The sequence below is a fragment of the Mesorhizobium sp. M1169 genome (genome assembly GCF_040318345.1).
Classification (GTDB): domain Bacteria; phylum Pseudomonadota; class Alphaproteobacteria; order Rhizobiales; family Rhizobiaceae; genus Mesorhizobium.
Map to the genome: position 1 here is coordinate 1 of NZ_JAMYME010000025.1, position 53,898 is coordinate 53,898.

At 64.1% G+C, this 53,898-nt stretch carries 60 protein-coding genes and 1 pseudogene; 31 read left to right on the forward strand and 30 right to left on the reverse strand.

Features of this window, described 5'->3' with window-relative positions; translation table 11 throughout:
• Nucleotides 1-90 precede the first annotated feature (90 nt).
• From NKH41_RS21965 to NKH41_RS21975, 3 genes are all read right to left on the reverse strand, one after another.
• Nucleotides 91-915, reverse strand: coding sequence for a hypothetical protein (locus NKH41_RS21965; RefSeq protein WP_352770620.1), 825 nt, complete (start codon nt 913-915; stop codon nt 91-93).
• Between the two features lie 329 nt (nt 916-1,244).
• Complete coding sequence (locus NKH41_RS21970; RefSeq protein WP_352453696.1) at nt 1,245-1,496, reverse strand: exopolysaccharide production repressor protein; 252 nt, start codon at nt 1,494-1,496, stop codon at nt 1,245-1,247.
• A 195-nt stretch (nt 1,497-1,691) separates the two neighbouring features.
• Nucleotides 1,692-2,813 (reverse strand): KamA family radical SAM protein, encoded by a 1,122-nt coding sequence (locus tag NKH41_RS21975; RefSeq protein ID WP_502895695.1) that lies wholly within the window; start codon nt 2,811-2,813, stop codon nt 1,692-1,694.
• Between the two features lie 491 nt (nt 2,814-3,304).
• On the opposite strand from NKH41_RS21975, the gene NKH41_RS21980 reads away from it, so the two are divergent.
• Entirely contained in the window at nt 3,305-3,736 is a 432-nt protein-coding gene (locus NKH41_RS21980; RefSeq protein WP_023675692.1) for an SAM-dependent methyltransferase, read from the forward strand.
• A gap of 61 nt (nt 3,737-3,797) precedes the next feature.
• Here the strand turns inward: NKH41_RS21980 and NKH41_RS21985 are convergent, their stop codons facing one another.
• The 3 genes from NKH41_RS21985 to NKH41_RS21995 all read right to left on the reverse strand — a co-directional run bounded on the left by NKH41_RS21985 (nt 3,798) and on the right by NKH41_RS21995 (nt 6,867).
• Nucleotides 3,798-5,420, reverse strand: a complete 1,623-nt coding sequence (locus NKH41_RS21985) for an ABC-F family ATP-binding cassette domain-containing protein (protein WP_352472101.1) — start codon at nt 5,418-5,420, stop codon at nt 3,798-3,800.
• Nucleotides 5,421-5,581: 161 nt separating this feature from the next.
• Nucleotides 5,582-6,133: an isochorismatase family protein gene (locus NKH41_RS21990; RefSeq protein WP_352770614.1), complete on the reverse strand. Its 552-nt coding sequence runs from the start codon at nt 6,131-6,133 to the stop codon at nt 5,582-5,584.
• 362 nt (nt 6,134-6,495) lie between these two features.
• Complete coding sequence (locus NKH41_RS21995) at nt 6,496-6,867, reverse strand: WD40 repeat domain-containing protein (protein WP_352472104.1); 372 nt, start codon at nt 6,865-6,867, stop codon at nt 6,496-6,498.
• 66 nt (nt 6,868-6,933) lie between these two features.
• Here NKH41_RS21995 and NKH41_RS22000 point away from each other — a divergent pair, with 66 nt between their 5' ends.
• Complete coding sequence (locus NKH41_RS22000) at nt 6,934-7,398, forward strand: GFA family protein (RefSeq protein ID WP_352770611.1); 465 nt, start codon at nt 6,934-6,936, stop codon at nt 7,396-7,398.
• A 39-nt stretch (nt 7,399-7,437) separates the two neighbouring features.
• On the opposite strand, the gene NKH41_RS22005 is transcribed toward NKH41_RS22000, so the two are convergent.
• The 6 genes from NKH41_RS22005 to NKH41_RS22030 all read right to left on the reverse strand — a co-directional run bounded on the left by NKH41_RS22005 (nt 7,438) and on the right by NKH41_RS22030 (nt 14,079).
• Nucleotides 7,438-8,208: an exodeoxyribonuclease III gene (locus tag NKH41_RS22005; protein ID WP_352770608.1), complete on the reverse strand. Its 771-nt coding sequence runs from the start codon at nt 8,206-8,208 to the stop codon at nt 7,438-7,440.
• Nucleotides 8,209-8,217: 9 nt separating this feature from the next.
• The gene (locus NKH41_RS22010; protein WP_352770606.1) at nt 8,218-8,862 is read right to left on the reverse strand and encodes an alpha/beta hydrolase family protein; all 645 of its coding nucleotides are present in this window, start codon (nt 8,860-8,862) and stop codon (nt 8,218-8,220) included.
• A gap of 182 nt (nt 8,863-9,044) precedes the next feature.
• Nucleotides 9,045-10,139: a tetratricopeptide repeat protein gene (locus NKH41_RS22015; RefSeq protein WP_352770603.1), complete on the reverse strand. Its 1,095-nt coding sequence runs from the start codon at nt 10,137-10,139 to the stop codon at nt 9,045-9,047.
• Nucleotides 10,136-11,050, reverse strand: a complete 915-nt coding sequence (ku, locus tag NKH41_RS22020) for a non-homologous end joining protein Ku (protein ID WP_352501209.1) — start codon at nt 11,048-11,050, stop codon at nt 10,136-10,138. Before ku ends, NKH41_RS22015 begins: the two co-directional genes overlap by 4 nt.
• A 218-nt stretch (nt 11,051-11,268) precedes the next feature.
• Nucleotides 11,269-13,767, reverse strand: a complete 2,499-nt coding sequence (gene ligD, locus NKH41_RS22025; protein WP_352501210.1) for a DNA ligase D — start codon at nt 13,765-13,767, stop codon at nt 11,269-11,271.
• 87 nt (nt 13,768-13,854) lie between these two features.
• On the reverse strand, nt 13,855-14,079 hold the full coding sequence (locus NKH41_RS22030) for a hypothetical protein (RefSeq protein ID WP_352472112.1): 225 nt from the start codon (nt 14,077-14,079) through the stop codon (nt 13,855-13,857).
• Between the two features lie 317 nt (nt 14,080-14,396).
• Here NKH41_RS22030 and NKH41_RS22035 point away from each other — a divergent pair, with 317 nt between their 5' ends.
• The 5 genes from NKH41_RS22035 (at nt 14,397) to NKH41_RS22055 (ending at nt 19,359) form a co-directional block, all read left to right on the forward strand.
• Nucleotides 14,397-15,347: a substrate-binding domain-containing protein gene (locus NKH41_RS22035; RefSeq protein WP_352472200.1), complete on the forward strand. Its 951-nt coding sequence runs from the start codon at nt 14,397-14,399 to the stop codon at nt 15,345-15,347.
• Between the two features lie 226 nt (nt 15,348-15,573).
• A complete protein-coding gene (locus NKH41_RS22040) occupies nt 15,574-17,148 on the forward strand; it encodes a sugar ABC transporter ATP-binding protein (RefSeq protein ID WP_352501211.1) in 1,575 nt (524 codons plus the stop codon).
• Nucleotides 17,145-18,161, forward strand: coding sequence for an ABC transporter permease (locus NKH41_RS22045; RefSeq protein ID WP_352453856.1), 1,017 nt, complete (start codon nt 17,145-17,147; stop codon nt 18,159-18,161). Before NKH41_RS22040 ends, NKH41_RS22045 begins: the two co-directional genes overlap by 4 nt.
• Before the next feature lie 241 nt (nt 18,162-18,402).
• Nucleotides 18,403-18,771 (forward strand): endonuclease domain-containing protein, encoded by a 369-nt coding sequence (locus NKH41_RS22050; protein WP_352472114.1) that lies wholly within the window; start codon nt 18,403-18,405, stop codon nt 18,769-18,771.
• A gap of 90 nt (nt 18,772-18,861) precedes the next feature.
• Nucleotides 18,862-19,359 (forward strand): GNAT family N-acetyltransferase, encoded by a 498-nt coding sequence (locus NKH41_RS22055; RefSeq protein WP_352770600.1) that lies wholly within the window; start codon nt 18,862-18,864, stop codon nt 19,357-19,359.
• A gap of 207 nt (nt 19,360-19,566) precedes the next feature.
• On the opposite strand, the gene NKH41_RS34185 is transcribed toward NKH41_RS22055, so the two are convergent.
• From NKH41_RS34185 to NKH41_RS22075, 4 genes are all read right to left on the reverse strand, one after another.
• Nucleotides 19,567-20,196, reverse strand: coding sequence for a DUF982 domain-containing protein (locus NKH41_RS34185; RefSeq protein ID WP_502895691.1), 630 nt, complete (start codon nt 20,194-20,196; stop codon nt 19,567-19,569).
• A complete protein-coding gene (locus NKH41_RS22065) occupies nt 20,193-20,408 on the reverse strand; it encodes a hypothetical protein (protein ID WP_254819654.1) in 216 nt (71 codons plus the stop codon). The genes NKH41_RS34185 and NKH41_RS22065 overlap by 4 nt, the downstream gene beginning before the upstream one ends.
• 103 nt (nt 20,409-20,511) lie before the next feature.
• Nucleotides 20,512-22,143 (reverse strand): chaperonin GroEL, encoded by a 1,632-nt coding sequence (gene groL / locus NKH41_RS22070; protein ID WP_352501213.1) that lies wholly within the window; start codon nt 22,141-22,143, stop codon nt 20,512-20,514.
• 57 nt (nt 22,144-22,200) lie between these two features.
• Nucleotides 22,201-22,515, reverse strand: coding sequence for a co-chaperone GroES (locus tag NKH41_RS22075; RefSeq protein WP_352457303.1), 315 nt, complete (start codon nt 22,513-22,515; stop codon nt 22,201-22,203).
• A gap of 339 nt (nt 22,516-22,854) precedes the next feature.
• Here NKH41_RS22075 and NKH41_RS22080 point away from each other — a divergent pair, with 339 nt between their 5' ends.
• The gene (locus tag NKH41_RS22080; protein WP_352457304.1) at nt 22,855-23,124 is read left to right on the forward strand and encodes an usg protein; all 270 of its coding nucleotides are present in this window, start codon (nt 22,855-22,857) and stop codon (nt 23,122-23,124) included.
• A 114-nt stretch (nt 23,125-23,238) separates the two neighbouring features.
• Here the strand turns inward: NKH41_RS22080 and NKH41_RS22085 are convergent, their stop codons facing one another.
• Together NKH41_RS22085 and NKH41_RS22090 are read right to left on the reverse strand one after the other, a co-directional pair.
• Nucleotides 23,239-23,508 carry a DUF982 domain-containing protein gene (locus NKH41_RS22085; RefSeq protein WP_352569186.1) on the reverse strand — a complete coding sequence of 90 codons (270 nt, stop codon included), beginning with the start codon at nt 23,506-23,508 and terminating at the stop codon, nt 23,239-23,241.
• Nucleotides 23,509-23,644: 136 nt separating this feature from the next.
• Nucleotides 23,645-23,857, reverse strand: coding sequence for a hypothetical protein (locus tag NKH41_RS22090; RefSeq protein ID WP_245274651.1), 213 nt, complete (start codon nt 23,855-23,857; stop codon nt 23,645-23,647).
• 346 nt (nt 23,858-24,203) lie between these two features.
• On the opposite strand from NKH41_RS22090, the gene NKH41_RS22095 reads away from it, so the two are divergent.
• The 9 genes from NKH41_RS22095 to NKH41_RS22135 all read left to right on the forward strand — a co-directional run bounded on the left by NKH41_RS22095 (nt 24,204) and on the right by NKH41_RS22135 (nt 31,885).
• A complete protein-coding gene (locus NKH41_RS22095; RefSeq protein ID WP_352472122.1) occupies nt 24,204-24,680 on the forward strand; it encodes an Hsp20 family protein in 477 nt (158 codons plus the stop codon).
• A gap of 29 nt (nt 24,681-24,709) precedes the next feature.
• A complete protein-coding gene (locus NKH41_RS22100; RefSeq protein WP_352685157.1) occupies nt 24,710-25,231 on the forward strand; it encodes an Hsp20/alpha crystallin family protein in 522 nt (173 codons plus the stop codon).
• Between the two features lie 63 nt (nt 25,232-25,294).
• The gene (locus NKH41_RS22105; protein ID WP_352770598.1) at nt 25,295-25,975 is read left to right on the forward strand and encodes a hypothetical protein; all 681 of its coding nucleotides are present in this window, start codon (nt 25,295-25,297) and stop codon (nt 25,973-25,975) included.
• 106 nt (nt 25,976-26,081) lie between these two features.
• Complete coding sequence (locus NKH41_RS22110; RefSeq protein WP_352770595.1) at nt 26,082-26,687, forward strand: CDP-alcohol phosphatidyltransferase family protein; 606 nt, start codon at nt 26,082-26,084, stop codon at nt 26,685-26,687.
• A 25-nt stretch (nt 26,688-26,712) separates the two neighbouring features.
• A complete protein-coding gene (locus tag NKH41_RS22115; RefSeq protein ID WP_352770593.1) occupies nt 26,713-28,500 on the forward strand; it encodes a bifunctional alpha/beta hydrolase/class I SAM-dependent methyltransferase in 1,788 nt (595 codons plus the stop codon).
• 44 nt (nt 28,501-28,544) lie between these two features.
• Nucleotides 28,545-29,831: a phosphatase PAP2/dual specificity phosphatase family protein gene (locus NKH41_RS22120; protein ID WP_502895694.1), complete on the forward strand. Its 1,287-nt coding sequence runs from the start codon at nt 28,545-28,547 to the stop codon at nt 29,829-29,831.
• Entirely contained in the window at nt 29,828-30,256 is a 429-nt protein-coding gene (locus tag NKH41_RS22125) for a hypothetical protein (protein ID WP_352501219.1), read from the forward strand. Before NKH41_RS22120 ends, NKH41_RS22125 begins: the two co-directional genes overlap by 4 nt.
• An 8-nt stretch (nt 30,257-30,264) precedes the next feature.
• A complete protein-coding gene (locus NKH41_RS22130; RefSeq protein WP_352770588.1) occupies nt 30,265-30,927 on the forward strand; it encodes a lysophospholipid acyltransferase family protein in 663 nt (220 codons plus the stop codon).
• A gap of 22 nt (nt 30,928-30,949) precedes the next feature.
• Nucleotides 30,950-31,885 (forward strand): phosphatidate cytidylyltransferase, encoded by a 936-nt coding sequence (locus tag NKH41_RS22135; protein WP_352770585.1) that lies wholly within the window; start codon nt 30,950-30,952, stop codon nt 31,883-31,885.
• 124 nt (nt 31,886-32,009) lie between these two features.
• Here the strand turns inward: NKH41_RS22135 and NKH41_RS22140 are convergent, their stop codons facing one another.
• A complete protein-coding gene (locus NKH41_RS22140) occupies nt 32,010-34,007 on the reverse strand; it encodes an AI-2E family transporter (RefSeq protein ID WP_352934024.1) in 1,998 nt (665 codons plus the stop codon).
• 260 nt (nt 34,008-34,267) lie between these two features.
• Here NKH41_RS22140 and NKH41_RS22145 point away from each other — a divergent pair, with 260 nt between their 5' ends.
• The 3 genes from NKH41_RS22145 (at nt 34,268) to NKH41_RS22155 (ending at nt 37,267) form a co-directional block, all read left to right on the forward strand.
• The gene (locus NKH41_RS22145; protein ID WP_352770580.1) at nt 34,268-34,555 is read left to right on the forward strand and encodes a hypothetical protein; all 288 of its coding nucleotides are present in this window, start codon (nt 34,268-34,270) and stop codon (nt 34,553-34,555) included.
• A gap of 327 nt (nt 34,556-34,882) precedes the next feature.
• Nucleotides 34,883-35,104, forward strand: coding sequence for an alkylphosphonate utilization protein (locus NKH41_RS22150; RefSeq protein WP_023675660.1), 222 nt, complete (start codon nt 34,883-34,885; stop codon nt 35,102-35,104).
• A gap of 192 nt (nt 35,105-35,296) precedes the next feature.
• Nucleotides 35,297-37,267, forward strand: a complete 1,971-nt coding sequence (locus NKH41_RS22155) for an acyltransferase family protein (RefSeq protein WP_352472133.1) — start codon at nt 35,297-35,299, stop codon at nt 37,265-37,267.
• 255 nt (nt 37,268-37,522) lie between these two features.
• Here the strand turns inward: NKH41_RS22155 and NKH41_RS22160 are convergent, their stop codons facing one another.
• A complete protein-coding gene (locus tag NKH41_RS22160) occupies nt 37,523-37,780 on the reverse strand; it encodes a hypothetical protein (protein WP_352472134.1) in 258 nt (85 codons plus the stop codon).
• 219 nt (nt 37,781-37,999) lie between these two features.
• Between NKH41_RS22160 and NKH41_RS22165 the strand changes: the two genes are divergently transcribed.
• Both NKH41_RS22165 and NKH41_RS22170 read left to right on the forward strand, forming a co-directional pair.
• Entirely contained in the window at nt 38,000-38,317 is a 318-nt protein-coding gene (locus tag NKH41_RS22165; protein ID WP_352453504.1) for a hypothetical protein, read from the forward strand.
• A gap of 218 nt (nt 38,318-38,535) precedes the next feature.
• Nucleotides 38,536-38,844 (forward strand): hypothetical protein, encoded by a 309-nt coding sequence (locus tag NKH41_RS22170; protein WP_292664589.1) that lies wholly within the window; start codon nt 38,536-38,538, stop codon nt 38,842-38,844.
• 44 nt (nt 38,845-38,888) lie between these two features.
• Here NKH41_RS22170 and NKH41_RS22175 read toward each other — a convergent pair whose 3' ends face one another.
• The 3 genes from NKH41_RS22175 to NKH41_RS22185 form a co-directional block, all read right to left on the reverse strand.
• Nucleotides 38,889-39,494 carry a DUF6456 domain-containing protein gene (locus NKH41_RS22175; protein WP_352770578.1) on the reverse strand — a complete coding sequence of 202 codons (606 nt, stop codon included), beginning with the start codon at nt 39,492-39,494 and terminating at the stop codon, nt 38,889-38,891.
• Between the two features lie 65 nt (nt 39,495-39,559).
• Nucleotides 39,560-40,195, reverse strand: a complete 636-nt coding sequence (locus tag NKH41_RS22180) for a high mobility group family protein (RefSeq protein ID WP_352501224.1) — start codon at nt 40,193-40,195, stop codon at nt 39,560-39,562.
• A gap of 69 nt (nt 40,196-40,264) precedes the next feature.
• Complete coding sequence (locus NKH41_RS22185; protein WP_352501225.1) at nt 40,265-40,507, reverse strand: hypothetical protein; 243 nt, start codon at nt 40,505-40,507, stop codon at nt 40,265-40,267.
• Nucleotides 40,508-40,745: 238 nt separating this feature from the next.
• Between NKH41_RS22185 and NKH41_RS22190 the strand changes: the two genes are divergently transcribed.
• A complete protein-coding gene (locus NKH41_RS22190; RefSeq protein ID WP_352457320.1) occupies nt 40,746-41,441 on the forward strand; it encodes an XRE family transcriptional regulator in 696 nt (231 codons plus the stop codon).
• 229 nt (nt 41,442-41,670) lie between these two features.
• Here NKH41_RS22190 and NKH41_RS22195 read toward each other — a convergent pair whose 3' ends face one another.
• Nucleotides 41,671-41,970, reverse strand: coding sequence for a hypothetical protein (locus NKH41_RS22195; RefSeq protein WP_352541175.1), 300 nt, complete (start codon nt 41,968-41,970; stop codon nt 41,671-41,673).
• Between the two features lie 177 nt (nt 41,971-42,147).
• On the opposite strand from NKH41_RS22195, the gene NKH41_RS22200 reads away from it, so the two are divergent.
• From NKH41_RS22200 to NKH41_RS22225, 6 genes are all read left to right on the forward strand, one after another.
• Nucleotides 42,148-42,516, forward strand: coding sequence for a hypothetical protein (locus NKH41_RS22200; protein ID WP_352770576.1), 369 nt, complete (start codon nt 42,148-42,150; stop codon nt 42,514-42,516).
• A 68-nt stretch (nt 42,517-42,584) separates the two neighbouring features.
• Nucleotides 42,585-43,043, forward strand: coding sequence for a GNAT family N-acetyltransferase (locus NKH41_RS22205; protein WP_352472143.1), 459 nt, complete (start codon nt 42,585-42,587; stop codon nt 43,041-43,043).
• Nucleotides 43,044-43,140: 97 nt separating this feature from the next.
• Complete coding sequence (gene ybiA / locus NKH41_RS22210) at nt 43,141-43,689, forward strand: riboflavin biosynthesis intermediates N-glycosidase (protein WP_352770574.1); 549 nt, start codon at nt 43,141-43,143, stop codon at nt 43,687-43,689.
• 131 nt (nt 43,690-43,820) lie between these two features.
• Nucleotides 43,821-45,062, forward strand: a complete 1,242-nt coding sequence (gene dinB, locus NKH41_RS22215) for a DNA polymerase IV (protein WP_352770571.1) — start codon at nt 43,821-43,823, stop codon at nt 45,060-45,062.
• A gap of 168 nt (nt 45,063-45,230) precedes the next feature.
• Complete coding sequence (locus NKH41_RS22220; protein ID WP_352770568.1) at nt 45,231-45,875, forward strand: hypothetical protein; 645 nt, start codon at nt 45,231-45,233, stop codon at nt 45,873-45,875.
• Between the two features lie 592 nt (nt 45,876-46,467).
• Nucleotides 46,468-47,625, forward strand: a complete 1,158-nt coding sequence (locus NKH41_RS22225) for a sulfite oxidase (protein WP_352934031.1) — start codon at nt 46,468-46,470, stop codon at nt 47,623-47,625.
• A gap of 188 nt (nt 47,626-47,813) precedes the next feature.
• Here the strand turns inward: NKH41_RS22225 and NKH41_RS22230 are convergent, their stop codons facing one another.
• Nucleotides 47,814-48,689: a sigma-70 family RNA polymerase sigma factor gene (locus tag NKH41_RS22230; protein WP_352770565.1), complete on the reverse strand. Its 876-nt coding sequence runs from the start codon at nt 48,687-48,689 to the stop codon at nt 47,814-47,816.
• A 44-nt stretch (nt 48,690-48,733) separates the two neighbouring features.
• Nucleotides 48,734-49,045 (reverse strand): hypothetical protein, encoded by a 312-nt coding sequence (locus tag NKH41_RS22235; RefSeq protein WP_352770562.1) that lies wholly within the window; start codon nt 49,043-49,045, stop codon nt 48,734-48,736.
• Between the two features lie 144 nt (nt 49,046-49,189).
• Between NKH41_RS22235 and NKH41_RS22240 the strand changes: the two genes are divergently transcribed.
• Together NKH41_RS22240 and NKH41_RS22245 are read left to right on the forward strand one after the other, a co-directional pair.
• A complete protein-coding gene (locus NKH41_RS22240; protein WP_352770559.1) occupies nt 49,190-49,555 on the forward strand; it encodes a VOC family protein in 366 nt (121 codons plus the stop codon).
• 230 nt (nt 49,556-49,785) lie between these two features.
• The gene (locus tag NKH41_RS22245; protein WP_031213090.1) at nt 49,786-50,010 is read left to right on the forward strand and encodes a hypothetical protein; all 225 of its coding nucleotides are present in this window, start codon (nt 49,786-49,788) and stop codon (nt 50,008-50,010) included.
• A 24-nt stretch (nt 50,011-50,034) separates the two neighbouring features.
• Here NKH41_RS22245 and NKH41_RS22255 read toward each other — a convergent pair.
• From NKH41_RS22255 to arsC, 4 genes and pseudogenes are all read right to left on the reverse strand, one after another.
• A pseudogene (locus NKH41_RS22255) lies at nt 50,035-51,295 on the reverse strand (MFS transporter).
• On the reverse strand, nt 51,292-52,668 hold the full coding sequence (locus NKH41_RS22260) for an FAD-dependent oxidoreductase (protein ID WP_502895693.1): 1,377 nt from the start codon (nt 52,666-52,668) through the stop codon (nt 51,292-51,294). Before NKH41_RS22260 ends, NKH41_RS22255 begins: the two are co-directional and overlap by 4 nt.
• 50 nt (nt 52,669-52,718) lie before the next feature.
• Entirely contained in the window at nt 52,719-53,051 is a 333-nt protein-coding gene (locus NKH41_RS22265; protein ID WP_352744163.1) for an ArsR/SmtB family transcription factor, read from the reverse strand.
• A 69-nt stretch (nt 53,052-53,120) separates the two neighbouring features.
• Nucleotides 53,121-53,543, reverse strand: coding sequence for an arsenate reductase (glutaredoxin) (arsC, locus tag NKH41_RS22270; RefSeq protein WP_352770551.1), 423 nt, complete (start codon nt 53,541-53,543; stop codon nt 53,121-53,123).
• Between the last annotated feature and the right edge of the window lie 355 nt (nt 53,544-53,898).

Here is a 53,898-nt window from a genome sequence, read left to right on the forward strand (position 1 = left end):
TGGCGCTGACCTCGGCAAATTGCCTGCCTTTCGGCGCCAAAAGGGGAAGTGAGGGCGCGCGGCAGCGTTCCCTCCCCCTTGTGGGCAGGGTTAGGGTGGGGGTCCATCTTCGCAAGAATCCAAATGCGATTGCCCTGCCACAAGGGGGGAGATCGGCAGCTTCGGCCGACTGCTCAAGCTCGCCTTCACCGCCGCCATCCACAGCCGGTCGATGTTGGCCAGGAATTTCTCGTCGAGCTTTTCGAGGTGCTTCCAGTACATGCCGTCCTCGAAGAAATAGCCGAGTTCCTTCTCGATCCTGTCGGCCTCCTCCGCCTGATCGAGCCGCAGGCCGGCAAGCATCTGCGCCTTCATTTCCGATATTCGCGAGGAAGAAAGCGCGCCGAGTTCATCGAGCGTCAGCCGCGGGAAGACCAGCCGGCTGCGCGGCAGGTCGGATAGGTTGACGCACAGGCAGCCGCGCCGAAGCGCATGGATGAGCAGGCGGGCCGACTTCGCCTCGAGGTTGCGCAGGGTGACGTCGTTGCGCAGCGGATCGGCGCGGCCGACGCCGTAAAAATGCGTGTTGCCGGGCTGGTCGTAGATCATGTCGCAGCCAAGGAATGCCAGCACGTCCGGCTTCTGACTGTGGATCGTCCAGTAGGCCGCCGTCATCGACATGGTGCCGCCAGCATAGACGAAGCCGCCAAAGCTGTTTTGCGCCGGCACGTAATGCGAGGCGCTGAAGATCTGCGCCTGCTGCAGGGGACCGCCTTGCGGCATCCGCTCCGCCGGGAAATCGCCGGCATGGACGAGGAAATCCCAGTCGGGGCGCACGCGCCAGGCGTTGTTGATGGCGACGATCTTGCCGAAGGCCTGCTTGGGCCAGGCGGCGGAGCGCACCACATCGGGGGCGCTACCGATCAGCAAGATCACGTTTGGCGTTCCGTCGATCACCACAACCCTCTCGACCGGCCGAAATGCATCTCGATGCCGCCCGGTTGAACGGCTTTATGGCCTCAACGGCCCATCGAAAACACCAGCCGGATTTAAGCTGGCATCAACAAAAGGGAGCTTGCCAACCGGTTGTAAAATGTGGCCTTAGGCACCGTCGTACAAGCAGCAGGCAGGTTTTCCCGCTAGCCCAAAAACGACGATATGAGTTGGGCGATATATATTAGTTGACTAAACTAGCGGAACGTCCAATGCACATTCCCAGAACCGAACATGTCCTGTCTAGACCATGATATCTATATGGGACATTACTACATAAGCTGAACGCGACCTCGACGGTTCGGCGGCACAGCCCTCAGACGCCGCGGCTTTGCCGCCGCGCCTTTCGCCCCGGATCCGTAGATCAACCGGACGACGAACAGGAAATATCCAACCTGCATGACGATCAAGGTCAAGATCGTCCAGGCCAGCGTCTTCCAGATTGAACCCGTCGCAAGGTAAGTCGAGATCGCCACGATGGACGATGTGGTGGTCAGCCCCACCAGGAACTGTGGAAAGTTCATGACTTTTCTGCGCCGCCCCGAAACTCGCTACAGCCGGGACGAACTCCCCTAACCCATTACCCCGGACCAACGTTTTCACTATTTCAGCAATTGCGCAAGCACCAAATAGAACAGCAGTTAACGCATGCTTCCGTGATCAAGGGCTGCATGTCAGGTCACCAAGGTGGGCTGGCTTGGACAGCGGCTGCGCGTCCCCTACTCCCCAGCAACCTCCCTATACGCCCTCACCGCCCCATCAAGCCCACGTATTCGCCACGTCTCCCCTTCGCGCGCCTCGAGATAGGACGGGCCGAGCGGGACTTTCCCTCCGCCGTCCGGCAGGTCCAGCACGTAGACGGGATTGCAGATGCCCGACAGGCGCGCACGCAAGGCGCTGACCAGCGCCTGGCCCTCGGCGATCGTGGTGCGCCGGTGCGCCATGCCGCGCACGAGATCGCCGTGGTGCAGGTAGTAGGGTTTGACGCCAAGGCGATACATCAGCTCGCGGCACAGTTCTTCCAGCACCTCGACCGTATCGTTCACGCCTTTCAGCAGAACGCTCTGGTTCAGCAGCACGAAGCCGCCCTGCCGCAACGTGCGGCAGGCCCGCTCGGTCGCCTCCGTGATTTCGCGTGGGTGGTTGAAATGGGTGACGACAGTGACCATCAGCCGGCCCTGCAAGGCTTGAATCAACCCGCCGGTGACGCGCGACGGCAGCGCGACGGGTACGCGAGTGTGGATGCGCAACAGCCGCACATGCTGGATCGCCTCGACACGGGCGCGGATTTCCGCCAGCGCCCTGTCCGGCAGCGACAGCGGGTCGCCGCCGGTCAGGATCACCTCGCGGATTTCCGGATGGGCCGCGATATAGGCGAAGGCCGGCTCCAGCGCCTCGCGCGAAAAACCCCGGCCGATCGAGGTCAGCTGCTCCTTGCGAAAGCAGAACCGGCAATAGACCGCGCATTGATAGGTCGGGAACAACAGAACCCGGTCGGCATGTCGATGCGTCAATCTAGGCACGGGACTGAAGGCGTGGTCGGCGATCGGATCGTCGAGTTCGCCCTCCTGCTCTGCCAGTTCGGCGGGCGACGGGATGACCTGAAGCCGTATCGGATCGGCGGGGTCGTTCCAGTCGATCAGGTCGAGATAGGCCTTGGGAATGCGAACCTTGTGGCGCGTGGCCGCGGCTTTGGCCGCCGCCCGCTCGGCTGGCGACAGCGGCAGCGAATCCAGATCGCCTACCTGCCGCACGCCCTCGCGAACATCGTCCCGCCATGCGGCATCCGCCTCGCGAGCGCGCCGGTCATCGGCTGCCACGCCGGCCGCATCGACCGCCATGCTGGCGTCGGGGATGTCGGGATGTGAGGTCATCGCAGGCTCCTTGAATTTCGGGCCGGGGTACAGCATTGAAGCCAGGACTTGAAGGCAATAAGCGGTGTTTGGCCGGATTGGAGGGCGCGGCAGGAAGCCACAACCGGCCATGATCAGAACAATCGTCCAACATCGCTGACGCAAAACATTAGCTTGCTCTTATATTAGCTTGAGCGTATACACATAAACGGCCGGTGATCTACCCCCCAACCGGTTAGGCTCGGCGCCAGTTCCCTCCCTACCCCTCAGGTCAACGACGCCGGGCCGCTCGGGCCCGCCCGGTCGCCCGCGGTCGAGACCGGATCGTCGGCCTCTTCGATGTCGATCATGCCCCCTGCTCAAGCAGCACCCAGCTGAACATGCCAGCTGAACACATCGGCGATGCCCGCGTCTCTCGGCCTTCCCGTCGCCGGCCGCGGTCGCTAATCTCGGATTGTGAAAAAGCTGGAGAACAGCGTATGGCGAACGACTTGTCGCCAAGGCTTTTGGAGATCGTCAATGCGCTGCCTTTGCGGCAGGGCATGCGAGTGCTGGAGATCGGCTGCGGACCGGGTGCTGCAGCGCGCGAGATCGCGCGCCGGATCGGCGGCGGGCACGTGCTGGCGATCGACCGCTCGGCCAAGGCCATCGCGCAGGCCGGGGCCGCCTCGCGCGCCGAGATTGCAGCAGGCCGGCTGAGCCTTCGCCAGATCGCCATCGAGGACTTCGAGTTGGAGGCCGATGAGAAGCACTTCGACATTGCCGTTGCCGTGCGCGTCGGCGCGCTGGACGGGCGTCATCCCGAAGCAGGAAAAATTGCCCTGCGACGGCTCAAGGCGGCGTTGACCGCGCAAGGCCGGCTGTTCATCGACGGCGGCGATCCGCTGCGCGAAATTGCGATACATGGCTGAGCATCTCGTGCTTGGCCTCCGGCATCGAGCGTCTACGTGACCGTGAGCGGCAGAGCCGGCCTCAGCTCCGCAACCCCGGCGCCTCCTGCCCTGTGCGCTCGACATATTCGGTATAGCCGCCGCCATAGGTGTGGATGCCCTCGGGCGTCAGTTCCAGCACCCGGTTCGACAGCGCCGCCAGGAAATGGCGGTCGTGCGAGACGAACAGCATGGTTCCCTCGTACTGCGACAGTGCCGTGATCAGCATCTCCTTGGTGGCGATGTCGAGGTGGTTGGTCGGTTCGTCCAGCACCAGCAAATTGGGCGGATCGAACAGCATCAGCGCCATCACCAGCCGCGCCTTCTCGCCGCCCGACAGCACGCGGCATTTCTTCTCGATCTCGTCGCCGGAAAAGCCGAAGCAGCCGGCCAGCGCCCTGAGCGGCGCTTGGCCGGCCTGCGGAAACGCATCTTCCAGCGTCTGGAACACGGTGCGCTCGCCCTCCAGCACTTCCATGGCGTGCTGGGCGAAATAGCCCATCTTGACGCTGGGCCCGCGCGCCACCGTGCCATTGTCCGGCTCGGAAGCGCCAGCGACCAGCTTCAGCAGCGTCGACTTGCCGGCGCCGTTGACGCCCATGATGCACCAGCGCTCGCGGCGGCGCACCTGAAAATCCAATCCCTCGTAGATCGAGCGGCTGCCATAGCCCTTGTGCACGTTCTTCAGCGTCACCACGTCCTCGCCGCAGCGCGGCGCCGGCTGGAAGTCGAACGATACCTTCTGGCGGCGCTTGGGCGGCTCGACCCGGTCGATCTTGTCCAGCTTCTTCACCCGGCTCTGTACCTGGGCGGCATGCGAGGCACGCGCCTTGAAGCGCTCGATGAAGGCGATCTCCTTGGCCAGCATCGCCTGCTGGCGCTCGAACTGCGCCTGCTGCTGCCTGTCGGCAATCGCCCGCTGCTGCTGGTAGAATTCGTAGTTGCCGGAGTAAGCGGTCAGCGAACCGCCGTCGATCTCGACCACCTTGTTGACGATGCGGTTCATGAACTCGCGGTCGTGCGAGGTCATCAGCAGCGCGCCGTCATAGTTCTTCAGGAACTGCTCCAGCCAGATCAGGCTTTCCAGGTCGAGATGGTTGCTCGGCTCGTCGAGCAGCATGGCGTCGGGCCGCATCAAAAGGATCCTGGCCAGTGCCACGCGCATTTTCCAGCCGCCGGACAGCTTGCCGACGTCGCCGTCCATCATCTCCTGGCTGAAGCCGAGGCCGTCCAGCACCTCGCGCGCCCGGCCATCCAGCGCGTAGCCGTCGAGCTCCTCGAAGCGGTGCTGCGCCTCGCCGTAGCGGGCGATGATCTCGTCCATCTGGTCGGCCTGGTCAGGGTCGCCCATGGCGTGCTCGAGCTCGCGCATCTCGGCCGCCACTTCGCTGACCGGTCCGGCGCCGTCCATCACTTCGGCCACCGCACTGCGGCCTTCCATGTCGCCGACATCCTGGCTGAAATAGCCGATGGTGACGCCGCGATCGACCGAGACCTGGCCTTCGTCGGGCTGCTCCTCGCCGTTGATCATGCGAAACAGCGTCGTCTTGCCCGCGCCGTTAGGCCCGACCAGCCCGACCTTCTCGCCCTTCTGCAACGCAGCGGAGGCTTCGATGAAGACGATCTGCCTGCCGTTCTGCTTGCTGATGCTTTCGAGACGAATCATGGTTTTCCGGGGAAGGCCAAAGGAGAGTTCCTGCGCCAATACGCGATAGACCGCGCCGGCGGAAGCCCGCAGTAGTGAGGCGCCCCGCGCCAAATTGTCTGAACCCGCCAGTTGCTTCCCGGCTGGATCAGGCTTTGACGGCGTAGGGATGAGCCGGCGGATCAGCTATCGGTAAGCGCCTTCGTCGTCGCCATTTTGACCCCGGCGGCGGCAAATGCCGCATTGTGCCGGGCGATGATCTCCGCGGCGGTCTCGCTGGCCGCGTCGAGCGTGCTGTGGGCGTCGGAAACCACGGTGACGCCCAGGCCCGCTGCAAAGGCGCCCTTCACCGTGGCCGCCACGCAGAAATCGGTCTGCGCGCCGATCAGAACGACCTCGCCGGCGCCCTGCCCGGCCACCCATTCTGCAAGGGCGGCATTGCTGAACGCATCGCCGACACGCTTGGCGAAAGTCGGCTCGTCCTCGGCCTGGCCGAGCGCCGGCCACACCGGCCAGCCCGGCTCACCCGGCGCCAGAGGATCGCCCTGCGGCCCGTCATGCCTGATGAAGGCGACTTTGCGCCCGCTGCGCCGTGCCCATTCGATCAGCGCGCGGGTGCGGGCAACGATGCCGTCGGCATCATGGATCGGCGGTTCGGCAACACCGTCGAACATGCCGATCTGAAGGTCAATCACGATGAGCGGCGCAGCGGCCGCGGGGCTGGTCTCTGACATGGACGCGAGCATAGCGTGGGTGGTAGGCGGGTCAAGTATACGCGCCGAAGCCGACGCTGGAGCTGCTGATCTCCCCCTCGTGGGGCAGGGCTATCGCAGGTGGAAAGCCGAGGCTTTCGCTCTACGATGGACCCCCACCCCTAACCCCTCCCCACAAGGGGGAGGGAGACTTCCGTTGGCACTGACCTCGGCAAATTGCCTGCCTTTCGGCGCCAAAGGGGAAGTAAGGGCGCGCGGCAGCATTCCCTCCCCCTTGTGGGGAGGGTTAGGGTGGGGGTCCATCTTCGCAAGAATCCAAATGCGATTGCCCAGCGCAACAGTGGGGTGTCCAAGCCCCGGCGACGAAATTGGATATCCCGCAATCAATCCGGCGCCCCGGCGAAAAGCACCATCCTATCGGCGCCGCCAGCCGGCCAGTCCCTGATGCTGCGGTCGTAGCCGCCGGTCAGCACCGTGCCGCCCGCGGCAAAGGCAACCGCATAGATCGGGCCGGACTGGCTGTCGAACATGGCGAGCTGGTTGCCGGTCTCCATGTCCCACAGCCGCGCCGTGCCGTCGAGCGAGCCTGAGAGCAGCCGCTCGCCGTCGGCTGAGAGCGCCAGGGCGTACACGGTGCCTTCATGGCCGTCGAAACGGCGGACCTCGCGGCCGCTGTCCAGATCCCACAGCTTGATCGTGTAATCGCCGCTGCCGGTGATGACATGGTGCCCGTCGGCGCCAGCTGCCGCAGGCATCGCGGCGTTGCCGGGAGGCCGGTGGTGCGCTAGATCGCTCGCCGAGGATCTCGCTCGAGGCCAGCAATGGACGATTGGAAGCTACCTTGGGACGGCGGTTGCCTGTGCGCCGGAATACGCTTTCGCATCAGCGCCCCGCCCTTGCTGACGATGGCGTGTCACTGCACCGGCTGCCAGAAGCTGAGCGCCAGCGCGTATTCCCTGACCATCGCCGTGCCCAGCGACGGTTTCGCCGTCACCCAGGGCGAGCCGGTGGTCGGCGGCCTGCACGGCCCGCATCGCCAGCTCTATTGCCCGCATTGCAAGAACTGGATGTTCACGCGCCCGCATGGCCTGGACTTTTTCGTCAACATTCGTGCGACCATGCTGGACCAGCACCAATGGTACGTGCCTTTCGTCGAAGTCTTCACTTCGGAAAAGCTGCCCTGGGCTTCGACCGCCGCTAGCCACAGTTTCGCTACGCAGCCCGACCTCGAGGGATACGCCCCTCTGATCGAGGCGTTCGCCCGCGAAGCGGCGCGGCCAACTTGACTGGTTGCCGCCCGGAAAGGCGGCGCCAGCCTCCGTGCCTCACTTCAACTCCACCCAGACCGGCGCATGATCGCTGGCGCCGGTCTCGCCGCGCACGTCGCGGTCGATGCCCGCCGCTACCAGCCGGCGCGACAGCTTCGTGCTGAGCAAGATATGGTCGAGGCGCAGGCCGGCATCGCGCGGCCAGCGGTTGCGGCGATAGTCCCAGAATGTGTAGAGCGTCTCGTTCGGGTGCTTCTTGCGCAGCGCGTCAAGCCAGCCCTGGTCGAGCAGCCGCTGGAACGATGCGCGGCTTTCCGGCTGGACCAGCGCGTTGTCGTCATAGGAGCGGGTCGGGTAAATGTCGCGCGGCTCGGGCACGATGTTGTAGTCGCCGGCCAGCACCACCGGCAGGCCGGTGTCGAGCAACTGCGCCGCATGCGCCTCCAGCCTTTCGTGCCAGTTGAGCTTGTACTGGAATTTCGGGCCGGGCTGCGGATTGCCGTTCGGCGCGTAGAGGCAGGCGACGACGATGCCGTTGACCGCAGCTTCGATGTAGCGCGCCTGCTGATCGCTATCGTCGCCGGGCAGCGCCTCGCGGGTCAGAACGGGTTCTGCGCCACGCGAAAGGATGGCGACGCCGTTCCAGGTCGGCTGCCCGACCCAAACCGCGCCGTAGCCGGCCGCCGCCAGCGCAGTGCGCGGAAACTGCGTCTGTCTCGCCTTGAGCTCCTGCAGGCAGGCGATGTCGGGTTTGGCGGCGGCCAGCCATGCGAGCAGGTTCGGCAGCCGGCTGTTGATGTTGTTGACGTTGAAGGTGGCGATCTTCATCGGCCTGCTTCAGCGCACGATGCGTTCGGTCCACGCCTTCACCGCATCAGCGAGCGTCTTCAGATGATCGGCGGTGGAGAAGCCGGAGATGTTTTTGCGCGGCTTCAGATCATGGTCGCCGTCTTCCAGCCAGAAGATCTCGATTGCGTCGGACAGAGCATAGGTCGCGACCTCGTCTTTGGTCCCGAACTCGTCGCGCGTGCCCTGGAAGATCAATGTCGGCGTCTTGAGATCGGCCAGGTGTTTTGTCCGAAGCTGCGTCGGTTTGTCAGGCGGATGGAAGGGATAGCCGAGACAAAGCAGCCCTGAAATCTCGCCCTTCGAAAACATCTCGTCGGCGATCATCGAAGCGACGCGTCCGCCCATCGACTTGCCGCCGATGATCAGCGGACCCTTCACGCCCTTCGCCCGGAGGTCGGCGATCGCCTTGACGTATTCCGGGTTAACCGTCTCGGCGCGCGGCGGCGGCTTGCGGTGGCCGTAGCGGCGAGCCGCCATGTAGTGGAATTCGAAGCGCGCGACGCGGAAGCCGGCTGCGGCTAGCGCTTTTGCCGTGGCGGTCATCGAGGCCGAGTCCATAGGAGCGCCTGCGCCATGGGCGAGCAGGATGGTGATTGGGGCGGTGTCGGGGCCATCGAAGAGGAAGGTTGTCATGGGGACTCCAACGCTGGTGACCCCTTCTCCCCTTGTGGGAGAAGGTGGCCGAGCGAAGCTCGGTCGGATGAGGGGTGTTCCAGGGAATGCCGACGCCTCATTTCTTCCAACACCCCTCAACCGTCTCGGCGCTGCGCGCCGATCCACCTTCTCCCACCAGGGGAGAAGGAGGCGCTACTACCTCACCCTGCCGACATCCGCGCCAGCTGCAAATCGACAAACTGGATGCCCCGCGCGGCCGTGCGCGCCCATTCGGAGTTGGGATCGAGTTCGAGGTAGCGCACCCAGCGACGCCGCGCCTCAGCCAAACTACCGGCGTCGAACTCCAGCCTCGCAAGGTTGAACACCGCGTCGGCATAATTGGGATCGAGTGCGATCGCCTTCAGCAAATGGCGGCGCGCCGAGGCTACCCGCCCCTCTTCGCTCATCAGCCCGGCGAGATTGAACCAGGCCTCGACGAAGCCGGGATCGAGCTTTATGGCGCGGGCATAGTCGTGCGCCGCCTCGGCCGCGTGGCCGGCGGCGCGCAGGCAGTTGGCGCGGTTGAAGGCGGCGATGGCATCGCTTGGGTCGATGGCCAGGCAGCGCTGGTAGAGCGCCGCCGCCTGCTCGTGCTCTTCAGCCCCTTCCGCCGCCTCGGCATCGGCGAACAGCTCTTCCAGCGTGTCGTCATCCTGCGTTCCCAGATCGAACAGCAGCTGGCCGTCGAGTTCGCTCTGGCCGCCTTCGAGATAGATCGCATCGGCCCGCCCGTGCTGCGAGCCGACGGCGAGCGACTTGGCGGTGAGCGAGGCGACCGGGCCCGAGCGGTGCACCGAGCGCGCAATCGCCCCCCACGAGGCGCCGCCGGCAACCAGCCCGGCATATTTGCGGGCGAGGATCAGGTCGCGAAAGGAATACGGTTCGCAATCATGCTCGAAGGCATCGAACAGCGACAAAAGGTCGAGATCCTCGCCGGTCAGCCGCGACTGGTCGATCAGCGACTGCCGCGACAGCGCCGAAGCCTCCGGCGCTTTCATCAGGCCGAGCAGGCGCAGGAAGCCGTTCTCGCTGACCAGCTTGCGCCCGGCCGCGCGCTCCGCAGCAGCGCGACGCTCGATCTCGCCATCGCCGGCTTTGGCGAGCAACTTGCGGCCCAACACGACATGTGTGGTGCGCCGAGTGACGCCGCGCCGCAACTGGCCGTGCTGGCGCTCGACCTCGCGCGCCGCCAGCCTGAGCGGAAAGGCCGCCAGCGCGCCGACGATGCCGAAGACCGTGCCGGCGAGAGCCGTCACGCCTTGCTCTTGCCGACGGCTTTGAGAAGGTTCGCCTTGAGCGGGTTTTCCTTGGCCGCGCCAGCGCCGGCCTTGGCGGATTTCGCCGCGGGCTTGGCCGTTTCATCGGCCTTGCTCTTCGACTTGGCCGGCGGCTTGGCCGATTGCGACAGGCTCGCCTTCAGCGCATCCATGAGATTGATGACATTGCCGCGCTCCGGGGCCGCCGCGATGATCGGCTTATGGCCCTTCAGCTTCTCGCGGATCATCGCCATCAGCGCGATCTCGTAGCGGTCCTCGTAATTCTTCGGATCGAAGGTGGTTTCCTTCTGCTTGATCAGCGCCTCGGCCAATTGCAGCATTTCGGGATCGGGGTTTCCGGCCGGGATATTGCCGAAATACTCAGCCGTGCCACGCACTTCGTTCGGATTCCTCAAGGTGCAGACGAACATGCCGTTCTCGCGCGCGCCGATCGTCACCACGCGCTCGCGGCTGGACAGCACCAGGCGGGCGATCGCCAGCTTGCCGGATTTGCGCATCGCTTCGCGCAACACGGCAAAGGTCTCCTCGGCCATTGCGCCGTCCGGCGCCAGGTAATAGGGCGCGTCCTGATAGATGACGTCGACCGAATGCTCGTCGACAAAAGCCTCGATGTTCATCGTATGGTTGGATTCGATGCGCACCGCATCGAGATCGGAGTCCTCGATGATGATGTACTGCTTGTCCTCGTATTCGTAGCCCTTGACCAGGTCCGAACGCTCGACCAGCCCGAGCTCGGGGTCGACCGGCTTCATGTTGATGCGGTTGTGCGTCTTCTTGTGCAGCTGGTTGAAGCTGATGCGTTCACTCGCGCTCGTCGCCGGATAGAGCCGGACCGGACAGCTGACCAGACTGAGCTTGAGGTAACCTTTCCAACTTGCCCTGGGCGCCATGAAATACTCCTACGCGGCCTTGTGCTGTCGAACTGTTCGCAGCGTTCATTCGTCCGGAGGACGAATGCGGCTGCCGAAATCCTACATTGCCCTTACAATACCGGCAAATCCCTAGCGAAATCTTCCTCCGCCGGAGCCCCTGCAGGTAAGAGGTCCGTGGCGAAGAATAATTCAAATTTTCCGGAGCGTCGATGGAGTCTGGGGCCGCGCCCGCGGGACTATCTCGCAGTGCCCATCACCGGCAAATCCCGGGCGAAATCTTCCATGTCGGCCCAAGGGTCGCCTGACGTCGCCAGCAGGCCCGGCAGTGACGAATAATTCAGATCCTGCGGGGCATCGATGGTCGCCAGGTCGCTCCAGCTCACCGGTGTCGAGGCCGGCAAATTGGTGCGGGCGCGCAGCGAATAGGGAGCCGCCGAGGTGTGGCCGCGCGCATTGCGGTGATAATCGATGAAGATGCGCCGCTTGCGGTTATCCTTGCCCATGGTGGTGGTGAAAGTGTCGGGCGCGGTGGCGGCAAGATGCGTCGAGATGGCGCTGGTCGCCTGGTGCAATTTCTTCCAGTTCTGCTTTTGCGTCACCGGTACTGATATGTGGATGCCGTGGCCGCCGGACGTCTTGGCGAACGGCACCAGCCCTAGCGCTTCCAGCTCGCCCTTAATGTGCACCGCCGCCTCAACCACCTCGCGCCAGGCGATCCCCTCGCCCGGGTCGAGGTCGAAAACGACCAGGTCCGGCTTGTCGAGCCGCGTGCGATGGGTGCCCCAGGTGTGGAACTCGACGACACCGAACTGCGCCAGGGCCAGATAGCCCTTGGCGTCTTCCACCGAGAGATAGGATTTGGTCTCGCCCTCCGAATTGGTCGCTTCGAAAGTCGCCACGGATGACGGCATGCCGGTGAAGGCGTGGCGCTGGAAGAAACAGTCCTGCGGCCTGCCGGTCGGGCAGCGCACCAGCGACACCGGCCGGCCGAGAATGTGCGGCAGCATGAAATCGCCGACCAGCGCATAATAGACGGCAATGTCGAGCTTGGTCGGGCCGGTCTTGCCGAACAGCCGCCGCGTCGGGTTGGTCACCCAGATGGTGGCGAGGTCGGCCTCGGCGATCAGCCGCTTGCGCTTGGCCGAAACCGGCGTCGACAGGCCGACGTCGCGCAGGCCGCGGAACACGGCATGGCGCAGCGCATTGTCGGTGGTCCGGTTGGCGTAGTGGATATGCGCCGAAAGCAGCGGCCGCACCCATTTCATCTCGCGCATGATTTCGCGCGGAACGCCTTCTGGCGCGGATGCACCCGCCCTTAGCGGCTCCAGCCTGGCCAGCAATTCGCCGGCGGTTCCCGCATCGAAGCCGGTGCCGACCTTGCCGCGATAGTGCAGCTCGCCGTCCTCGAATTCGCCGAGGCCGAGTGCGGCCAGCCCCTCGGCCGCATCGGAGACTGTGTAGCCGGCGATGACGAAGTCGCCGGTCTGAAGCGCCTTGGTCTTGGTCCAGGTCTTGGTACGGCCGCTCTGGTAGATTGCCGTGGCGCGCTTGGAGACGACACCCTCGAGCCCCATCTCGGACGCCTGGTCATAAAGTGCCTGGCCGTCTCCTTCGACATGATCGCTGAGCTGGATGGCCGAATTGGCGCCGAGACCGGACAGCAATTGAGAAAGCAGCGCCTTGCGCCGGCGGAGCGGCGCTTGTCTCAGGTCCCAGCCGTCGAGATACAGAAGATCGAAGGCGTAGAAGTGGAGTTTGTTGCCGGCGCCTTCGGCCAGCGCATTCTGCAAAAGGGCAAAGCGGCTGATGCCCTTGGCGTCGAGCGCGACGACCTCGCCGTCGATGATCGCCTCGCGGCACGGCAGCCTGGCGAAGGCAAGCGGCAGGTCGCCATAGCGCTTCGTCCAGTCGAGGCCGGCGCGGGTGATCAGCCTGACTGCGCCGTTAGCGAGATGCGCCATGGTGCGGTAGCCATCGAATTTGATCTCGTGCAGCCAGACTTCGCCCGTTCGGGCCGCTGGGTCATCGCCGCCCGGCGGTTTCGAAACCTGCGTCGCCAGTTGCGGCTCGATGCGGGTGGGCAGCGGCGCCTTGACGGCGCCCGGCAAAGCACCTGGCTTCAGCACCACCGGCCTGGCAGGCTTGGCGGCCGGCTTCGGCGTTGCCGCCAGTTCCTCGATGCGGCGTCCGGATTTGACGCTTTCCGGCCGGGCTTCCAGGATGTCGAGCTTGGCGTCGGCGGCGAGATCGCGCTCCTTGAACAGCAGCCAGTTCTTCTTGCCCGCATCCTCGCCGGGCTTCGGTTTCAGCCGCGTCAGCATCCAGCCGCCATTCAGCTTTTCGCCGGCGAGGCGGAACTTGAAGGAACCGGTGCGCAGGCTCTTCTCGACATCGTCCATCGGCGCCCAGACGCCGGTGTCCCAGACGATCATCGGCCCGCCGCCATATTCGCCTTCGGGAATGACACCTTCGAAGTCGATATACTCGAGCGGATGGTCCTCGGTCTCGACCGCCAGCCGTTTGTCGGCGGGGTTGAGCGACGGGCCGCGCGGCACCGCCCAGCTCTTCAGCACGTCGCCGACCTGCAGGCGAAGGTCGTAGTGGTCGGCGGTGGCGTGGTGCTTGTGAACGACGAAGCGGTTGCCTTCCCCGGCAACCAGCCCGCCGGCGGGTTCCGGCGTCCTCGTGAACTCGCGCTTGGCGCGATAGGCCTTGAGCTTTGGCGGGGCGGTCACGGCCACATGCTCTTGCGCAAAAACAACGGCTTGATGCGCATGTCTTGAATCATTTTGTCAGCATGCGGCAGGTCGGCGTCATGCCGCTCAATCGTCGGTGGCCGGCGTCAATTCGAGCTCGGCCGGCGACAGGCCCTGCTGCAGCTGGCTGAGCCGGAATTCGTCGACCCAATAGGCCTCGCCGTTGACCAGCACCCGCGCGCTGTAGCTGCCGGCCGAAAAACGCTGCGCGGTGATGTACACCTTGTGGCGGTCGAGCGCGTTCCGCACCGCGGCGCGCTTGGATTTCTGACTGGCGACGGAACTGGCCATGCTGGTTACTCACGCACAAGCCGCAAGGCGGCGTGCCTTAAGGATGGCCGAGAGCGTGTCGGCTGTCAATTTGGCGGTCGCTGCGAGCCGCGCGCGGTAGCGCGTTCTTGCGCAAAGCTCCGGCCTTGGCTAGCATCCGCCGGCAGGCACCGAGCGGAGGAGAACGTCGCGGTGGACCGGCTGGAGCGCCGTTGCGTCCCTTCAAACACGAGTTGGGCGCTCGAAGGACACTCCATTTTTGAATCGACGCAAGGAACCTTCCGGAAAACCCATTCCGGTTTCGGGGTCGTGCGCTCATCTGGGAGGAGACTAAATTGATCAACAGACGTGAATTCCTGCTGTCGACCGCGGCGATGGGCGCTTTGGCGCTGGCCGCTCCGCAACTGGCTTTTGCCCAGGACAAGCTGACCATCCTGGGTTCGGTGCCGAGCCTCGGCTTTCCGTTCTTCGTGCACATGCTGAACCAGATCAAGGCGGAAGCCCAGGCGCAGGGCGTCAACCTGGTCGAAAGCGACGGCCAGAATTCGGCGCCCAAGCAGACCGCCGATATCGAAGCGGCGCTCGTGCAGAAGGTCAACGCCATCGTCATCTCGCCGCTCGACGTCAATGCGCTGGCCCCAGCCATCGAGGAAGCGGTCAAGGCCGGCGTTCCCGTCGTCACCATCGACCGCCGTGTCGAAGGCGTCGAGGGCATCCTTGCCCATGTCGGCGCCGACAACGTCAAGGGCGGCGAGGCCGAAGCGAAGGCCATGGTGGCGGCATTCCCGAACGGCGCCAAGATCTTCCATCTGCAGGGCCAGCCCGGTGCCGGCCCGGCGATCGACCGCAACAAGGGTGTGCACAACGTCCTCGATCCGATGAAGGACAAGTACCAGATCATCTTCGAGCAGACCGCCAACTTCGCCCGCGCCGAGGCGCTGTCCGTCACCGAGGCCGGCCTTGCCGCCAACGGCAAGCCCGACGCGATCATCTGCGCCAATGACGACATGGCGCTTGGCGCGGTTGAAGCCTGCGCGGCGCGCAACTTTACCGACGTCAAGATCTACGGCTTCGACGCGCTTCCCGAAGCGCTGGTCGCCGTGCGCGACGGCAAGCTGGCCGGAACGGTCGAGCAATTCCCCGGCGAACAATCGCGCACTGCGGTGCAGATCGCGGTCGCCTACGCCAGGGACAAGACCGAGCCGAAGGAAAAGCTGGTGCTTTTGACGCCGATCGTCATCGGCAAGGACAATCTCGACAAGGCGGAGAGGCTGGGCGAGACGAAGTAAGGTTGCACAAAGGGCGCGCAGCGGCAAAAGTAGCATTCTGTCGCGCCCCCCTCTGCCCTGCCGGGCATCTTCCCCACTTGGGGGGAGATCGGGAGCTTCGCCGATGGCGCCTTTTCTGCAACGCAGGAAGATTGGCGAAAGACATCCAATCTCCCCCTCGTGGGGAGATGTCCGGTAGGACAGAGGGGGCGCTGTCCCGCCATCAATCGCAAATTGGGAGCAACCTTTGCCCGCAGCCGAAGCCGCAGCGCCTTCACCCTCTCCCGCCCTGCTCACCGTCGAGGGCGTGACCAAGCGCTTTGCCGGCGTCACCGCGCTGAACGACGTATCGCTTGAAGTCCGCCCCGGCGAGATCCTCGGCCTGCTCGGCGAGAACGGCGCCGGCAAGTCGACACTGCTCAAGATACTCTCCGGCGTGATGCCGCCGTCCAGCGGCCGCATCGTCTTCGACGGCGTCGAATTCAGCCCGCACAATCCGCAGGATGCGAAACGCCTCGGCATCGTCACCATCTACCAGGAACTGAGCCTGATCCCGACGCTGACGGTAGCGGAGAACATCTTCATCGGTCGCGCGCCGCTCGGCCGGTTCGGGCTGGTCAGCTGGCGAAAGATGGTGGAAGACTCACGCGCGATCATCGCTCGCGTCGGCCTCGACCTCGACCCGGCGACGCCGGTGTCGGCGCTGTCGGTGGCCGAGCAGCAGCTGGTCGAGATCGCCCGCGCGCTGTCGCTGAAGAGCCGCTTGATCATCATGGACGAGCCGACCTCGGCGCTGACCGAAACCGAAGTGCACAGGCTGATGTCGATCATGGACCGGCTGCGCAAGGATGGCGTCGCCATCATGTTCGTCACCCACCGGCTGGAGGAGGCCGCGGCGATCTGCGACCGGATGACGGTGCTGCGCGACGGCAGGCTGGCCGGCCATCTCGACCGCGAAGGCGGGCCGATCAAACTGCCGAAGATCATCGAGAAGATGGTCGGCCGCGCCGCTTCCGAGCTCTATGCCAGGCCGACGCAGCGCGACGTCGCCGGCGACGTCCGGCTCTCGGTGCGCGGCCTGCGCACGGTGCGCGATCCGCAGGCGCCGCACGCCATCGTGCTCGAAGGCGTCGATCTCGACCTCAAGGCGGGCGAAATCCTCGGCGTCGCCGGGCTCGTCGGCTCCGGCCGCACCGAGCTCGCCCGCGCCATCTTCGGCGCCGACCGCATTGCCGCCGGCACCATCATGCTCGACGGCAAGCCGATCGCGCCCGCCTCACCCGCCGACGCCATCGAGCTCGGCATCGGGCTGGTTCCGGAAGACCGCAAGCACCAGGCAATCTTCGCAGCACTCGCCATCCTCATCAATTTCTCGATCGCCGCGCTCGACCGCTACTCCAGTGTCGGTTTCATGGCCGAGCGGCGCGAACGCGAGGCGCTGGCGAACTACAGGAAGATGCTGTCGATCCGCATGGCTTCGCCCGAGCAGGCGATCGAGGGCCTGTCCGGCGGCAACCAGCAGAAGGTGATCCTTGCCCGCTGGCTGGCGCGCGATCCCAAGGTGCTGATCGTCGATGAACCGACGCGCGGCGTCGATGTCGGCGCCAAGGCGGAAGTGCACCAGATCCTGGTGGAGCTCGCGGCGCGCGGCATCGCCATCATGATGATCTCGTCCGAGCTGCCCGAAGTGCTTGCGGTGTCGGACAGGATCGTCACCATGCGACGCGGGCGCATTACCGGCGAGATGCCCGGTATTGAGGCGACCGAGGAGAAACTGATGGAACTGATGGCGCTCGACCAGAAGCAGGAAGCAACGCAATGACCAGCACGACCGAACGGAGCCAGCGCGGCGGCGTCAATATTGCGCGCCTGCTGATGAGCTTCGGCCCGCTGATGTTCCTGGCGTTGCTGATCGTCGTCTTCACCGTGCTGAAGCCGAGCTTCATCGACCCGATCAACCTGTTCAACATCATGCGCCAGATCTCGATCACCGGCCTGATCGCGCTCGGCATGACCTTCGTCATCCTCACTGCCGGCATCGACCTGTCGGTCGGCTCGCTGCTCGCCTTCTGCGGCATGGTCGCGGCGGTGGTGGCCAAGGGCGGCACCGCCAACACGCTGTCGCTGTCGACGTCTGGCACGCAAGGCTATGGCTGGTTCGCCGCGCTTCTCGCCGCCGTCGTCGTCGGTGCCGTGGCCGGCGGCGTCCAGGGCTTTGCCATCACCAGGCTGAAAGTGCCGCCCTTCGTCGTCACGCTTGGCGGCCTCACCGTGTTTCGCGGCCTGACCTTGACGATTTCCAATGGCGGCCCGATCTCCGGCTTCGACGCCTCGATGCGCTGGTTCGGTACCGGCCTGATCGGCCCGGTTCCGGTGCCGGCGATCATCTTCGCGATTGCCGCGATCCTTTGCCATATCGTGCTGCGCTACACACGTTACGGCCGCGCGGTCTATGCCGTCGGCGGCAATGCCGAGGCGGCACGACTCTCCGGCCTGCGTGTCGACCGCATCCTGATCTCGGTCTACATCATCGTCGGCTTCTTCGCCGGCCTTGCCGCCTTCGTTTTGTCGGCGCGGCTCAACTCCTCCGAAGCCGTCGCCGGCATCGGCTACGAGCTGACAGTGATCTCGGCTGTCGTCATCGGCGGCACCTCGCTGTTCGGCGGCATCGGCAGCGTCGGCGGCACGGTGGTCGGTGCAGGGCTGATCGGCGTGCTGCAGAACGGGCTGCAGTTCAACAATGTCTCGTCCTACACGCAAAGCATTGTCATCGGCCTGATCCTCATCCTCGCCGTGGCCTTCGACCGCTGGCTGAAATCGCGGGTAAGGCGGTGATACAGGTGCCATGCCTATCCAGGTCGGCGGGCCAGCACCCCCCTCTGTCCTGCCGGACATCTCCCCCTCAAGGGGGGAGATTGGACGTCGCTCCAGCTTTCGCCAATCTCTAAAGAAGGGAGAATTTTCGGCGAAGCTGCCAATCTCCCCCCTTGAGGGGGAGATGTCCGGCAGGACAGAGGGGGGTGTTCAAGCGCAGCATAGAGAAGATGGGCAAGATTCGCGCTGAGGAATAGAAGTAGTGAATCACTATCCCGTACCTCCCCGTAACCGCGGCAATGCGCGCAAGATGCGCAAGGCCATGACGGATGCCGAGCTGAAGCTCTGGAATGAGGTCAGGGCGCATCGACTCATGGGGCTGGCATTTCGGCGGCAGATGCCAATTGCAGGCCATATTGTCGATTTTGCCTGCCCGGACAAAAAGCTGATTGTCGAACTGGATGGCTCCCAGCATGCCCGGGCCGATGCCTCAATATCGGACGCTACCAGAAGCGCACGGCTTGAAGCGCTGGGCTGGACTATCCTGCGGTTCTGGAACGACGACGTCATTCGCGATATCGACAATGTCTGCCAGCACATAGTCATGGTGGCCGGCGCGGATGTGCGCTGAACTCAGCCGTGCAGGGCCGGCGGGACAGCACCTCTCTGTCTTGCCGGACATCTCCGCTCAAAAGGGGCAGGTTTCTGAGGCGAGGTGCCAATGACCCAAATAAGAACCATGACCGAACAGGACGTTCCGGCGGTGTCGCGGCTGCTTGGAGGGTCCTGGCGACACACCTATTCGCCGATCCTGGGTGCCGAGACGACGGCACGGCTGTCGGATGAGAGGCACGCGCCGGAGCGGTTGGCGGCCGAGCTCAGGGACGACAGCAAGATGTCCTTCGTCGCCGAGCGGGCTGACGGCTCGCTCGCCGGTTATGCGATGGCAGCGATGGACGACAAGGGCGAGGTCATGCTCGAGCGGCTCCATATAGACAAAACAGAGTACGGCACCGGCCTTGCCGCCGACCTGCTGCATGCCGTTCTTGCCGCGCATGCGGGTATTCCCAGCATCGCCCTGGAAGTGATCGAGGGCAACGACCGCGCAATCGCCTTCTATCGCAAGCACGGCTTCGAGGTCGTCGAGCGCCGGCCGGCTGCACACGGGGTGGGCGGCCATGCCTCGCTGATCATGCGCCGGCTGCTACCGATGGCTTAGTAGGCGAAAGCGGCTGAGCGCGTAATCTCCCCCCTCGAGGGGGAGATGGCCGGCAGGCCAGAGGGGATAGCCGCGCGTGAGGCGCCAACTTTCTCTTTCGTCCAACATGGCGTCGCGCCAGGACGTACCGACCCCCTCTGTCGCCTTCGGCGACATCTCCCCCTCAAGGGACCCTCAAGGGGGGAGATTGGCGACTTCTCCAACCGCTCAGGCTGGGGCGTTGACGCGCTGTGCGCGCGTTGCCCAATCGGCAACCGTCGCGCCAGCAACGCTCTCGCCGGCAACCATCCCGTTCGTCTGCGGCGCAAGCAGGTCGTTGCGGCGGGCGAAGGCAACGAAGGTGGCGCGCGCCGTCTCGGCGTCGATCTCTCCTTCCAGTGCTGCACGGCACGCTTTTGCGGCGATGTCATGCGCGGCCGTCCGGCTCGTTGCCGGCCACTCAGCCAAAAGTGCATAGGCCTCAGCCGCGCTTTCTATCTTCGTCGGCGTACCGAGGCCGGCGAGGATGGTAACCGGCTTCTCGAACGAAGCACGATCCATGAAACTCTCCTTTCCTGGCTCAATCGGCTGCTTGCGGAACTCAACCGCGCGGGCGCTTCGATCCGCCTGCAGGACGGCGTCGATCGGTGAATGCAATACGGCTTGCATGCCCGGCCGCGGCAGCAGCCGATGCACCTTGACCAGCGCCTCGAGCCAGGCCGCCACGCCCAGCGGCGGATGTTCGCGCCCGTAGAGCCACGCCTTTGCCTTGGCGAGCGGGTATCCCGCCTCTTCGGCGAAATCGGTTTCCGACCAACGCAGCAGGCGCAGGCATTCGCGCATCCGCGCCGCGATCATTTGCGCTCCTCCGTGCCGGCCCCCACGCGTTGAGCCGACAGAAACATCAGCGTGTAGGCCGCCTTGCGGCGGTCCCAGCCGGCCGACTCGGCCATATCCAGCAAGCCGTCGACCAAAGGCGCCAGCGCCGCCCTGCAGTCGGCTTCATAGTTGAAATCGTTTTTCGGGCGGGTCGGCGCCGCGATCTTTCCAAAACTGTCCATCATATCCATGGCAACACCTGCTCAGCATTAGTCCCGGACCGGCAAGACCGTGCCCGCTTTTGGCGGACACGGTCCATCTGCCGTTTCGAAGTCGCGCTTTGGAAGCCTGGCCTTAGAAGTCCATGCCGCCACCGCCGGGCATGGCCGGCGCGGCAGCTTCCTTCTTCGGCTTCTCGGCCACCATCGCCTCGGTCGTCACCAGCAGGCCGGCAACAGAGGCGGCACCCTGGAGAGCAGTGCGCACGACCTTGGCCGGATCGATGACGCCTTGACTGTAGAGGTCGCCGAACTCGTTGGTCTGCGCGTTCCAGCCATAGCCGAAGTCGGTCGTCTCGCGCAGCTTGCCGACGATGATCGAACCTTCGGCGCCGGCATTCTCGGCGATCTGGCGCACCGGCGCTTCGATGGCGCGACGCACGATGTCGACACCGGTCTTCTGATCGGGATTGTCGACGACGACATTATCGAGCGCCTTCGCCGCTCTCAACAGCGCCACGCCGCCGCCGGGCAGGATGCCCTCCTCAACCGCCGCGCGTGTGGCGTGCATGGCGTCGTCGACGCGATCCTTGCGCTCCTTGACCTCGATCTCGGTCGAGCCGCCGACACGGATGACGGCGACGCCGCCGGCGAGCTTAGCCAACCGCTCCTGCAGCTTTTCGCGGTCGTAGTCGGAGGTGGTTTCCTCGATCTGCGCCTTGATCTGGCTGATGCGCGCATGGATTTCATCCTTGCGGCCGGCGCCGTCGACGATGGTGGTGTTCTCCTTCTCGATCAGCACCTTCTTGGCGCGGCCGAGCATCTCCAGTGTGACGTTCTCGAGCTTGATGCCGAGGTCCTCCGAGATCGCCGTGCCGCCGGTCAGGATGGCGATATCCTCCAGCATGGCCTTGCGGCGATCGCCGAAGCCCGGTGCCTTGACGGCCGCGACCTTCAGGCCGCCGCGCAGCTTGTTGACGACCAGCGTCGCCAGCGCCTCGCCCTCGACGTCCTCGGCGATGATCAACAGCGGCTTGCCGGATTGCACGGCGGCTTCGAGCACAGGAAGCATGGCCTGCAGGTTGGACAGCTTCTTCTCGTGGATCAGCACATAGGGTTCTTCGAGTTCGACGCGCATCTTATCCTGATTGGTGATGAAATAGGGCGAGAGGTAGCCACGGTCGAACTGCATGCCTTCGACCACTTCCAACTCGGTCTCAGCGGTCTTCGCTTCCTCGACAGTGATGACACCCTCATTGCCAACCTTTTCCATCGCCTCTGCGAGGAAGCGGCCGATCTCGGCATCGCCATTGGCAGAGATGGCGCCGACCTGAGCGATTTCGTCGTTCCTGGTCACCTTGCGGGCATTGGATTTCAGGTCGGCGACCACGGCGTCGACCGCCTTGTCGATGCCGCGCTTCAAATCCATCGGGTTCATGCCGGCAGCGACCGCCTTGGCCCCTTCCCTGACAATGGCCTGAGCAAGAATCGTCGCGGTCGTGGTGCCATCGCCTGCGGTGTCGCTGGTCTTCGAAGCAACTTCGCGGACCATCTGAGCGCCCATGTTCTCGAACTTGTCCTCGAGCTCGATCTCTTTTGCCACCGTCACGCCGTCCTTGGTGATGCGCGGCGCGCCGAACGATTTGTCGAAGACAACGTTGCGGCCCTTGGGACCAAGCGTCACCTTCACCGCATTGGCAAGCATATCGACACCGCGTAACATCTTCTCGCGGGCTTCGGTATGAAATTTCACATCTTTGGCAGCCATTGGAACACTCCTCGATAGGCAGCTTTTCGTTGACTGGAATGCTTGTTCAGGCCCCGCTCAGGCAGCCTTCTTCATCTCGCCCGTGGCTTCGATCACGCCCAGCACGTCGCTCTCTTTCATGATGAGCAGATCCTCGCCATTGAGCTTGATCTCGGTGCCGGACCATTTGCCGAACAAAATGCGGTCGCCGACCTTGACGTCGAGCGGCTGCAATTGGCCGCTGTCGTCGCGCGCGCCCGGACCGGCGGCAATGACCTCGCCCTCCTGCGGCTTCTCCTTGGCGGTGTCGGGGATGATGATGCCGCCCGCGGTCTTTTCGTCGACCTCGATGCGGCGGACCAGGATGCGGTCATGCAATGGACGGAACGCCATGTCGTTCTCCTCTCGGGACAAACAGATTTTCGAACATCCTCCTGACCGGACCGGCAATATCGGCCCGGCACGGGGTGCGCGATCTCTTCTTCAGGCATCGCGCGCATACGAACTAGTCGCGCTTTTTTCAGCTTTCAAGAGGATCATGCAAAAATTTTAGCACTCGACGCCTGAGAGTGCCAATACGCTGTAATTGTTCGCACATTCGCCGTTTCCGGCGCGATGACCCGGCCGGATTTCCAAATCTGTCCGTCTCCTGAGCCGCTTGCCGGCGGCTGGAACCTATGTGGAAGGCGAGGCGTTTTGCAGACCGAGGTTCATTGGGAAAGGAAGGATTGCATGACCAGCAGGGACTTTCAGCTCCAGATGCAAGGGTTTGGCCTCACCACGGCGGAGATCCACTACCGTCTGCCCGATCATCGAAGCCTGCTTCAGCTCTATATCTGGCAGGAATACGATATCGCCCCTGATTTCCCGACGCTGAAGCATTTCCTCGATTTCTGGGAGCGCGAGATCGAAGGCCCGCTGCATTCGGTGCGCGTGGCTCATCACCGTCTGATCCAACCGTCCGAATGGCGGGCCGTAAATGGCATTATCACCGTCCACTGAGGAGCAAGCCGATCTGCCGCCAGACAGCAAACAAAGTGCCTCCGAAGCGGGGGAAAGAGGTAGCTGACTCTCCCCCACTTGTTTTGGATCTCACAATATCGGAGGGCGTCCGGACTAGCCGGCGTGGTCGACAGGCTTGCGGGCCGATGCGAGCAATCCAGCCTTGCGCGCCGCCCTGACGAAGGCCTTGCGCGCATCACGCGCGGTGCGCCAGCCGTCGAGCGCATCGCGGCAGGTCCGATAGGCCGCGCGCCAGCTCCGGCCGCGTGCACGGTCCGGCCACTGCTGGCGCATGCATTCGATGGCTTCCCAACTGCTGGCGACCTTGCGCTCGCTGGATTGGAATTTCAACGTGATCGGCTCGGCGAAGCGGACGTCGTCCATCACTTCCTCCTTGTTTTCTGATCGTCTTCTTGTTTGAGCAAGCAACGTTGTGCTGGCGGCACCGGCGGCCGGCCGGCGCCGCTGAAGGACATGGTTCGTCCCCTTGCGCGGTTCAAGAGCATCGCGCAACAGCCGGTTATTCCTCCTCGTCCGGCCCTTGCAGCAGTTCGATCAGCGTCGCTACCCTTGCCGTCGGCAGCGGTCGGCCCTCGTTCACCAGCGCCTCGTCGGCGGCGATCCAGGCCAGGGCCTCGCGCAATTCCTGGACCGTCCCGTCCGTCGCCGCAATGTCGGCGATCACGGCTTCGTCGACCGGGCCCAGCACAGAAATGATCTCGTCGCGTGTCATGGTCAGCTCCATCTGCGAGTGCCGGGAACGGGCCCGGCAACACAAGAAATCTGGGTCTTGACCTGCTGCAGACAATAACCGGCCGGGGAAGTCAGCGTTGGCAATTGAAACCAGACAGGCAATCTCGTGCCGGACATCTCCCCACTTGTGGCGAGATTGGCAGCCTCGCCGAACCGACCGAAGACCGGCCCGAAAAACCGGCAACGCGCGAGCCACCGGGGTCTTGACTTGCGGCGGACAATAACCAGATCGAAGGCACCGGTCGCCGAAATGGGGCCGGCGGAACCAGGGAGCGCCAGCTCTTTGGCGCCCCTCGTATCTATGTTGCTCGATGGAGGATGTAGCTATGAGAACCGCATTCGACTTTTCCCCGCTCTATCGGTCGAGCATCGGCTTCGACCGCGTCTTCAACCTGCTGGAAAATGCTCCGCAGGCCTTCGACGCCTGGCCGCCCTATGACATCGCGCGCAGCGGCGAGAACAACTACCGCGTCACCATCGCCGTAGCCGGGTTTTCCGAGGACGACCTCGAAATCACTCATGAACCCAACCTCCTGATTGTCTCCGGCCAGCACAAGGAGCCGGACAACACGGAGTATCTGCATCATGGCCTCGCCACACGGCCCTTTACCCGCCGTTTCGAGCTTGCCGATCACGTCAAGGTCGCAGGCGCCTCGCTCGACAACGGCCTGCTCAGCATCGATCTGGTACGTGAGGTGCCCGAGGAGATGAAGCCTCGGCGCATCGCCATCGCGACCGATGTCGCCTCGCCGAAGACCGGGCCGAAGGTCGCGCAGGGCGAAGCAAACAAGCAGGCTGCCTGAATGCACCAGTCGAGAAAGGAGACTATGCAATGGCTATTCGTGATCTCATTCCCTGGGGCCGGGAGAACAATCAGACCCCCAGCCTGTTCCGTGACGCCGATCGCGATCCCTTCCTGACGCTGCATCGCGAAATGAACCGCCTGTTCGACGAGGCGTTCCGCGGCTTCGACACGAGGCTGCCGTCGCTCGGTGGCTTCTCCGCTGCCCGCGTCAGCTGGCCCAGTATCGACATCGCCGATGGCGAAAAGGAGATCCGCGTCACCGCCGAGATCCCCGGCATGGACGCGAAGGACGTCGAGCTGCTGCTCGATGACGGCGTGCTGACGCTGCGCGGCGAGAAGCGCGAAGAGACCGAGGACAAGGACAGGCAGTTCTCCGAACGCTTCTATGGCCGTTTCGAGCGGCGTATCCCGCTCGGCTACGAAGTCGACGAAGACAAGGTGAACGCCGCGTTCCGGAACGGTGTGCTCAGCGTGACGCTGCCCAAGACGGAGCGCGCCCAGGCAAAGGCCAAGCGTATCGCCATCACCGGCGGCGACGGCAAGTCCTGACGGCTCGTAGGACGACGCCCCTTCTGCCTGCCGGTTCCGGCGGGCAGAAGCGGGCAAATGTCGATGACCCGTTCTCCCGACGCTCCGGTTCCGCCTGACCAGGCGCAGCAGGCCCTGCAGTGCCTGACGACCGAGCATTTCGTGCTGCAAAACGCTCGCGCCGCGACCATTCAGGAAGCGAATCAGCGAGCCGATCTGTTCCTGACCTCGGTCTCGAGCGCAACGATTGCCTTGTCCTTCGTCGCGCAGGTCACGGAGATGGGCAGGCCGTTCGTGTTGTTCAGCCTGATCTTGCTGCCTTGCCTTTTCTTCATCGGCCTGGTCACCTTCGTTCGCGCTGTACAGGTTGCCATCGAGGACATGGTGCATGCCCGCGGCATGGCCCGGATCCGCCACTATTTCGTCGAGCTGGCGCCCGTTCTGCAAAAATACCTTGTCAATTCCACGCATGACGACCCCTCGGCGGTGCTGGTCGACAAGGGCCTCAGACCCTCGCCGCTGCAATATTTCATGACCACCGCGGGGATGGTGGGCACGATCAATGGCGCCATTGCCGGCGTCTTCACCGGCATCGTTGTTAAGTCCGCTTTCGGCGGGGGCATGTCGCCCGGCGTGATTTGCGGGCTGGCGGTCTTCGCGACATGCATTCTCATCCTGCGGCGTTACCATAGTCGCGCCTGGGCGGCGGCCGAAGAAAGCTTGCCCGCACGGTTCCCGGGCGACACGGTCAAAGCGAGGACATAGCCGTCCGGCAAGTTTGCGGAAAGTGGTGGGCGCCGCCCTTGCGTCTTGCGCGCCAATTGACCATCCTCGCCAACATCACTTTGCACCGCGGCCGGGGGGTTCGCACATGCCGACGCTTTATGCGCTGAAACCGGCCTTCCAGGCCAGGCTGCGGCCGCTTGCCGACGGCCTGGCCAGGGCCGGCGTCACCGCCAACCAGATCACGCTGCTGGCCGCTGCCCTCTCGCTCGCCACCGGCGGCCTTGCGGTGGCAGCCCTTGCCGGCCACCGCGCGGTCTTTCTGCTGATGCCGCTCGTGCTGTTTACGCGAATGGCGCTGAACGCCATCGACGGCATGCTCGCAAGGGAACATGGCCAGGCCTCGAAGCTCGGCATGTATCTCAACGAGCTCTGCGATGTTGTCTCCGATCTCGCTTTGATCCTGGCCTTTGCCGTCATTTTTCCTGTCTGGGGCGTCGTCGCATTCGCTATCGCGGCTATGATCGCGGAATTCGCCGGCGTGCTCGGCATCGCGGCCGGAGCGGGGCGCAACTATGCCGGCCCGTTCGGCAAAAGCGACCGGGCGCTGGCGCTTGGCATCCTCGCCGTGCTTGTCGCGTCCGGCCTGTGGGTCCCGGCGCTCACGCCGCTCGTGTTTCCGGCCATGGCTACACTCTCGCTGGCGACCGCCATCAACCGGATACGCAGCGGCCTTAACGGGAGCGGCAGCTGAATTCGGTCTCGCCAGGGAGAACAACATGCTTCACCAACAGACGGTTGCCGCAGTGGCTTCAGCCAATATCGAGCGGGTGGCGCAGGAGCGCAGCTTCAAGAGCCATGACGGCACCGAGATCTTCTACCGCTATTGGCCGGCGCTGTCGGAAAACCGCAAGGGCGCCATCCTGCTGTTCCATCGCGGCCACGAGCATGGCGGCCGGATGGCGCATCTGGTCGACGAGCTCCAGATGCCCGACCACGCCTTCTATGCGTGGGACGCGCGCGGCAATGGCCGCTCCGCCGGCGAACGCGGCTATGCGCCGTCGTTTGCCGCGCTGGTGCGCGACATCGATTGTTTTGTGCGCGAGATCGGCAGCGACGGCTTTACCCGGCGCGACATCGCGCTGATCGCGCAATCCTTCGGCGCCGTGCTTGCCGCCGCCTGGGTGCATGACTATGCGCCTGACATTCGCGCCCTGGTGCTGGCCTCGCCGGCCTTCTCGGTCAAGCTCTACGTGCCCTTCGCCAAGCAAGGCATTGCGTTGTGGCAGAAGCTGAAGGGCCGCTTCTTCGTCAATTCCTACGTCAAGGCGAAATTCCTGACGCATGACCCCGAGCGCATCGCCTCCTTCGACGCCGACCCGCTGATCACCCGGCCGATCGCCTCCAACATCCTGGTCGAGCTCTACGATCATGCCGCGCGCATCGTCGCCGACGCCCGCGCCATCACCGTGCCGACACAGCTTCTGATCTCCGGCAGCGACTGGGTGGTGCGGCATGGACCGCAGCACGAATTCTTCGTCAATCTGGCGAGCCCGGCCAAGGAGCGGCACGTGCTGCCCGGCTTCTTCCACGACACCTTGGGCGAGCGCGACCGCCACAAGGCACTCGACCTGATCAGGCCCTTCCTCGAAAGGCAGTTCGCGGCGCCGGAAGAGCCGGTCGACCTGACCGAGGCCGACCGTGCCGGCTACACGCGCGACGAGGCCGACCGGCTGGCCTCGCCGCTGCCGCTGCTGTCTCCCAGGGGGCTCTATTGGACAATGAGCCGCGCCTCGATCCGCATGGGCGCCTGGTTGTCATCCGGCATGAAGACGGGGATTGCCACCGGCTTCGATTCCGGCTCGACGCTCGACTACGTCTACGAGAACGAGGCGCGCGGCATCAGCCCCATTGGCCGCATGATCGACCGCACCTTTCTCGATGCCATCGGCTGGCGCGGCATCCGCCAGCGCAAGCTGCATCTGGAAGAGCTGATCGGCAGCGCCGTTGAGACGCTGAAGGCCGCCGGCCGGCCAGTCCATATCGTCGATATCGCCGCCGGCCATGGCCGCTATGTGCTCGATGCCGTGCAGAAATGCGCCGCGCCGCCGGCAAGCGTGCGGCTGCAGGATTTCTCCGAGCTCAACGTCTCGCTCGGCCGCAAGCTGATCGCCGAGCGCCAGCTGCCGGCGACGGTTTCGTTCCATCAAGGTGACGCCTTCGACGCCACGATGCTGGCCGGGCTCGACCCGGCGCCGGATCTCGCCATCGTCTCGGGGCTCTACGAATTGTTTTCCGACAATGCCATGATCGCCCGCTCGCTCGGTGGACTGGCCAGCGCCATGCAGCCCGGAAGCCTGCTCGTCTACACCAACCAGCCTTGGCATCCGCAGCTCGAGATGATCGCGCGCAGCCTGACCTCGCACCGCGGCGGCCAGGCCTGGGTGATGCGCCGCCGCACGCAGGCCGAGATGGACCAGTTGGTGGCGGCCGCCGGTTTCGAGAAACTCGACCAGCGCATCGACCAGTGGGGCATCTTCACCGTTTCGGTCGCGCGGCGCGTCTGAGCATGTACTTGCCTGCTTCTGCCGTTCCTCGCGATGCCCCTGCCCTGCCGGCCTTGCCGCACGAGCCGTATGCCGGAATAGTCCTGCGCGCCGCGCTGTGGCTGTCATTTCTGGCGCCGTTCTTCTACGCCACCTACGGCTTCGCCAATTGGCTGGCGTCGCGGCGCGACGATATCGGCAGCATCGTGTTCGGCTGGGAGCATGGCATCCCGTTCCTTGCCTGGACGATCGTGCCCTACTGGTCGATCAACCTGTTCTATGGCTTGTCGTTGCTGTTGAACAATTCGAAGAGCGGCGTCGACCGCCTCGCCGGCCGCTATCTGACGGCACAGATCGTCGCCGTCGCCTGCTTCATCCTGTTCCCGCTGACTGCGACGTTCGTGCGCCCGCAGACGAGCGGCCTGCCCGGCTTCATGTTCGCCGTGCTCGGCGGCTTCGACAAACCCTTCAACCAGGCGCCGTCGCTGCATATCGCACTGCTGGTCATCATCTGGGACCATTGGCGTCACAGATTGACCGGCATCGCCGGCGTCGCCTGGCATGTCTGGTGTTTCCTGATCGGCGCCTCGGTGCTGACGACGTGGCAGCACCATTTCATCGACATACCGACCGGCGCGCTGCTCGGCCTTTTCGCGCTGTGGCTGTTTCCGCGCGACGGCGCCTTGCCTTTCGCCGGCTTCCGCCTGACCGCGGACCCGAAAGCGCGGCTCCTGGCGCTGTTCTATGCGCTTGGCGCAGCCTTTGCGCTGGCCGGCGCTGTCTCGGCGCTGTGGCTCATCCTGTTGTGGCCGGCACTGGCGCTGGCCATAGTCGCTTTGGCCTATGCCGGCGCCGGCGCCAAGGTGTTCCAGAAAACAGCCGATGGCGGCGTGTCGCTGGCCAGCCGTCTTCTGCTGTGGCCCTACCGGGTTGCCGCCAAGGTCAATGTGTGGGCATGGACGCGAAAGCTCCCGGCGCAGATCGTCATCGCCGACGGTGTTTCCCTTGGCCGTTTTCCGACCGCCGCCGAGGCCGACGCCTTCGGCACGGTGATCGACCTTGCCGGCGAATTGGAACGGCCGCGTGGCGCCTCGATCCGCTGGTTGAGCCTGCCCATGGTCGACCTTTTGCCGCCGTCTCGCGAGGCACGTGCGCAAGCGGTGGCCGCGATCGAGACGGCGCAGAGCCAGGGCACGGTGCTGGTCTGCTGTGCGCTCGGCTTCCAGCGCAGCGCCGCCGTCGTCGCCGAATGGCTGGTCGCCAGCGGCCGGGCCGCCACGCCGGATCAGGCGCGAGGCCAGCTCGCCGCCGTGGGCCGACCTGTGCATCTTGGCATGGACGCGGCGACATGACCGCCTTTCGAGATAAGGCCGAGACGTTCGCCGCCGGACTGATGGTGCAGGTGGCGTGGCCGCTGCTGTTGATTGCTGCTGCCTTGCTGGCGGCGCCGGTCATCGGCCTGGCGACTGCGCCGCAAACATCGTCGCTGTCCGCGGCGGCCTGGCTGATCGCCGCCGCGGGTGCCATAGCCACAATCATTCTCTCGGCCCTGCTTTTGTTCGACGCGCTGCTGTTCCGGCTGATGGCCAGCCACGCCAGCGAAGCAGGCGGCGCTGCGGCGATCGACGACGTGCTGGCGCGCATGCGGCTGAAACCCACGGCGGCCGGCGGCCGCTCGCTCGACCAGCGGATGGCCGGCACGCGCCGTCTGCTCGCCAAGCAGCGTATCGCCTTCAGCCTGTTCGCGGCGGCCTCGGTCGTCGCGGCATTCTTTTGAGCCCGTCCATGACAAAGCTTCGCGTCAGCACCTATACCCTGCTGCAGACGATGACCTCGGTCGGCCTGTCGGCACTGGCCTGGGTGGTCACCGGCGTGCGGCCGATCTGGAACGGCAGCCAGCCATCGGACCGGCAGCGCATCTACTTCGCCAACCATGCCAGCCACGGCGATTTCATCCTGCTGTCGGCCTGCCTCAGCGAGAAGGAGCGCGCCCGTACCCATGCGGTGGCGGCCGCCGATTATTGGAGCAGGACGCGGCTGCGCCGTTTCATTGCCGAGGACATGCTGTCTTCCGTGCTGATCCACCGGCAGTGGACGGATGAAACGCAGCACCCGATCTCGATCATGCTGTCGGTGCTCGACCAGGGCCATTCGCTGATCCTGTTTCCCGAAGGCACGCGCAACATGACCGACGAACCGCTGCTGCCGTTCCGCTCCGGCCTCTACAATCTGTCGATGGCGCGGCCCGATGTCGAGCTCATCCCGTGCTGGATCGAGAACATGTCGCGGGTGCTGCCGAAGGGCCAATTCGTGCCGGTGCCGCTGCTTTGCCGCGTCGTCTTCGGCGCGCCGATCGCCATTCAACCGGGTGAGGAACGCCGCGCCTTTCTCGACCGCGCCCGCGAAACGCTGCTGGCGCTCAACCCCCGGCCGCAGCGAGACGATTGAGGACCAAGGCAAAATGCTGCCTATGATGCACGAAACCCTCATTCTGATTGTCGGCCTGCTGGCGGTGCTGATCAGCGCCAGCGTCGTCGCCGGCGTCTTGTCATGGCGCGCGCCAAAGCCGTTGTCGCCGACGCTGGTCAACCTCACCCAGCGCATCAATGCCTGGTGGGTGATGGTGGTGGCGATCACCGTCGCCTTCTTCTTCGGCCGCCCCGGCATGACCATCCTGTTCGCGCTGATTTCCTTCGCCGCGCTGCGCGAATTCGTGACGCTGACGCACAGCCGCCGCAGCGACCACTGGGTGCTGCTCGGCATGTTCGGCATCGTCATCCCGTTCCAGTACTGGTTGGTGTGGACCGCCTGGTATGGCCTGTTCACCATCTTCATCCCGGTCTACTGCTTCCTGCTGATGCCGGCGATCACCGCGCTGCACGGCGACACCGAACGCTTTCTCGAGCGCGTCTCGGCGCAGCAATGGGCGGTGATGATTTCGGTCTACTGCGTCAGCCATGTGCCGGCGCTGCTGACGCTCGAAGTGCCAGGCTTCGAAGGCCGCAACCTGTTGCTGATCGCTTTCCTGATCATCGCCGTGCAAGGCAGCGACGTGCTGCAATATATTTTCGGCAAGCTGTTCGGCCGGCATCTCCTGGCGCCGACGGTCTCGCCGTCGAAGACCTGGGAGGGGCTGGTCGGCGGGCTGGCGGCGTCGAGCCTGCTCGGCGCGCTGCTGTCGTTCCTGACGCCGTTCTCGCCGCTGCAGGCAGCCGGCGTCGCCTTCATCGCCTGCCTGATGGGCTTCCTTGGCGGGCTGGTCGCCTCCGCCATCAAGCGCGATCAGGGCGTAAAGGACTGGGGCCATCTGATCGAAGGCCATGGCGGCATGATGGACCGTGCCGACAGCCTGGTCTTCGCCGCCCCGGTCTTCTTCCATACCGTGCGCTATTTCTGGACTATATGATGGTTGGCGCCGTTTGCCGTGGCGGACGGTTCAGGGCGACCTTGCGAAGATAACCTGATCCGTTTCGTTATTACCACTTTCGCGAAAGCGGTAATAACCCGACCTGCCGCAGTCTTCGCCGCACTCATTTTGCCGCGGCGAGCGGCTCTTTCTTGCGCGCCGGCGTCAGGCGGCGCATGCGGCGTTTGGCGGTGGTCTTCAGCGCCACCGGCGGAGCGCTGGACAACGCACCGAGCACCGCGTCTACCATGCCATGTGCGACGAAATCGGCGTTGATCTCGTTGGCCAATCTGGCATCTGCCTCCTGGTTGTCGCTGTCGGCTTCCGACCACAACACGATGCCCACTCGCAACCTTGGTTTGGTGCGTTTCAGCCGACGGACCAGGAACCGCCCGTGCTTGACGGAATCCCGGTTCAAAAATCCGATGACGACACTATCGACGGCGTCGAGCTCAAGGCGGCGAATGCTCCCCGGTTCCATCTCGGCGAAGCTCGCTCTCAACACCGTAGCGCCCTGGACTTCGAGCACCTGGGCCAGCATGGCGGCCGCCGCGTCGTCGAGTTCGCCGCGCCCGCCGGCGCACAGCACCGACATGCCCGTGCCATCCGGCAGTTCGGTGTACTCCTCGCCCTGAACCTCCCCCTGAACGTGCCTGTCCTCGCGTGAGCCGTTGTCCTCGGCCGCGGCCGTGTCGTCCGCTTCCGCCTCCTCCTGCGCGCTGTCGTCGAGGTTCGCCACCATCGTCAGCGCGCTGCCCGCGACCTGCTGTTTTTGCTCGTCGCTCAGCACACCACGCACCCGGTCCTGCTCGCCGAGCAGAAGTGCGGGAATCGCGACCTTGTCGTAGAACTCGACCAGATATTCTTCGTCCAGCATCTCCTCGGCATGGTCCGTCGCTTCCTCGGGATCGCCGGCCAACAGCCGCTGGTAAAGCCGGGCGTGCGGTTCGAGCACGGGTTCGTTGCCGAACAGAACGTCGAGGAATTCGAACTGCGGCACATGGCGGCCGAGCACGACGAGACAGACCGTGAGCGGCGTCGACAGAACCAGGCCCAATGGCCCCCAGAGCCAGGTCCAGAAGATCGCCGCAACGATGATGGCCAATGGCGACAGCCCGGTGCGCGAGCCGTAGAGCCAGGGTTCGATCACGTTGCCGGTGATCAGTTCGACCACGACGAAAAGCCCTGCGGTCCAGAGCACGAGCGACCAGCCGGGCGCCACGGCAAGCGCCAGGAACAGAGGCAACAGCGTCGCGATGACCGGGCCGATGTAGGGAACGAAGCGCAGCGCCAGCGCCAGCAAACCCCACAGCAATGGATTGGGTATGCCCAGCAGCCAAAGTCCAATTGCAATCGGGACGGCATAGACGATGTTCACGACCAGTTGCATGAGCAGATAGCGGCCGACGCGCTTGCCGGCATCCTGCAGCGCCTCGGTGGTTCGATGCAGATCGCCGTAGCCGACGAGGCGTATGAAGCGATCGCGCAGGTCCTCCCGCTCGAGCAGCATGAATATGACGACCACGACGATCAGTCCGGCCGATGCCAGCGGGCTCAGCAGCGGGCCGATCAGATTCTGGAGGACCTCGAGCGGTCGTTCGCGCGCGACGATTTCGACCGGGATCGGTTCCCGCGGAGGCTGATCGGCGGCGGGTTGTACGGGCTCGGGTCTGTCGAGTTCCTGGCCGACGCGTTCGATCACCCGGCTCAATCTGGAAACGATGCCGCCGCCGACGCCGGTTTCCTTGAGCGACCGGACCTTGGTCAGGATATTCGCCTGGTAGAGCGGAATGTTCTGCGCCAGTTCACTGACCTGCGTGGCGACGATGAAGGAGAACAGCGCCAGCACCGTGAATGCGCCGAGCACACTGGCGATCACGGCCGGAAGACGCGGGATGCCGGCGCGCTTGAGTGCCGACACCATGGGCACGAGCGCAAAGGTAAGCAGCAGCGCGATTGCGATCGGCAGAAAGACCTCGCGCCCGAAATAGAGCGCCGCGACGGCCGTCACGACCGACGCTACGCTGGGCAACGATGTGCGCGGAAGCGCCCTGGCCGCGGAAACGATGCCCGCCCGCCGGGGCTCCGACAGGTGCGCGTCGTTTCGACGATTTGCCGCCACTTGATACCTCCGCTCCGCCGTCGCCATGATCGGGCATATTGAGCCGGCCTGCAACTTCGCAGCGTCTCACCCAGCTGGACGCCGATTGCCCTGGTCGGCAGCGCGGCAAATTCAGTCATGGTAGAATTTTTTGCATTAATGACGTCACGGGCAATCCTGTTCCATGTCTGCGCCAGAACGTGGAACTTTTGGGTCAAAACACCGTTCCTTCGTAGATCGCTGATGGACAACCTCAAAGCAGCAGCTCAGGAGGAATGATCATGAATATCAAGACGCTTTGCATGGGCGCGATGGCCCTTTCGATGATGACCGGCGCAGCGCTTGCCGCCGGTGCCACTGGCACTTCGGCGCTCGACGATCCGCAGAAAATGACGCCCTTCTTCACCGACGCCGGCATGAAGACCATGAAGTCGGAAGCCGAATTCAAGGCGGCATGGATGGCCATGTCCACGAGCGACCGGGCCATGATGTTGAAGGAATGCAGCGACGCAGGCATTGCCAAGATGCATGCCGACTTCTGCAAGATGGCCAAGCAGCTCAACAAGTAACCGTCGGCTTCTTGCCAAGCGAAATGGGGGCCAAGCGAAAGGGCGGGCGGCCCTTTCGCGACCTTCCAGTCCGCACTCATACCGGCGGGTGCCTAGCCATTTGAAATCGCGACGCCGGCCGGAGCGGCAATGACATTATGGTCCAGGGGCACCGTCTGCTTGCAACCTGGGTTTTCCGGTCGGCCGTTCCCGCATAGTATTGGCGGACGGCCCGCTTGACGCTTGACCCCGCTTGACGCTTGACCCCGCTTGACCTTGTCGCCGAGCGTGGGATAGGCCGGGGACTGGCCCGACCACCTCCCACCGGAGTCCCACGAAAGACCTGCCATGACCGACGCGATCATAAGAGACAGCAATGGCACGGCGCTCCACGAGGGCGACTCCGTGACCCTGATCAAGGATCTCAAGGTCAAAGGCACGTCGGAGACGATCAAGCGCGGCACGCTGGTGAAGAATATTCGCCTCACCGGCAATCCCGGCGAGATCGAATGCAGCACCAGGCAGGTGAAGGGCCTGGTGCTGAAGACCGAGTTTTTGAAAAAGGCGTGATCGCCTCGGCACCCTTCGCTTCGCTGCCATATCAGTCGCTCTCGAATCGCTCGTGTGAGTGAACCGCCCACGCGAGGAACTGGAGGAGCCGCGCCCTCCCCCTATGTTGCACTGCGTTAGATTTGTTGCATTGCAATATCGTCGCATCGGGTCGAGCCTCTGCGAGGTGGGCATTCCTTGCATGAGGTGATTGTGTCGGCATCATTTCGGCCTGACATCGAAGGGCTGCGCGCGCTGGCGGTGGCGGGTGTCATCGCCTTCCATTTTGGTCTGTCCGGCCTGCCCGGCGGCTTTGCCGGCGTCGACATCTTCTTCGTCATCTCCGGCTATCTGATCACCCGCCACCTGGTTACGGAAATTACCGAGACCGGGCGGCTGAACCTCTGGCGCTTCTACGCCCGGCGCGCCCGGCGCCTGTTGCCGGCGGCACTGTTCGTCATCCTCGCCACGCTGTTCGCGGGTTACTTCATCCTGTCGCCGGAGGAACAGGCGCTTTATTCGAAAGGCGCCATGTTCGCCTCCGCCTACATGATCAACCTTTGGCTGATCCGCTGGTCGTTCGACTATTTCGCCGCCGACGCCACCAACAACCCGTTCATCCACTTCTGGTCGCTCTCGGTCGAGGAACAGTTCTATTTGGCATGGCCGGCGCTGCTTCTTGCCGCCGCCTGGCTGCGTCCCGGCAAGCGCGCCGCTATAATCGTCATCGGCGTCGCCGGCGCGGCCTCCTTCGCCGCCTGCGCCTGGCTGACGGAAGTGTCGCAGCCCTGGGCCTTCTATTTCTCGCCGCTCAGGGCCTGGGAATTCGCCGCCGGCGGCCTCGCGACCATGGCGCCGGCAAAGATCTGGCGCGACCGGCCGCTGCTGGCCACGCTCCAGGCATGCCTCGGTCTGGCGCTGATCGCCTGGGCCTATCTGATGCTGGACGAAGACTCGCCATTTCCCGGGGTGAATGCGCTGGCGCCTGTTGTCGGCACCGTGCTGCTGCTGCTCAGCGGCAGCGGCGGCCGCAATCTGCCGAGCGCCCTGCTGGCGCTGCCGCCCATGCAATGGTTGGGCCGGCTGTCCTATTCGCTTTATCTCTGGCACTGGCCGGTCATCGTCTATGCGGCGATGGTGGTTCCCAGCCTGTCCATCCTGGACCGCCTTGCCTGCGCGGCGCTGACGCTGTTTCTGTCGATGTTCACCTATCATTTCATCGAGAACCCGATCCGCCGCAACGGCTGGCTGATGGCCGGAGCAGCGCGGGCGCTGGTGCCCGCCGTCGCGCTGACCGGCGCCGGCGTGGTCGCGGCCTATGGCAATGCGCGCTTTGCCGAGCACAATCTCAGCCCCGAACAGCACGTCATCGCCGACAGCGCCGCGCAGCTCTCCACTGTGCGCGCGAGCAATGGCGGCTGCGTGCTCGATTTCGAGACCGTCAAGCCAAAACCCTGCATGTTCGGCCGCAAGGATGCCCAGCGCTCGGTCGTGCTGTTCGGCGACTCGCATGCCGACCATTGGTCGACGCCGCTGATCAAGGCGGCCGAGAAGAACAACTTTCGCGTCGTCACCTTTCTCAAATCCTCCTGCCGGGCTTCGCGGGTGACGACCTGGAACTGGCGGCTGAAGCGCGACTACACCGAATGCGACCAATGGCGCGAGCAGTCGGTCAAGGACATCATCGCGCTCCACCCGCAACTGGTGGTGATCTCGGAGTTCTCGATCGGCAATGTGATGAAGGAATCGCCCGAGGAGTTGAAGCACGCCGACTGGCAAGCGCAGTGGCGGACGGGGCTCACCTGGACGCTTCAGGCCTTCAGCCAGGCCGGCATCAAGGTCGCGGTCATCAGGGACGTTCCCTACAATGCAAGCTACGCCGACAAATGCGTGGCGCGGGCGCTGTGGCGGGGCCAGACGCCCGCGACATGCGACACGCCCCGGATCATGGCGGCAAACGACGACATCGCCACCATCGAGCGCGATATCGTGCGCTCGACACCGAACGCTGCTTACATCGACATGACCGACCGCTTTTGCGACCAGACCACCTGCCACGTCTTCATCGACGGCAAACTAGCCTTCCGCGACCGCCACCACCTGGCAACGCCCTTCGCCGAAACGCTGGAACCGGCGGTAGAGCGGGCGCTGTTTTCGGATGTGATGGCGGCGGCTGTAAAGTAACGGTTCCGGATCTTGTCGGATCACGACTCAGCCTCTCGGCAAGCAACCATGCGGGGGTCAGCTAAGGATGAGACCCGCCAGGAAAACGGTAAGGAGAAGCGACAGCGGAACTGCAAGAAGGCAGCACAGCTCGAAAGTATTGGCTCGCCAAGAAGTCATTGGGCGCTTTTCCATGTTGGCCTTCTCCCTCAACGGCCAGACCGAAACGGCAGTTCCGCTTAAATGTCAGGATGCTCGTCCGCACCGCTCTTTATGCTACTGGCGCAACTCGTTCCGCTTCCTGGTCATCCATCGTGCACGCGCCAGATGTGTCGCCCACGCCCGGAAAGCCCTCTCCGGCTCCCGCTCCGGATCAAGATGCAGGACGATGCGGGCGACCTCGCGCCAGTCCGTTCCTTCCGCCGAAGCGTCGAGCAGCCGGATATAAGTAAGCATGCGATCTTCGTCATAACCGGTCAGCACCGAAGACGTCGGCGCTGCGTTCGCGATATGAAGGTTTGGCGGCTTTAGCATTGCGATCTACCAGCACCGGCGCATCGTAGCAGCCTATGAAGAAGCCCGCGCCCTTTGATCGGAGGATGCGGATCGCGATTCACCCCGACAGTCGACAAATGCGGACCTCGGGCGGGGGTTCCCCGCCCAGCTGGGCTCACACCTCACCACGTCGTGATCGGGTCGAGGCAATCTATCTATTTTAGTGGAACCTAATTTAGTCAACGCAATTATGCGTGCGTGAGAAAGCGTGAAATCCAGACCGTCACTGAAAGCCGGCTATCGCGGGATCAGTTGGCCGATGATCCAGTGATTGCAGTCGATTTGACGGAACGGATATTGCAGGCGGCCGACAACGACAGGATTGTCTGCCTCGTCGTGGCAACGGAGGAGCTGGAAACCGACCGCATCGAGAAAGCAGAGCCTAAGGAGACCAGGATTGCCGCAAGCTTCGTCCGGGACTTTGAGGTAATGCTGCTTGTTCTTTATGCGGCCTACGCCCTCGCTGTGCTGGGTGCGACCGCGTTCGTTTTGCTGGAACTGGGCCATGTTCTGTAGGCAGACGTCGGCAAAAAACGGGACTGACGCGCGATTGCCGCTGTTTGATGAGAGGAGCGGCCACGCTGCGTCGACGACCCCGGCGCAGCCAGCGGCGTTTTCGCGCCAGCAGGCGCTAAACTTCGGGCCCGTCCGTTCGTTACATCTTGCCAATCTATGGAACGAGGCTGCCCCTCGGGGGTTTTTCTATTAGAGGGACGTTAAAGAAGGAGGTAGCTATGAAGAAGCTCCTGCTTGCCTCGGTGATCGCCATCGCATCGGCGGCTTCCGTGATCGGCCCGGCGAATGCCGGCGGCAGCGTCACCATCGGCATCGGCAACGGCTATGACGACGACTATTACTATCGCCACCATCGGTATTCCGATTACGACGATGAGTACGTCCCCCGTTACCGCTATGATGTCTATAACGAGGACTACGCGCCGCGCTACCGGTACCGGTACCACCGGCGCTGCCACACCGAAGTCATCAGGCACTGGCGTCATCACCACCGGATCATCGAAAGAATCCGTGTCTGCCGTCGTTGACGGATCGATCCGGCCGGTAGTGCCGGCCGGATCGGCGGGGCTTCTCACCTCGGCTTGCGCATCAGCATCATGCCGTAATGCACGGCCAATATGTCGAGCCCGATCTTGAGTAGTTTCACCACCACGTCGCGCGGCTCGCCGGCCTGTTCGGCCAGGCTCTTGACCGTTGCGTCGGCACAGCAGACCTTTTGCACGATGCCGGCGATCTCCCAGTGGGCAAGCGCCCTGGTGGCATCGGCATGGTCGCGGCCGGCGGACAGGATGTGTTCGGCGACGCCGCTGCCGGTGCGGCCGCCGTCGACGCGCTCGGCCCAGGCCATCGGCTTGGCGGTTGCCTCGGACGAGTTGCGGAAATCCTGGCGGTAGCGCATGCCCGCCTCGCGCTGCTGGCGCGACAGCGAGGTGAGGCCGCTCAGCGGGTCGACGTTGCGCACCCGCACGATGCCGCCGGTCGCTGTGTGGCCGTCATTGGAGACCTCATAGAGGCGCGCTCCTTCCTGCGTCCCCTTCGCCAGCCGCTTGCGGCCGAACCGATCGTCCTTCAGTGCGAAATCATGGCCGATCTCCTTGCGGATGCGCACCTGCTCGGCCTCGCCTTTCGGCAATCTCGGTGGCCTGGCTTTGACCTTTTGGGCGGTTTTGGTGCTCATCGGCTCGGTCCTCCTGGGTTTTGGTCGTCGGGCTCTGGCTAACTTCCAGCCTCATTGCAGCGGGCTCAAATCGCTTCGGCCGGCAGCGTGCGCAGGAAGCGCGCCGCGTGATAGGCGCAGTAGCTTTTCGATGGGTTCGTGCGCATTCCGCAGCACAGCATGTCCAAACCTGGCCGGCTGCCGGGGGCGTCGTTTTCCCCATCCTCCTGCGGCGTCGTGTCGAGCGGCGCGCGGCAGCGCTCGAACAGGCAATCGATGAAGCGCATGGCGGCGAAATGCGGCTGGCGGCCGCCGGCGGCGATCGGGCGCGGCGCCGGCATTTCGAGCGGTGCGCCATCGGTCCCGGTGATCCGAGCCGGACCCGGCTGCCAGGCCGGCGGCGCCAGCCTGGCCGACAGCCTTGCCGGGCGGCAGCGTGGCTCGGCCTTCGGAGCCGACTCCGCTTGATCAGCAGTGCTTGATGGCTCAGGCGCCGAATTTCCGAGCCGGCCGCCAGAGCGTCCGCCACACCAGCCCTTGGATCTGGCAAGGCCGATGGTGCGCAAACGGGCGGTGCGGTGGACGATGCCGATGATGGCTGCACGCGAGGCCGGGCGGCCGCGCAGCGCGGTCAACCGGGTGGCGATCTTCGCGGCCGACAGTCCGCTCGTCAGCCAGTTCTCGATTTGTTCCAGTTCCGAGGCGGAATAGCGGGCGGCCATGATGTTTCATTCCCTGCAAAAATGGTTGTGTGCGGCGCCGGCTTCGCCGGTCTCAGGCTCGAAAGCCGGTCAGCCTTCGCGTGGTCTGCTGCGATCGCGCTTCATCTCGGCCGCCTGCCTTGTTGCGCCGGACACTGCCTTGCCCGTCCGCTCGTCGAAGGCGATGACCGTGCCGTCTTCGGTGCGGATGCAGGAAACCGCGGCTTCCGCATTGCCGGCCGGCAGGCAATTCGTGGCCGGAGTCGTGAGGGGAACGGCTCCGGCCGTTCCGGCCGCTTGCGCTGCCGGATCCGAGGCGCGAGCCTCGGGCATCGTCCCGGCCGGGGAGGAGGACAGCCGCGACGAAGGGGAAAGGGTTGGCACATGCATGGCCCCGGCGATCGGTTGCGCTACCGCCTCCAGGCGAGCGCTGCCGGCGCGCTGAACGGCGGATTCAAGGACCGAAAGCTGGCGAAGCGACTTGTGCATGCCTACATAAGAGCATAACTCAAATCGTAATGCAAGCGATTCTTGCATAGACGAAACCGAATCTTATGCCTCAGATGGAGCCATGGCGAAAACTGCACTGTCGATCAAGGTCGGAGCGGCGATCCGCCGGGCGCGCAAGCAGCGCGGCCTGGTGATGCGTCACATTGCCGAGCACAACGACACCGACGTCGCTGCCGTCGGCAATTGGGAGACCGGGCGCAACCTGCCCAAGACCGAGAACCTTTTGAAGACCGCCGCTTTCCTGCGCGTCGACCCGGTGGCGCTCGGCAAGGGCGAGGTCGTTTTCCTCGAAGATGCCGGACCGGTCGCCGATGCCGAGATCGTCACCGATCCCGGCCCCCTGCCCGCCGGGCCGATGGACATCCAGCTTCTCGGTACCGCCGTCGGCGGCGACGATGGCGACTTCACCTTCAACGGCCAGCCGGCCGGCTATGTCCAGCGGCCGCCGGGGATCCGGCATCTGCGCAATGTGTTTGCGCTGCACGTGCTGAGCGATTCGATGGTGCCGCGCTACGAGCCCGGCGAGATGATCTATTGCGGCGGCCGCGAAGCGTTGCCCGGCGACCATGTGGTGATCGAGACCCTGCCCGAGGAGAACGAGCAAAACGGCAAGGCCTTCATCAAGAAGCTGGTCAAGCGCACCGCAGCCGAGCTGATCGTCGAACAGTACAACCCGCCCAAGACGCTGTCCTTCAACCGCTACGCCATCAAGAACGTCTTCCGCGTCATCCCGCTCAAGGAACTGCTGGGGTATTGAGGAGGGAGCTTTCCCTTTTCCCCTTGTGGGAGAAGGGGGATCGGCGCGTAGCGCCGAGCCGGATGAGGGGTGTTGGAAGAAATGAGGCGTTTAAAAATATTTGGATGATTCTAGTCTAAATCCCTACGTCTTCAACTCCGCGATCCGTCCAACACCCCTCATCCGACCGAGCTTCGCTCGGCCACCTTCTTCCACAAGGGGAGAAGGAAGAACACCGTCCCCGCCCCCCTCAAGCCCGCCTCGACTGCAGCTCTCGACCGTTGAGCAGGCGCGCCTCGGCGCGGGTCCGTTGCCGGTCGTCGATGAAGGCGGCCTGGATCGAGACGGCGGCGCCCGGCAGGCCGTCGGCCCGGCAGGCCTTGCAGATCAGGCGCCCCGAAAGTGCGGCCAGCGGTGTCTCCGGCATCACCCCATGCCGCTTGAGCTCGGCCGGCTTCCACCATCTGTTGCGGCCGCAGTCGATGCATTCGACGGCAATCGAGACAACATCGGCGATCGTCGCTTCCTTGCCTGCCAATGCCATGGTCATCCCCATCGTTGTTCCTGCTTTGTTCGCAACATTATCGGTTTTTGGAGCGGAGTCGAGTCGGTTCCGCTTACATCAACGTGAAAGTTTCACTTGTTCAGTTATTTGAGTTATGCTTATACGTGGTGAGGACTGGAATCGGCGCGAGCAACAGAACCGCGGCCGGCCGGCAGCAAGGGAATGACGATGGACCCAGCCCAGTTCGCCCATGCCTGCGGCTATAGCGGCGACAGCCCGGCCATGCTTGCCGCTTTCGCGGCCATCCGCCAGGACGGCATCCGCAAGGCACGCCAGGGTCATCGCCAGCGCAAGGCGGCGATTGACCGGATGAAGCCGAGCCGCGCTCTGTTCCTGGCTGCGATCCGCCCGGCGCAGTCAGCCGAGGAGGCACTCGAGGATGCCGCCCGCTTCCTGTCGATGTTCCGCAACATGCCGCACTGGCGACAGGAAAGGCGCGCCGCCGACCTCACCCGCGCCAGGCAGCAGCGCCTCTTCGCCCGCTTCTTCCGCCGCTACGGCCACCGCCTCTGGGCGCTCGAGGCGATCTGAAGGCGCGCGGGCCTCCCTTGCAAAACGGATGTTGCGATCGCCGACACCGCGCCGTATGTCTCCGCGCGATGAGCGAGATCGAATTCCGTCGCGCGCAGGCGCCCGACCTGCCGGCGATCGTTGCAATGCTTGCCGACGATGTGCTCGGCGCAGACCGGGAAGACCCTTCCACGCCGCTTGCGCCATCCTATCTCGATGCCTTCAGCGCAATCGATACCGATCCCAACCAGTTGCTGGCCGTCGCGGTCAACGCCGGGCAAGTGGTCGGAACGCTGCAGCTCAGCTTCCTTCCAGGCATTTCCAGAAAAGGCGCCTGGCGCGGCCAGATCGAAGGCGTTCGCGTCGCCCGGCAATGGCGCTCGCGCGGCGTCGGCAAGCTGATGATCGAATGGGCGATTGAAACATGCCGTTCGCGCAATTGCAGCTTCGTCCAGCTCACCACGGACAAAGGTCGACGGGAGGCGCACGCTTTTTACGAGCGCCTCGGCTTCACCGCCAGTCATCTCGGCTACAAGATGGCGCTGTAGATCAGCATTTCATCGCATTCACGCCCACCGCTCATCTTCGCTACCCACTCTGGATGGAGCATTGACAAGCCGGCCTTTCGCCCTGCTCCATCCGCCCATGATTTACGACCGAACCTGGCTTGAGAAAACCTTTCGCGCAAAGCCCCGGCAGAAGTTCCTGTTCTTCTGGGGCCATCAGCCGTCTAAGGACGGCCGAATAAGCACGTCGTGCTTCAGCCAGTGGTGGCATGCGCCCTTTACCGTCGATGGCCTGAGCTATCCGACTGCCGAACACTGGATGATGGCCGAGAAGGCACGACTGTTCGGTGATGCTCCGACGGCAACACAAATCCTCAGGGCGGCGAGCCCCAAGCAGGCAAAGCAGCTTGGCCGCCAGGTGAGCGGCTTCGATGGCACCAAATGGGATGCAGACAAATATCGCATCGTCACTGAAGGGAGCTTTCAGAAGTTCCGTCAGAACGCGGCGCTGCGCGAATATCTGTTGTCGACGCATGACCGGGTGCTGGTCGAGGCGAGCCCTGTCGACCGGGTGTGGGGTATCGGCCTTGCGGCGAATGACGAGAGGGCGGTGAACCCGCTGCTGTGGCGCGGCGAGAACCTGTTGGGATTCGCGCTGATGCAGGCCCGCGATCGGCTGCGCGGCTGAACATTTGCCGCGCGCTCGTCATCTGCGGCCGCCTCCGCGCTGCTTGACAATCCACCCAAAATGTTCTCTCTATGTTCTCATCACAACTCGAGACAATGCGGCGTTCGAACCGCCGCGGGCGAACGGGCCGGATGGAAGCCGACATCCTCCACGCGGATCTGGATGCCTTCTATGCCTCGGTCGAACAGTTGCTCGACCCGGCCTTGCGCGGCAAGCCGATTGCCGTCGGCGGCGGCGTGGTGCTGGCCGCATCCTATGAAGCCAAGGCGTTCGGCGTGCGCGGCGGTATGCCGGGACGGCGGGCGCGGGAACTCTGCCCGCAACTCGTCTTCGTCGGCGGCCATTTCAAGGACTATCAGCGGCTGGGCGATGCGGCAATCAAGGTGCTCGGCGATTTCACGCCGGTGGTCGAGCGGATTTCGATCGACGAGGCCTTTGCCGACGTCGCCGGCTGCACCCATTTGTTCGGCTCGCCGGCCGAGATCGCCGGCAAGATCCGCCGCCGCGTGCGGGCCGAGCTCGGCCTGCCGATCTCGGTCGGCGTAGCCCGCACCAAGCATCTGGCCAAGATCGCCTCACAGGTCGCAAAACCGGACGGGCTGGTGGTGGTCGATCCGCGCCACGAGCTGGAATTCCTGCACCACCTGCCGGTCGAGCTGATGTGGGGCGTCGGCCCGGTCACCAGGCAGCGGCTGGCCGGCATCGGCGTCAACACCATCGGCGAGCTGGCGAAGACCAATGGTGGGGCGCTTGAGCGCCTGCTCGGGTCGGCGGCGGGAGAGAAACTCAACGCGCTGGCGTGGAACCGCGATCCGCGCAAGCTCGAGACGCAGCGCCGGGCGCGCTCGGCGGGTGCGCAGTCGGCGCTTGGCCGAAAACCGGCCGAGGAGCAGGTCTTCGTGCCGGCTTTGCTGCATCTGGCCGACAGGGTCGCCACAAGATTGCGGGCGAAATCCCGGCCCGGCCGTACAGTGACGGTTCGCGTCCGCTTTGCCGATTTGCGCTCGGTGACGCGCTCGATCACGCTCGACCAGCCGATATCGGCAACCGCCATGCTGGCCGAGATCGCCGAGGCGCTGGTGCGCAAGGTGCTCATCGACCATCCGCACGAAAAGACAATCTCGCTGCTGGCGATCGCCGTATCGCATCTGGAGCAGCATGCCGGCCTGCAACTGGAACTGCCGCTCGGGCTCGACGACGACCGCCGCCGCCCCGGCACCAGCAAGGGCGCGGCGCGCTGGACCGCGGACCGCGCCGTCGACAAGATCCGCGACCGCTTCGGCTGGGAGGCGGTGGGCTACGCCTCGGTCGCGCTCGGGCTACAGCGGTCGGTTCCCGACGCATTTCGCGAGCTGGCCGAGAAGGAACTGTGAGCCTCGATTACACTTTGGTTGCCAAGTCGCCGGAATGACGTTGAAGGCTGCGCCGTTGTGAATTTATCTTGGGACCAGTTCGTCGTGCACCGGTTTGGGTATCAACCAGACAGGGTAGCACCCGCTCGCAAATCCTTCCGCCCTCACTTCGAACGACAGGAGATCGGCATGGGACAGAACGCCGGATATTTCGCCCTCATCGTTGCCGGACTGGTGACCAATGCAACGACGCTGGCCAAGCCGCTCAACCCGGACCGGGCGATTCCATCCCTGGGCGATATCAACTCGCCGGTGGCCAGCCCGCTGTTCAAGCAGGTCAAGGCCGGGCCGCTGGAGATAAAGCTTGAGGAAACCACGCTTGCCGATGTCGAAAAAGCCTTCGGCGGAGCGATGCACGATGAAGGCGACGCCGGAGATTCACGCCACTGGCTTTGCTATGCCGGCCCCGACGCCGGCGGATCGCCGTCGATCTTCTGGTTCGTCTCCGGCGAGATGGGCGGCTCCGACCACGGTGTCCTGTCCGTCGCCCTGCAGCCGAACCCGGAAGGCAAGGTGCCGGAAGGATGCGCCGGCGCACCTGCCAGCCTGACAGCAATTGAACTCGATACGCCCGGCGTCGGAGCGCCGCTGAGCGACGTGGCCGCGAAATTTGGCGCCGCCAAGCCCGATCGTTACGGCCATTTCGGCTTCGCCGCCTCTTATCCTCCTTCGTCTCCCGACCAGAAGGACACCACGGTCACGCAGACGCTCACCTACACAGCCGGGAACGGCAGGATAACCGGCGTGGCGGTGACGCAAGTCACCACCAATTAGGGTGTCCCCGCTCGGTTGGCGAATGGTTCACGTGTGAATGATCTGCCGCGCCCGAGCCAGGCGGCCTGCTTGCTGGCCACCTCGTTATGCAGATTGGTTCTGATGTGCCGCCCGGGCCCGCCCTCCTCCTGCAAATGCGACATTCGAGGCGGCCCTGGTCGTCAGACCAAAAGCGTTGCGGTGCCCCAGGCAATCAGGGCGATGCCGGCCGCCCGGCCAACCCACGGGCCGGCAGGAAACACCGGTTCGACGAGAACCCGCGAAGGTCCGGAAATGACCCAGAAGCGGGCGTTCGGCAGCGATCAGAGCAGCAACGATTTTGGCAGGACCGGAAATCGGCATGGAATGCTGCAATCATCATCATGTCCCGTCCAAGTTGTGGACAGTTCCTTCTCAAAGGCGCACTCTTAGCATGCGAAACGCGAGCTGGCGTTTCGTGCAACGCTTCACATGCTTGACTTGCGTCGGTGATTATCTGACCTACCCGGATACTTCCGGGTGGGCAGACCTCACATTGTGTCGCCTATCCGTGATCAGGCTACGGCCTAAGGCACGTTGCAGCCCGTTCCGGATCAACTGGGAGGTAAACAACATGCCTGATTTTCAGCGCAGAGAACTTCTTGTTCAAGGAAGCGCGGCTCTTGCCGCAATTGCTGCTCTCTATACCTCGCGCCGGGCTTACGCTTTTCCAACACGGCCGAACGAGGAAGTTATTCGATGGCTGGATCAGCCGACCGAAAATCCCGATCCGGTGGGTATCCAGAAGCAGCTTGTCTGGGAGGATTTGGATAGCTGGATAAGGCCAAACGACAAGTTCTTCAGCATCTCGCATTTCAACCGACCAACGATCGACGAGAAGACATGGTCGATGGAGATCGGAGGCCTGGTCAAGAAGCCCCTCGAGTTAACGCTCGCCGACATCAGGGCGCGACCGCGGCAGGAGGTCGTTTTCACAGTGGAATGCTCGGGCAACCACGGGTTTCCCTTTTTCACCGGCGGCATCGGCAATGCTCGCTGGGCAGGGACGCCGCTCGCCCCGATCCTTGAGGAAGCTGGCGTTCTGGAGAAGGGCATCGAGGTCGTCTTTTTCGGTACCGACACAGGCGAGATCCCGATACGCGACGTCAAGATGCAGCAGAACTTCGCTCGTAGCATGTCGCTCGCCGACGCGATGAACCCCGACAATCTCCTCTGCTATGAAATGAACGGGGCCGCCTTGCCGGCGCCCAATGGCTTCCCGGTACGGCTCATTGCGCCAGGCTGGTACGGGATCGCCAACGTCAAGTGGCTAAAGCGCATCGAGGTTCGCGATACGCGGTTCATGAGCCTTCTGATGGCCCGTGACTATGTCACCATCCGGGAGGAGGACCACAACGGCGAGACCGTATGGGCCGAGACGTCAGTCGGGCGAGCGCTGATAAAGTCCGCGCCTGCGAAGGTTACCCGGAAAGATTCAGATTACCGCATCGTTGGGGCAGCCTGGGGGGCGCCGATCGACCGGGTCGAAGTGCAAATCGATCAAGGGCCTTGGACACCAGCGACCATTGACCACAGTGAGGAGGCCGAACACGCCTGGAAAATATGGTCCCTGGCTTGGGCAAATCCCTCTCCTGGAGAACACACCGTGACCTCGCGCGCGGTCAGCACCACAGGACAAATTCAACCGGCGATGGACGATCCCTTGATAGCCAAGAAACACACATACTGGGAAAGCAATGGCCAAGTGACGCGCCGCGTGCGTATCGGCTAGAGGATTCTGCCGCCAAATGGAGTCATGTGGCGTCCGCATAAATGCGGCAAAACAGATAGTTAGAGCGAGTTACCGGTTCTAAGAGAACCGGAACCGCTCTAAGAACGTGCTGCCATGTGGCAATTGCGTTTAGGTCAAACAGCAGGAGGCTGCCTGATCGCCATTTCGCACCATTTCCAGCGCTCTCCTCACCCCTCCACGGCCCTGATCTCCGCGTCGACCAGGCACCAGGGCGCATAGCGGAAGTCGCGGATCTGGATGACCTGATCGTTCCGCCACTCGACCAGCATGAAGCCGCGCACCGCGCCGTCGGCCGCTTGCGGGTGGCGGATCAGGATCGCCGGCCTGTCGTCGACGAAGCCGAGCGACAATGTCCAGTCGCTGATACGGGCATAATTGCCGAAATAGGTCGACACCTCGGCCTTGCCGCGCAGGCGGACGCGGTTGACGACGTCGAGCCGCACGTCCTCGGCGATCAGTGCCCTGACCGCGTCGAAGTCGCGCGCGTTGAACAGGTCGACATAGCGCCGCAGCCGGCGCTCGTCATCGGCGTCGAGCCTCGGCGCAAGCGCCTGTTCGGGCTGCAGCGCCAGCAACTTGAGCTGCGCCCGCCCGCGATGCAGCGCGGCCTTGGTGGCGGCGAGCGTCGCGCCGGTGACTTCGCAGGTCTCATGCAGGCTGAGCCCGAGCACGTCGACCAGGATCACGGCGCTGCGCTGCGGCACCGAAAGCTGCATGAAGGAGCGCAGGCCGGTCTGGGCGGCGAGCCGGCTGTCGGCGCTGCCGGAGGGATCCTCGATCACGCTCATGTCGGCCTCGGTCATGCGCGACCTTTCCCGATTGCGCCGCCGCAGATGATCCTGCGCGGCATTGTGGGCTATGCGAAACAGCCATTGCTCGGGACGTTCGACGATCGCACCCCCGTCGATCGCCTGCAGCGCCTTGATCAGGACCTCCTGGACGATGTCCTCGCCGTCGATCACCGAGCCGGCCATACGCGCGCAGTAGCGATGCAGCCTTGGCCGCAACCCGACGAGCATCGCCTCCAAAGTCGCCCTGTTCATTTTCGGCGTAGCTTCCCATTTCTGCGCGAGCGGCATGGCGGGCGCTACCCGGCTTTCTGATCCGCCAGCATACGATAGTTGCCGATGACTTTGACAGGCGATCGCATTGCCGGGGTCGAACGGCGCTGGGCGTGGTTTTCCGCAAATGCCTTGAAGGCGGCAAGCCCGGTCAGCGCCGACGAATCGCCGTCCTGGCCGACGATGTGGACGAACGAGCCGTCGTCCAGCTCGAGCACAAGATAACGCACCGTCGGCGGTGCCGCCTCGCCCAGCGCTTCAAATACTTTTTCGACCAGCACGCGGTTATCTGCCAGGTCGGCTTGGTTCACACCGTACCGAATGAGCGCGTAGTTCATCACCGTCTCCTGACTGGTTGGTATGAACGAAGGACGACCGGCTGCGCTGAAAAGATTCTCATTGCCGAAGAATCTTTTCGGTTGCCCGTATCGTCTTTCCCGCGTGGGCGGCTGCGCGGCAGCCATCAAGCAGGAGAGACGATCATGCATATCCAGTTTGCCGAGCTTCCGGTGTTCGAGCAGGACCGCGCCAAGGCGTTCTACACCAGGCATCTCGCCTGCCAGGTCATGGCTGACCAGAAGATGGGCGATGGCGGCTGGCGCTGGATCGAGCTGGCATTTCCGCATGCCGTGACGAACCTGCATTTTGTCAGGCGCGCCGACGACGCACCCGGCGCGGAGCCGGTATTGGTGCTGGTCCACGAAAATGTCGGGGCAATGATCGCGGCCATGAAAGCGGGCGGCGTCGAGATCATCACCGAAGCGCATGAAGCGCCGTGGCAGCCGGGCCGCACGGTGGCGGAGTTTCGCGACAGCGAAGGCAACCGCATGGTCCTCGCCAGCCGCTAAGCCACCGGAGCCCTCTGTCCGGCGGGGCGTCGTACCTAAGTCCTACCTCCGGCCGGACCATCGGCCGTGCTTCCTACCTATTATTATTTCGTGACCGCTGCGCGCCGGAACCTTCCCTTGCATCGGGCGTTCGGGCGCTGTATCGCGATGCCTCATATTTAGGCAGGCGGAGGAAATACGAATAAGGGCGGGTGGCAAAACAAACATGGGCCGGGGAGGAGCATCTTACCATGTCGAACCGTAAAATCGGAATGTCCCACAGTTTGGGGCTGCGCGTCGCTGACCTCAAATCCAGAATGCAAAGTGCCCAGATTACCGAGCATGAGATCAAGACGTTTCAAAAGGTTGCCGCCATTATGGGCGGCGCCAAAGGCTCACTGCGCCTCGATGCGGACGATCTGATCGCCGCGTCCTTCCTTGTCGATCCCTTGGAAGATCTCCCGCTCTCCAGTTGAAGGCGCCGAACGCAGGGCCAAATCCTATCGGGTTTGAACCTGCGATTGCCGCCGGCGGAGCATCCGCCAGCCCAAGCCGCATGCGAGGATGACGTTGGCCAGCGCAAGGCCTGAAAGCGCGGCCAACGTCCCGTGCGGGCCGAAGCGATCCAGCAGCAATGCGCCGGCCGAGGGTGCCGCCGCCTGGGCGATCAGGCTCGGCATGGCGAGGCGGCCCATCAGCTTCGCGTAGCCGTTAGAGCCGAACAGCGCGAGCGGCAGCGTTCCCCGGGGCGATGGATTCGAGACCGATGCCCGCGCCGTAGAAACCGAGCGCCAGCGGGATGATCGGCATGCCGGCCCAGAGCGTCGAAACGCCGATCGCCACAAACGTAACCGAGGCAAACTTGGTGAAAATCGGATGGTGGTAGCGCGCGATCATCATCTCGATCGCGCGCGCCGCCACCTGGGACGGGCCGACCAGCGCGCCGAGCCCGACGGCAGCGGCCAGCGCCATGCCGCTGCCTTGCAGGATGGTGAGCAGATGCACCGACAGCGTCGAGGAGATCACCGCGGCAAGCGTAAGTGTCGCGGCCAGAACGATCATGATCGACAGATCGGGATTGCCTTCGCGGGCCGGTGTGGCCTCTTTCAATCCTGGCGCGACTGGCAATCCTGGCCCGACTGGCAATCCTGGCCCGACTGGCGGTTTCGGCGCCTCGCGGGGCAGGATCACCAGATAGAGCGGCAGCGCAATCACCAACTGAACAGCCGCGTACACCAGGCAGGTGCCGCGCCAGCCGACCTCGTGTAGCAGCAAGGCCGAGATCGGCCAGCAGATCGTGCTGGCAAAACCGCCGAACAGCGTCAGCGCGGTGATGGCGGAGCGCGCGCCATGGCCGTAGCGGCGGCCAAGCGTTGCGAAAGCGGCATCGTAGAGCCCCGCCCCCATGCCCAGGCCGACGATCAGCCAGGCCGCGATATAGGCCGCAAGATTAGGGGCAAGAGCCAGCCCGATCTGGCCGAGCCCGATGCATCCGGCGCTGAACGCCAGAACGTTGCGGCCGCCATGCCGCTCGATCGACGAGCCGACGCGCGGAGAGATCAATCCTGCCGTGAGCAAGCCGAGAGACAGGCCGCCGACAACCCATGCCAGCGGCCAGCCGGTATCGGAGGAGACTGCCGGCGCGATGACCGCGGGAAGATAGTAGGAAGACCCCCACGCCATGATCTGCGTCAGGCCAAGCGCGGTGATGATCGCGCCGCGGCTGCGCACGATGGCCGGCGAAGGCGGCGAAAGACTCATGCCGCGACGCTGCAGCCACAGCCGCCTTTGCCGATCGCCTTTGCTTCGGCATCGGCGACACAGCAGGCGCTCGAAGCCGCCGGCGCCGGACCGCCGCAGCACCCCTTGTCGGCCACGCCGATCCGCGGCACGGTGCAGACGCCGGTCTCGGGCAGCACGAGCTGGACATTGTCGGCCGCCACCATGTCTCCGGCGATCGCCGCCGCGACCGAGCGGACCTGCTCATACCCGGTCAGCAGCAGGAAGGTCGGTGCGCGGCCATAGCTCTTGATGCCGACTGTGTAGAACCCTTGCTCTGGATGGCTGAGCTCACGGTGGCCGTGCGGCGGCACGTCGCCGCAGGAGTGCTCGTTGGGATCGATCAACGGTCCCAGTGCCTTGACGCTTTCCAGCCATGGATCGAGCTCGAGCCGAAGCTCACGGGTCAGCGACAGATCCGGGCGTTGCCCGGTCGCGGCGATGATGCGGTCGACCGGGCCAAGCGCCTGCAAACCGTCCCTGGTCTGGCCTTCGACGACCAGCCGGCCGTTGGCATCGCGGATCGAAACAGCCGCAAAGCCCGTCACCAGCCTGACGCCGCCGCTCCCGGCGAGTTCGCGCACTTCGGCGCCGAGTTCGCCGCGTGCCGGCAATTGGTCGGCATCACCGCCACCGTAGATGCGCACCAGGTCGGTGCCGCGCGTTGTCCAGATGAAAGCGGTGCCGGCCTCCACATTTGCCAGCCTGGCGAGATCCAGCACCGCATTGGCGGCCGAATGGCCGGAGCCGGCGACCAGCGTCGTCTTCCCCGCATAAAGGCTGCGGTCGCGGCCGAGAATATCGGGGATGCCGTAGCCGATGCGGTCGGCAAATTCGGCCTCGCCTTCTGCAGGAATTCCGCCGGCGCCGAGCGGGTTCGGCATCTGCCAGGTTCCCGAAGCATCGATGACGGCACGTGCGCTGTCGCGTCTTGTACTATCGGCAGTCTCGACCGCCAGCATGAACGGCCGGTTCTCGCGTCCCTTGCTCAGCACCTTGTCGGCGCCCCAGCGCGAAATGCCGACGACCCGGGCGCCGGTTTCGATCGACGGCGACAATTGCGGAAGTTTTGCAAGCGGCCCGAGATAATCCGCGACGAGATCATCCGCGGTCGGGAATGCCTCGGGCTCAGGCATCCGCCAGCCATGCGCCTCGAGCAGGTTTCTGGCCGCCTGATCGACACAATAGCGCCAGGGCGTGAACACACGGACATGGCCCCAATCCCTGAGGTTGGATGCAACCGCATTGCCGGCTTCGTAGACTTTGACAGGAATGCCTTGCGCGATGAGGTGGACCGCTGCCGCCAGGCCGACTGGCCCGGCGCCAATCACTGCAACGGGGAGTTTTTCGATCATCTCCATGTCTTCCATCCTTCCGGTAATTTCGAATTATAGTGGCAAAAAAATCATGCCGCCGTCTTGGCCGTCGCTTCCGCCGATGCCGGCGCACAGGTGGCGTCGGCGCAGCATTCGTCCGCGAGGTATCCGATGAGCCCGTTCATGGCGGGATAGTTGGCCCGGCAGATCAGCGTGGTCGCCTGGCGCTCCTGTGTCACCAGGCCGGTGTCGACCAGCCGCTTGAGGTGATGCGACAGCGTCGAGGCAGCGATGCCCAATCTGTCCTGGATACGCCCGACCGGCAGCCCCTCATCGCCCGCCCGCACCAGCGTCCGATAGAGCTGCAACCGCGTCGGGCTGCCGAGGGCTTCAAGTTGCGATGCTGCTTTTTCGAGTTTCATGGAAATAAGCTATTTCCAGAATCGCTGCACGTCAAGAGAATTTCGACAAAGATCGAAATAAGACGATATCTAGCCGACGCGCTTGCCGCTGGCGTCGATGACGACCTCGCCGTCCTCCTTGGTGAACGGGCCGATATCCGGATTGGGCAGGATATCGAGCACGGCTTCGGAGGGTCGGGCGAGCATGGTGCCGAGCGGCGTCACCACGATCGGCCGGTTGATCAGGATCGGATGCGCCAGCATGAAATCGAGGATCTCGTCATCGCTCCACTTCGGATCGCCCAGGCCAAGTTCGGCATAGGGCGTGCCCTTTTCGCGCAGCAATTGGCGCGGCGTCATGCCCATCGCTGCGATCAGCTCGACGAGCTTTTCGCGCGACGGCGGATTTTTCAGATATTCGACCACCTCAGGCTCCTCGCCGGACTGCCTGATGATGGCCAGCGCGTTTCGCGAAGTGCCGCAATCGGGGTTGTGATAGATGGTGATGGTCATTGCGCAGCTTTCATCTGTCCGGCTGGTTTCGGTTGGGCGAGCAGCCACCCTGCCAATGTCATGGCGAGCAATCGCTTTAGACCTAAATTTGAATCAGCCCCTTACTTCACGGGTTTGCGCCGCCCCATGCCTGCTTGCTGGCGTCGTTGTAGACGGAGCGAGGGACCCTCGCCTTCGACAATTTCGCAAAGCGCCAACGTTGCAAGCATAGCGCCAGCGTTGCGGCCGGGTCTATCTCTCCGTTTATGGTCAGGGCTATCGCAGATGGAAAGCGGAGGCTTTCGCTCTACGAAGGACCCCCACCCCTAACCCTCCCCACAAGGGGGAGGGAGACTTCCGTCGGCGCCGACCTCGG

Bases quoted from the DNA above. Each gene is read 5' to 3' on its own strand.
- NKH41_RS22205 (WP_352472143.1), top strand. From the start codon at position 42,585: ATGAGCGAGATCGAATTCCGTCGCGCGCAGGCGCCCGACCTGCCGGCG.
- NKH41_RS22030 (WP_352472112.1), bottom strand. From the start codon at position 14,079: ATGGCCAGTTCCGTCGCCAGTCAGAAATCCAAGCGCGCCGCGGTGCGG.
- NKH41_RS22170 (WP_292664589.1), top strand. From the start codon at position 38,536: ATGAAGAAGCTCCTGCTTGCCTCGGTGATCGCCATCGCATCGGCGGCT.
- NKH41_RS22260 (WP_502895693.1), bottom strand. From the start codon at position 52,668: ATGATCGAAAAACTCCCCGTTGCAGTGATTGGCGCCGGGCCAGTCGGC.
- NKH41_RS22230 (WP_352770565.1), bottom strand. From the start codon at position 48,689: ATGAACAGGGCGACTTTGGAGGCGATGCTCGTCGGGTTGCGGCCAAGG.
- NKH41_RS22000 (WP_352770611.1), top strand. From the start codon at position 6,934: ATGGACGATTGGAAGCTACCTTGGGACGGCGGTTGCCTGTGCGCCGGA.
- NKH41_RS22135 (WP_352770585.1), top strand. From the start codon at position 30,950: ATGATGCACGAAACCCTCATTCTGATTGTCGGCCTGCTGGCGGTGCTG.
- NKH41_RS22075 (WP_352457303.1), bottom strand. From the start codon at position 22,515: ATGGCGTTCCGTCCATTGCATGACCGCATCCTGGTCCGCCGCATCGAG.
- NKH41_RS22175 (WP_352770578.1), bottom strand. From the start codon at position 39,494: ATGAGCACCAAAACCGCCCAAAAGGTCAAAGCCAGGCCACCGAGATTG.
- NKH41_RS22115 (WP_352770593.1), top strand. From the start codon at position 26,713: ATGCTTCACCAACAGACGGTTGCCGCAGTGGCTTCAGCCAATATCGAG.
- NKH41_RS34185 (WP_502895691.1), bottom strand. From the start codon at position 20,196: ATGATCGCGGCGCGGATGCGCGAATGCCTGCGCCTGCTGCGTTGGTCG.
- NKH41_RS22195 (WP_352541175.1), bottom strand. From the start codon at position 41,970: ATGACCATGGCATTGGCAGGCAAGGAAGCGACGATCGCCGATGTTGTC.
- NKH41_RS22095 (WP_352472122.1), top strand. From the start codon at position 24,204: ATGAGAACCGCATTCGACTTTTCCCCGCTCTATCGGTCGAGCATCGGC.
- NKH41_RS21980 (WP_023675692.1), top strand. From the start codon at position 3,305: ATGGCGAACGACTTGTCGCCAAGGCTTTTGGAGATCGTCAATGCGCTG.
- ku (WP_352501209.1), bottom strand. From the start codon at position 11,050: ATGGCGCCCAGGGCAAGTTGGAAAGGTTACCTCAAGCTCAGTCTGGTC.
- NKH41_RS22005 (WP_352770608.1), bottom strand. From the start codon at position 8,208: ATGAAGATCGCCACCTTCAACGTCAACAACATCAACAGCCGGCTGCCG.
- NKH41_RS22180 (WP_352501224.1), bottom strand. From the start codon at position 40,195: ATGGCCGCCCGCTATTCCGCCTCGGAACTGGAACAAATCGAGAACTGG.
- NKH41_RS22160 (WP_352472134.1), bottom strand. From the start codon at position 37,780: ATGCTAAAGCCGCCAAACCTTCATATCGCGAACGCAGCGCCGACGTCT.
- NKH41_RS22090 (WP_245274651.1), bottom strand. From the start codon at position 23,857: ATGACACGCGACGAGATCATTTCTGTGCTGGGCCCGGTCGACGAAGCC.
- NKH41_RS22200 (WP_352770576.1), top strand. From the start codon at position 42,148: ATGACGATGGACCCAGCCCAGTTCGCCCATGCCTGCGGCTATAGCGGC.
- NKH41_RS22240 (WP_352770559.1), top strand. From the start codon at position 49,190: ATGCATATCCAGTTTGCCGAGCTTCCGGTGTTCGAGCAGGACCGCGCC.
- NKH41_RS22245 (WP_031213090.1), top strand. From the start codon at position 49,786: ATGTCGAACCGTAAAATCGGAATGTCCCACAGTTTGGGGCTGCGCGTC.
- NKH41_RS22100 (WP_352685157.1), top strand. From the start codon at position 24,710: ATGGCTATTCGTGATCTCATTCCCTGGGGCCGGGAGAACAATCAGACC.
- NKH41_RS22080 (WP_352457304.1), top strand. From the start codon at position 22,855: ATGACCAGCAGGGACTTTCAGCTCCAGATGCAAGGGTTTGGCCTCACC.
- NKH41_RS21990 (WP_352770614.1), bottom strand. From the start codon at position 6,133: ATGTCAGAGACCAGCCCCGCGGCCGCTGCGCCGCTCATCGTGATTGAC.
- NKH41_RS22235 (WP_352770562.1), bottom strand. From the start codon at position 49,045: ATGAACTACGCGCTCATTCGGTACGGTGTGAACCAAGCCGACCTGGCA.
- NKH41_RS22085 (WP_352569186.1), bottom strand. From the start codon at position 23,508: ATGGACGACGTCCGCTTCGCCGAGCCGATCACGTTGAAATTCCAATCC.
- NKH41_RS21985 (WP_352472101.1), bottom strand. From the start codon at position 5,420: ATGATTCGTCTCGAAAGCATCAGCAAGCAGAACGGCAGGCAGATCGTC.
- NKH41_RS22125 (WP_352501219.1), top strand. From the start codon at position 29,828: ATGACCGCCTTTCGAGATAAGGCCGAGACGTTCGCCGCCGGACTGATG.
- NKH41_RS22010 (WP_352770606.1), bottom strand. From the start codon at position 8,862: ATGACAACCTTCCTCTTCGATGGCCCCGACACCGCCCCAATCACCATC.
- NKH41_RS21975 (WP_502895695.1), bottom strand. From the start codon at position 2,813: ATGGCGGTCGATGCGGCCGGCGTGGCAGCCGATGACCGGCGCGCTCGC.
- NKH41_RS22105 (WP_352770598.1), top strand. From the start codon at position 25,295: ATGACCCGTTCTCCCGACGCTCCGGTTCCGCCTGACCAGGCGCAGCAG.
- NKH41_RS22045 (WP_352453856.1), top strand. From the start codon at position 17,145: ATGACCAGCACGACCGAACGGAGCCAGCGCGGCGGCGTCAATATTGCG.
- NKH41_RS22055 (WP_352770600.1), top strand. From the start codon at position 18,862: ATGACCCAAATAAGAACCATGACCGAACAGGACGTTCCGGCGGTGTCG.
- NKH41_RS22185 (WP_352501225.1), bottom strand. From the start codon at position 40,507: ATGCCCGAGGCTCGCGCCTCGGATCCGGCAGCGCAAGCGGCCGGAACG.
- ybiA (WP_352770574.1), top strand. From the start codon at position 43,141: ATGATTTACGACCGAACCTGGCTTGAGAAAACCTTTCGCGCAAAGCCC.
- arsC (WP_352770551.1), bottom strand. From the start codon at position 53,543: ATGACCATCACCATCTATCACAACCCCGATTGCGGCACTTCGCGAAAC.
- NKH41_RS22110 (WP_352770595.1), top strand. From the start codon at position 26,082: ATGCCGACGCTTTATGCGCTGAAACCGGCCTTCCAGGCCAGGCTGCGG.
- dinB (WP_352770571.1), top strand. From the start codon at position 43,821: ATGGAAGCCGACATCCTCCACGCGGATCTGGATGCCTTCTATGCCTCG.
- NKH41_RS22145 (WP_352770580.1), top strand. From the start codon at position 34,268: ATGAATATCAAGACGCTTTGCATGGGCGCGATGGCCCTTTCGATGATG.
- NKH41_RS21970 (WP_352453696.1), bottom strand. From the start codon at position 1,496: ATGAACTTTCCACAGTTCCTGGTGGGGCTGACCACCACATCGTCCATC.
- NKH41_RS22190 (WP_352457320.1), top strand. From the start codon at position 40,746: ATGGCGAAAACTGCACTGTCGATCAAGGTCGGAGCGGCGATCCGCCGG.
- groL (WP_352501213.1), bottom strand. From the start codon at position 22,143: ATGGCTGCCAAAGATGTGAAATTTCATACCGAAGCCCGCGAGAAGATG.
- NKH41_RS22130 (WP_352770588.1), top strand. From the start codon at position 30,265: ATGACAAAGCTTCGCGTCAGCACCTATACCCTGCTGCAGACGATGACC.
- NKH41_RS22150 (WP_023675660.1), top strand. From the start codon at position 34,883: ATGACCGACGCGATCATAAGAGACAGCAATGGCACGGCGCTCCACGAG.
- NKH41_RS22225 (WP_352934031.1), top strand. From the start codon at position 46,468: ATGCCTGATTTTCAGCGCAGAGAACTTCTTGTTCAAGGAAGCGCGGCT.
- NKH41_RS21995 (WP_352472104.1), bottom strand. From the start codon at position 6,867: ATGCCTGCGGCAGCTGGCGCCGACGGGCACCATGTCATCACCGGCAGC.
- NKH41_RS22220 (WP_352770568.1), top strand. From the start codon at position 45,231: ATGGGACAGAACGCCGGATATTTCGCCCTCATCGTTGCCGGACTGGTG.
- NKH41_RS22265 (WP_352744163.1), bottom strand. From the start codon at position 53,051: ATGAAACTCGAAAAAGCAGCATCGCAACTTGAAGCCCTCGGCAGCCCG.
- NKH41_RS22065 (WP_254819654.1), bottom strand. From the start codon at position 20,408: ATGGATATGATGGACAGTTTTGGAAAGATCGCGGCGCCGACCCGCCCG.